This is a genomic window from Spirosoma sp. 209, assembly GCF_002006735.1.
Classification (GTDB): Bacteria; Bacteroidota; Bacteroidia; order Cytophagales; family Spirosomataceae; genus Spirosoma; species Spirosoma sordidisoli.
The window spans coordinates 57672-115342 of sequence record NZ_MVEC01000010.1; the positions used below are offsets into that span (position 1 = coordinate 57672).

Genomic DNA, 57671 nt, shown 5'->3' on the forward strand with positions numbered 1-57671 from the left:
AATGACCGTCTTTGCCAGTAATATCTTTGGCATGGGCCGATACGACCCACCGCCCCAGCTTGCGAAACGTATCGTTGATCAGCGCCGTGTTGTTGTAATACCGATCCGGCGAGTTGATGATGTTGGCTATATCGATATGCGCGCCGAAAGCCGGGCGGTCGATAGCCCGGATAAATTTCAGGTAGGCGTCGGCCCCGTCGGGCGGGCTCCAGCCCATCATCTCGAGCGCAAATTTGGCGCGTTTCGGTTTTACGGCATCGATGATCCGGCGGCAATTCTCCACGGTCTCCTCAAAAAACTGCGCGCTCATGTTCCGCGCATCAGGACCGTCCCAGTGGGTAGGGTTGTACGAACCCGCAATGTTCACGCAGGTCAGCGCGCCAACGGCTTCGGCCAGGGCCAGGCGTTCTGTTACGTACGCCAGATTCTTGGCGCGTCGGGTCGCGTCCTGATCGAGCATGTTCACCCAGGCGCCTACCTCCGCGATGATCACGTTCTGTTCGGCAAACGCTTTCCGAATGGCGTCGATGCGGGCCGTGTCGGTCAGCTTCACCTCGGGAATATAGGCCGCGCTGTAACGCAACCGGCGGTGTTCCCGCGCCAGCTCGACCGGATCGTCGCTGTTGAGGAAGACAGGCCCACCCAGCCGTAACGGTTTTTGTTCGGTCAGAAACGCCGGAACAGGCGGTGTCAGCAGGCCCCCGGTCAGCACAGCCGACGAACGCAGAAAGTAACGACGAGAAACAAACGGCATAGATACAGTCGGGTAAATCTGGCAAACAGCCGGCTTTAGATCTGTGGAATAAAACCCGTCACGCTTATGCAATCTACTCGTCGTACGTTTATTAAAACCCTTTCGGCGGCTTCGGCCCTGACCGCTGCGGGGGGAGTTCAAACGGTTCTGGGCAACGTTGGCGCCCCCGCTTATATTCCTAACCTGGCCCGCATCAGCCCGAACGATAAAATACGGATTGCAACCATCGGCATGGGTATCCAGGGCAATTATGACACCATGGCGGCTTTGCGCAATCCGGATGTAGAACTGGTAGCCGTTGCCGATCTGTACGACGGCCGACTCGCCCACGCCAAATCGGCCTTCGGCAAGGATAAAGAACTCTTCGCCACCCGCGACTTCCGGGAGGTACTGGCCCGTCCCGACGTAGATGCCGTACTGGTCGTTACCCCCGACCACTGGCACGACCATATTACCATTGCGGCCCTGAAAGCCGGTAAACATGTGTACTGCGAGAAACCGATGGTGCAGCACATGAACGAAGGCAAACCTGTCATTGACGCCTGGCGTAAATCAGGCAAAACCATGCAGGTCGGCAGCCAGCGCATCAGCAGCTCGTCGTTTCAGGAAGCGAAACGAATGATTCAGGCGGGCGACATTGGCCAGATCAACTACATCGAATCGAACAACGACCGTTTCAACGCCATCGGAGCCTGGAACTACTCGGTACCACCCGATGCCTCGCTGACGACCCTCGACTGGGACCGTTTCCTGGGCGACGCGCCCAAACGGCCGTTCGACGCCAAGCGCTTTTTCCGGTGGCGCAACTACAAAGATTACGGCACCGGCGTAGCGGGCGATCTGTTCGTACACCTCATCACGGGCGTTCATTTTGTAACCAACTCGCTCGGCCCAACCCGCATCTACTCGTCGGGTAACCTGGCCTACTGGAAAGACGGGCGCGACGTACCCGATGTCATGACCAGCGTCATGGACTACCCCAAAACCGACGTCCACGATGCCTTTCAGATGGTACTGCGCGTTAACTTTGCCAATGCCGGTAAAATCCAGAACGTAACCCGCATCATCGGCAACGAAGGGCAGATCGAATTTTCGGAAGAGAACCTGATCCTGACCAAAAAGAAACTACCCGTAGCACCCGGCTACGGCAATTACGACAGCTACTTTACCTTCACTCCGGAGGTTCAGCAGGAGTTTGTGAAAAAGTACGACGCGCAATACCCGCCCGAAACCCGTACGGCCGAGCCGGTTAAGGAGGTTCGGTTCGAAGCGCCCAAGAACGAAGACGGCCACGCCCGTCACTTCGCCGACTTCTTCAAGAACGTTCGCGAAGGCAGCCAGGGCACCATCGAAGATCCGGTCTTCGGTTTCCGGGCAGCCGCTCCGGTACTGGCCTGCAACGAAAGCTACTTCGAGCAGAAAGTGGTTCACTGGGACCCCGTTACCATGACCAGGAAGAGCCCCGCACCTACGGCTACCACCAAAAAACCGGTTACGTCTAAAGCCAGGCGCACCTAGACCAGCCAGCCGTTTTCAGCAGTATGATAGTCCATACGTCACTGTGGCCAGCCAGCCGTTGCGCCATAGTGACGTATTTTTGTGAACGAACGAATGGCTATGCCGACAACGCCTGTGCCGCAAACCACCGCCCGTTACCGCCAGCCCGCCCGATGGATCTGGCGCGGGGCATTGCTGGCGCTACTGCTGTGGATACTGGTCGACGTGTTCGTGCCGGTTCAGCACAGCATCCGCCAGTTCGATCCGGCCGAGGTAGCCCGGCTCGAAACGGCCATGTGGCGCTCGTACTATGATAGGCGACCGGTGTTGCTGTTCGGACAGCTGAGGGGTGGCCTCCAGCAACAGTTTCATGCGCCGTTCTGGCGGTCGGTGGGGCTGGCCATTCAGGCAACCCGAGCTGCGTTTGTCTTTAAGAAGGGTCGGTCGCGGGCCGACTATGAGCAGGCGTTACCGATCCTTATCGATTATTACGAATCGATTCAGAACCTGAGCGAAGATCGTTTCAACGTGCGCAAACTGGCGGCTTCTGAGCTTAACTGGTGGATCGTACACCGGCAGCGCGATCGCTACTCCTACGCCGATCTGGCCGACGCGCTCGCGCAGACGGCCGCCGTTCAGTACAACCAGCCGCCTGCCGTATTTGGCCGCTATGCCCGGCAGCGGGCCGAAGCCATGCGCCTGTGTGATGAAGCAGGGCAGCAGGCGGGCGGGGCCACTGAAACCGACTGGCAACGGATTGAACAAGCGCTGAACCAGGCCTGGGCGTCGTTGTATAAAGAAGTACGTCGATAAGAGTCGCTCATTGGCGGAGCTTCAGCAATGCTTCCCGAAGCTGCTGGCGGGCACTGGCAACGGGCAACCCCACCGACCCGGCGGCTTCTTCGGGGGTACAATTGCCAAACAGGACTGAGTTCAGAAACTGCTTTTGTTTTTCTTCCGGACTCTGGGCCACCGCTACAGACTTGTCGAACGAGTGAGCAGGTTGGGTAACTACAACCGAGCCGCTGGCCGACAGCCGAATAGTAGCCTGGCTGGTGTTCTTTGGGGCGGCCACCGCATTGTTTGCCGTTTGCCGGGCCCGAGTCAGGAGCCAGACAAAGAACGGCTGCTTTTCGGGGCGGTAGGTTTCAATAGCGGAACGGATATCCGTAAACGTTTCGATCAGCAGCCCAGCCGCTTTCTGATCGTCGCACACGATCTGGTTGATCACGCCGAGCAGTACAGGGGCGTATTGATCGTACAAACGGGTAAACGCTTCGGTCTTGCCGGTCTTCAGTTCGCTAACCAGCGCAAACTCCTTCGATCGTAAGACAGGTGACAGCATTCGGGTACGTTGTTGAGGTTATTTTTCGTAAAAAGGCCGAATAATCAACTTATCGCCCCTTTTCTATTCATATGTAGCTACCAGTAAACTAAGTATGAATGGAAAGGTTTTACAAGGTTAATCATATTCGACCTATATACTAGCTTCCTTCTTTTATTAAAAAAATAAGCTGGTAATCCGGGCCGTATGCCTGCTTTGTGGGTTGTATGTTTATACAGTATACGCTTACATGCAACTTACCATTTCTCCCGAGAACCCGCTTGAGTGGTTTGCCCTGCGCGCCAACCTGGTTGCGGTTCCCATTCTGCACGTTCAGATCATGCCGGTACTGGCCAAAGCCGTGCTCGAAGCCGCTGACAAGGGCGTGTTTGAAGCCACAAAGAACGGGCCACAATCGCTCGACAGCCTGACCGCCGAGCTGCGGCTCAACAAAAAAGCACTGGGCGAACTGTTGGGCCTGCTGACGGCCCTGGGCTATTTCACCTACAAGGATGGGTTGTTCAGCCTGACCAGCATGGCCCGGCGGTTTACGCTCAAAGATGATCCGAGGTCGGTATACGGCATGATGATTTTCAACAACCGGGTCGTCTGGGACTGGATGAGTCAGCTGGGTACGTACCTCGAAACGGGCGAAGGGGTTCATTACCACGACAAACTGACGCCCGAACAATGGCGCTATTATCAGGAAGCGATGGTGGCCGCCAGCAATACCGAAGCGCCCGAGTTTGGCCGCCGGGCACCCGTCCCGAAACAGGCCCGCACCATGCTCGATATTGGCGGCTCACACGGGCAGCACTCGGCAGCTTTGTGTCGGCGCCTGTCAGGGCTTAGCTCGGTTATTCTCGATCTGCCGGAGGCCATTGACCAGGCGGCTCCCCTGCTGGCCAGGCAGAACATGGGCGACCGCGTCCGACATCAGCCCGGCAACGCCCTCACCGACGACTTTGGCGATGCGCAGTACGACATTGTGCTGCTCTCAAGCCTGGCCCACCACTTTACGCCGGAACAGAATCAGCAGGTGGCCGACAAGGTAGCGCGGGCGCTGCGGCCCGGCGGGGTTTTTATTGTCAACGAGTTTATCCGGCCCGAAACCGGTGCCAGGCCCGAACTGCTCGGCAGCAGCACCGATCTTTTTTACGGTCTCAGCAGCACAGCGGGCAACTATTCGATCGATGAAATCAGCGAATGGCAGCAGCGAGCCGGTCTCAAACCGCACAAGGTTGTCCGGTACCGCACCGTTCCCGGCCGGGCCATGGTCGTTGCGAAGAAATAAAGACCGGTCGGCACCGGACCTAACTTCAGGTAAAGTTTCGGAACTTTGCCGCAGTTCATACCCTGACCGGCAGCGGTACAGATACGCACTCATTCAAAAACAAGATTTATCCATGAAATTCAAAAAACACGTCTTCATCTGTACCAACCAAAAAGATGCGCCCAAGAAAAGCTGCGGCACCGAACATGGCCTGGCCCTGGTAGAAGCGTTTAAGCAGGAGTTGACCCAGCGCGGCCTACAGCGTGACATCCGGGCGCAGCGGGCGGGTTGCCTCGATGCCTGCGCCTTTGGCCCGGCACTGGTCGTTTATCCCGAAGGTACCTACTACGGTAACGTGCAACCGGCCGACGTAGCTGAAATTGTGGAGAGCCATCTGGTCAACGACCAGCCCGTAGAGCGGCTCAAGCTGGACTTCTAAACCCGCCCCCCGTCCGAACCGATCCATCGCAGCTGGCCCCTCTTTGGGCCTGCTTTTGCTTTTATGAAATATCGCCATCTTTTTTTCGACCTCGACCATACGCTCTGGGATTTTGACCGCAACTCGGCCGAGTCGCTGACTGAGTTGTACGATACCTTCCGGCTGGCCGAGGTAGGCATCTCATCGGCCGAGGAGTTTAGCCGTCATTTCATTGCGGTCAATAAAAAACTCTGGGCCGACTACGACCGGAATCTGATTGAGCATGGCTACATCCGCCAGCACCGGTTTCCGCTGGTGTATCAGTCGCTGGGTATCGATGCATCGGCGGTGAAATACGATCTGAACGCCGAGTACCTGCGGCTGTTACCGCGCAAGCCCCACCTGCTCGACTCGGCGCGGGAAGTACTCGAGTACCTGAAAGGTCGGTATACTATGCACATCATTACCAATGGCTTTGCCGAAATTCAGGCCGTGAAGATGGACAGCGCCGAAATTGCTCATTACTTCACCCTGGTCGTTACCAGCGAAACCGCCAACGCTAAAAAACCCGATCCGCTGGTATTCGAGTATGCCCTGTCGGCCGCCGGCGCCCATGTTTCAGAAAGTCTGATGATCGGCGACAATTACGAAGCCGATATCATGGGGGCCAAAGGCGTTGGCCTGGATACTGTTTTCTACAACCAGCAGGGCCTGATCGTCGACGACCAGCCAACCTACAACATCAAACACTGGAAAGAACTGCTGGCTATTTTGTAACGCAAAAACCGTTGCTTCAGGGTTAGTAGTCATACCATCCGTCCGCGTGGACCACGGTGGCCACGTCAATACTGCGAGCAACAGCTACTTCGGTAACAAACCACAGTCAATACAAATCAACATACCTGACATGACTATACAAAACGCGACGGCGCTCGTTACGGGGGGCGCTTCCGGTCTGGGCGAAGCCACGGTCCGGATGCTGGCAGCCAACGGTGCCAACGTGGTTATCGTCGATCTCAACGAAGAACGCGGCAAAGCCCTGGCCGACGAGTTGGGCGATACCGTCCGGTTTCAGAAAACCGACGTCACGAGCGAAACCGATGTGCAGACAGCTATCAATCTCGCTATCGAGACCTTCGGCGGGCTGCATATTAACGTCAACTGCGCGGGTATTGTCGAAGCCCGCAAAACGCTGGGGAAAGTAGACGGCGTTTACGGTGCCCACTCGCTGGCGGTTTTTCAGAAAACGATTGCCATCAACCTCATCGGCACGTTCAACGTTATTCGGCTGTCGGCCCTGGCCATGGAACAGAACCAGCCCAATGCCGAAGGGGAGCGGGGCGTCATCATTAACACGGCGTCCGTAGCCGCCTATGACGGTCAGATGGGGCAGGCCGCCTATTCGGCATCGAAAGGCGGAATTGTAGGAATGACCCTGCCCATAGCCCGCGACCTGGCACGCTCCGGGATTCGGGTCATGACCATTGCGCCGGGTCTGTTCGAAACGCCCCTGCTGCTGGGTCTGCCCGAAGAAGCGCGGCTGTCGCTGGGTCAGCAGGTACCGTTTCCGTCGCGGCTGGGTCGCCCGGCCGAATACGGCATGCTGGTCAAAAGCATACTCGAAAACCCGATGCTAAACGGCGAAGTGATCCGGCTGGACGGTGCGATCCGGATGGCCCCGAAATAGGCAGACGCGGCCAGTACTACAGCGGCTTTTCAGCATCGGTCAGGATCGACCGGATCAGGTGATGGGCGCTTACATCGTTGGAGGTAAACGCCCGCAGCCACCACGTTTCGCGCAGGCCGGCGGCCCGCAGCAGGGCCGCCCCGCGCACACCCCGCCGGTAAGCCGTCAGCACCCGGTCTACCAGGGTTTCGAGGTAGTGGAGTTTCTGCTCAACCGCCCGGCGCCCGTTGGTCAGCACGGGGTTGTGTCCGCAAAAGAGCGTGTCGAAGTCGTAGCCAAGCACCTGCCGCGTTGAGTTGATCATCTGGTAGATATTTTCGCCCCGGCGGAAGATCTTCAGGTTGCCGATGTAGAAATCGCCGGCAAACAGCCAGCCTTCGTTCGGTTCCAGCAGCACATGATGATCGTCAGAATGGCCATAGGTCGGGATCGGCTGTAATGCATATGCCCCCGTACGAAACGGCGCCGGAAACGGTACTACACCCGGACATGCATCGATCTGGCCGAACCAGAACCGCTCGTACGGCAGCAGCGAAAACGGCCGGGCAACCCGTTCGGCGGTGAGCGGACCGGCCAGTACGGGGCAGTTATGACGCTGGCGCAGCGCAGCTGCGTTGCCCGAATGATCTTCGTGAAAATGGGTCAGCGCAATCTGATCGATGGGTAGGCTGGCAAACGTCTGCAACACCTCTTGCTGCATGTGGCGCTGGGCCGTATCGATCAGCAGGCCATCCAGGTAATAACACCAGACCGGCACCGCCCGCATCCAGCGAACGGGTGAGTACCCAAACCGATAGCCCCGCACCGGCCCGTGCTCCAGGGTTTGACGTATCTTCATAAAAAAAGCGGCCCATGCAGAAACATGGGCCGCAAAGAACGGGAAAACGAAGCGCAAAATTACCGGACCGACACCACTTCGACATCAAAGCGGAGGGGCGCTCCGGGCGGTATGACGTAAACGCCATTCGCGGCCCGACCGGCGGCACCGTACCCCAGCGACGACGGAAAAATAAGAGTCGCTTTCTCGCCTACTTTCAGCTTCGCCAGACCTTCTTCAAATCCTTTGATAATGGACGAGTTGCCGAGCGTAAAATCGCGCGTGGTTGTTCCCGATGTACTGTCGAACGCAGCCACGCTCCGCAGCAACCGACCGTTATACCGAACAGCCAGGGTAGCACCGGGCGCGAACGTGGTTGAGGTAGGCGAACTGGTCCGGATGAACCGTAATCCGCTCGACGTCACCTCCGGCGTACCCAGGTTGGTACGGGTGATGTATTCGCTGATCTGCTGATCTTCGGAACGCGACCGCTTCAGCTTCACGTCGAACCGAACCGGCGTGTTGGCCGGAATGGTACCGCTAACCGAGCCCTGTGACCCATATGCCAGCCGGGCGGGCATGAGTAGCGTAGCCGACGCCCCTTCGCGCATCAGCAGAATACCTTCCTGCAAACCGGCCAGCAACGAGTTGTTGACAAACGGGTAGTACACCGATTTGGTGGCATAGGTAGTATCAACCACTTTGTCGGTAACTACGCCTGTACCACTGGTCGGCGACTGCAGGATGTATTGCACATAGCTGAACTCGATCTCTTCGCCAATGACCGGCTGCTTAGCGGTAGCACTGGCGGGTGCCGTAATGACATAATGCAACCCGGATGCCGTTGTCGACAGCGACAGGCCTTTCGTAGTGGCGTACGATTTGATGTCGTCGATGTTCTTGGTGAACGCTTCCGATTCAGCCTCTACCGGATCAACCGCGCTTTGATTACACGAAACCAGTCCGCCCATTACCAGGAGACCGAACAGTGCTATTTGAATAATACGCATGAAAATAAATTAACAGACAGACAAAAATTACTACGCTTATAGACCCTGCTCTGTGGCGAAGGGTTGTAAAAAAAGTTAATAATCGTTAATCGCCCTGATCACCAGACAACCTGGCCAAGTGGTTCGTACGGTCGGCGCTCCGATCCACCACCGTGGTCCGTGTCCGCACAGGGACGCGTAGTCGGACTACTTATCGGGATGGTTTGTTGCTGACGCGTATGAGACGCGAGGGCGGTCCGCCGTTGCGGTCGCGTCTCTACGTTTAAAACGTGACGGCTTCTCCTGCTTTCAACGCCCTGAACCGGTCCGATGGTATGTTCTGCTGGCTCAGTGCCCGCTGCAGATCATCAACAGGCTCCGATTCACCATCGTCGGCGAGAGGAAATGTGCCGAAGTGAATCGCCACACTCTGGGCCGACCGGACGTCCTGGTGAATCTGCACGGCTTCGGCCGGATTGCAGTGGACGGGCGACATGAACCAGTTGGGTTTGTAAGCCCCGATCGGAATCAGCGCCAGCCGCAACGGCCCGAACTGCTCGCCAATAGCCCGGAAATGCGGTCCGTAGCCCGAATCGCCGGCAAAGTACAGTTTACCGGCGGCTTTGCTGTCAATTATGTAGCCAGCCCATAGCGTAGCATTGCGGTCAAAAATGCCCCGCCCGGAGAAGTGTTGAGCCGGTACGCAATGAAGGGTTGTGCTGTCAGTGATCGGGGCCGACTGCCGCCAGTCGAGTTCGGTCACATTGCGGCACCCGTGCTGTTCGAGAAACGCTTTTACCCCCAGCGGACAAAAAACTTTAGGCTGATCGCGGGCGCAGAGTTTCTGCACCGTGCCAATCTCCAGATGGTCCCAGTGGTTATGACTCAGCAGCAACACATCGATTTTAGGCAGGTCGTCGAACCGGATACCAGGCGGGCGGTTGCGCTTCGGGCCGGCAAACTGGAACGGACTGACCCGCTCGTCGTAGATCGGGTCGGTCAGAACGTTTAGTCCGTCGAACTGAAGCAGTACCGTTGAGTGGTTGATAAACGTCGTTCGTACAGCCGCTCCGTCTACGTGGGCGGGCGGTGGCGGGCCGGGCTTGTCGGTGTGGAAAGCACCCCAGGGCTGGGTTCGTTCGTGGTTCAGCTGCCAGCCAATCACCTCACGGAGGCCTTTGGGCGATGGCGCACCCGGGGTAAAAAACGCCTTGCCATCAAAATGGTCGCTGACGGGCCCGGTATAGCGGGGCGCCGAAATGACGTAGCCGACCACCAGGGCCAGCACAATAAACGTAACCAGCAGAATGCCCACAACGAGCAGTAGTTTCGAGAGCATATTAATGGGGCAATAGCGTGTGAACCACCTGCATAACCTGCGCCGTTGCGCCAACGTTCCGCTGTACATACGCCCGGCTGATGGCAGCGGCTGCGGTTGGGTCAGCATACTGCCGGTCGAAGGCCGCCGTCAGCTCAGCCACGCTGGTAACCGGAAAAGCGGCCCCCGCTTCGACCAGGTCAACAGCCTCCTGAAACTTACCATATACCGGCCCGAAAAAGATCGGCATTCCAAAAGTGGCGGCTTCCAGACTATTATGCAGCCCCTGCCGGAAGGCCCCGCCAATGAAGGCAAACTCACCATACTGATAAAGCGAGGTAAGCATGCCGACGTTATCGATAAACAGGACGTCGGCCGACACCACGTCGGTTTCGTTCGTCTGCGAAAACCGAACCGATCGCTTCTGAAGTTGTTTGCGCCATTGCTCAATCGCTTCGGCGTTTATTTCGTGGGGGGCGATGATCACTTTGAGTGGCTTGTCGAACTGGTTCAGAAACGGAATCAGCACATCCATGTCCGCCTGCCACGCACTCCCGACAACCAGCACCGGCTGCCCCTGCCTGAACGCCTGCGCCACCGGGATCGCTTTCTTGCCAGCCGCCACCTGCGCTACGCGATCGAACCGGGTGTCGCCAGCTCGGCTTACCTGCTGTACGCCAACGCCCCGCAATAACTCGACCGACTCCTGGTTCTGTACCAGAATATAATCGAAACAGGTCAGCAGCTTGCGGTAAAAGCCGCCGTATGGCTTGAAAAATAGCTGGTCAGGCCGAAAAATGGCCGAAAACAGGACGGTTGGTACCCCGGCTGCTTTCAGCGTCTGCAGGTAATTGGCCCAGAATTCGTACTTGATGAAGAAGGCAACACGGGGTTGCGTCAGCGCCACAAACGCCCGCGCCTGCCGGCTTGTATCGAGTGGCAGGTAAAAGACGTAGTCGGCGCCGTCGTAGTTTTTCCGCACCTCATAGCCCGACGGCGAAAAAAACGTCAGCAGAATTCGGTAGTCCGGATAGGTTTCCCGAAACGCTTCGATAACCGGACGGCCCTGCTCAAACTCACCCAGCGAAGCCGCATGAAACCACGCCAGCGGCTTTGCCGGACCGGCTGCCGACTCGCTGGCCAGGCTACGGGCAATATGTGAAAGCAAATCCTGCTGGCCGGTGAGCCATTGCCGGGCTTTAGGGTTGAAAGGCGCTACCAGCCGCAGCAACGCTTTATAGGCAGATAAGCCAGTGTTGTATACTCGGGAAAACAAGCCGATACGTGGTTGGTTAATGACTGCGTAAAGGTACATCATCCAACGAGGATGACCCGCCCCGAGAACTAACGACTACGCACATGCAAACGTACGACACCCTGACCGAAGCCCTTGACGCCCTCCGTAAGCAAGGCTTCACCCGAGACTACAACCTGAAGTCAGACTGCCTCAAATGCCAGCAGGACGGCCTGGAGATGCGACCGGCCGACTTCGATATCGTGGACGTTTACCGCTTCGAGGGCATGACCGACCCCGGCGACTCAACCGTATTGTATGCTATCGAGGAAACAGAGACCGGCAAAAAAGGCACGCTGGTCGACGCCTATGGCCCCTACGCCGATGCCGTATCGTCAGAAATGGCAGAAAAGCTACGCTATTCGCCCGAGGAATAAACGAACTTTTTACGCTGTAATTTACTTTTGTGCTAACAGAATCAGTGTTGGTACAATGAACTGGAATAAACTCACTAGCGACGCTCAACTCGCTGAAATTAAAGAAGAGTCGGCGCAGCATCCCGTGCTGATTTTCAAACATAGCACAACCTGTTCCATCAGTGCTATGGCGCTCAGCCGTATGGAACGCAATTGGAACGAACAACTCGGCGTAAAGCCCTATTACCTGGATTTGCTGGCTAACCGCCCCATTTCGAACAAGATAGAGCACGAATTTGGGGTCGAACACGAGTCGCCCCAGGTCCTGCTGATCCGCAACGGGCAGTGCGTATATGATGCTTCGCACATGGCTATTTCGTTTGCCGGTTTGCAGCAGGCCATATAAGGCCAGCCCCAGAGAATACGTAAAATGGTTAATGTACATGCAGGAAGCCCCAGGCTTTACATGCTACATTAACCATTCTTCGTTTCAGACCCTATTCTCTGAGCGTGATGCGGGCCCGGTGGCACACCCCCCCGATGGGCGGATTGAATTTGGAGACACTGACCTCAACCGAGTCGACATCCGGATACTGCTGACGAATATCGACAATGATGCTGTGGGCCAGGTGTTCGAGCAGGCGGGCGGGCCGCTGCATGACGTTGGCCGTAATGCGGTAGAGGGCTTCGTAATTGACGGTAGCGCTGAGCCGGTCGCGACGGGCCGCTTCGGAGAAGTCGGCGGTGACGACGATGTCGACGGCATATTTGTTACCGATCTTTTGCTCTTCGTCGTAGAAGCCGTGGTACGAAAAAAACTCGAGGCCTTCCAGGGCTATAGTTCCCATAAATAACGCGAGTAGATACCGGCTGTCTGTTGAGCCGGCTCTCATTAAATCTGGTCGAAGAACGAACCGCTTTTCTTCGGCTCAGTCGCAACCGCTACTTCATTGGGTTTCTCCGTAAGCTCGACCGGTTCAGCCGCCTGCGGCTGAGCGTCGGCAACTGGCGTGGTTACGGGTTCGGCGGGTTCAGCCAGTTCGGCAACGGGGGTTTCGTCGGCCGTTGGTTCGGGATCCGGCTGCGGCTCGGGGGTTTCCTCTATGGCATCGTTGAGTCGGGCAACCAGTTCATCATCGACCGGGATGGCTTCCGGAACGGCGGTTTCGCGCTCAACCAGCGGAGGCAGCTCAGCCGGGTCGGGCTCGGCAGCGGGGGCCGGGAGTTCAGCTACGGGCTGGGCATCGCGCGCTTCGATATCGGATGTAATCTGCGTGGCCACCTCGTCAATTTTACCCTTCAGGTTCTGTTTGGCAAACTTCTTCTCGAAGCGGTCAACGCTCTCAACGGCATGGCTGGCCAACGACCGAATCTGAACGGCCAGGTTTTCCTTGTAGTTCTCCAGCGCCTTGAAATCGCTCTCCATGGCTTTCAGATCGTTCAGGATGTTGTCTTTCAGGTAGCGAGCCTGATTTTCGGCATCCTGCACCATCAGGACGGAGCGTTTGCGGGCTTCGGCCAGCATCTCGTCGGCCTTTTGGCGAGCCTCCGACACATACTGTTCGGCGGCCTTGTTAGCCTGATCGGTAATCTGAGCACTGGTATCTTCTGCCGTTTTCAGAGTCCGAAACAGCGTCATCTCTACCTCTTTCAGCTTGCCCAGCTCTTTCTCGGCCAGTTCAAGCTGCATCTTCAACATTTTATATTCGCCCGTGACACGCTCCCACTCCTGCGAGAGCGACACTAAAAATGCGTCGACATCTTCGGGTTTATAGCCGCGTAACACCCGTTCAAATGTGTGCTGGCGAATTTCGATGGCTGTGATTTTCATCGGTGCGCTTCGGTTTAGGTATTTACAGACATACCGGTTGAGGGTGAAGTAACGTCCATTCTGTGGATTTAACAAAATTACGGGTAGAAAACCATGCTACTGGTCTACTTACTGGCTTTTCAGGTCAACGACCAGACCGAAATGGTTCTGTCATCACTCGCCGACAGCAACTGACGGTTACTATCGGTCCAGAGTAGTTTATTCACCGAGGTGCCATGACCCGCATGCCGGGCGCGATCGACCACTTTCAGCAGTTTGTAGGTGGCCGCATCCCATATCTTGATCGACTTATCCATGCTCGCCGTAGCAAATAAGGTGCCATCCGGCGAATAGGTCAGGTGATTAATGGCAAACAGATGAGCCACTACGTCCTGATGCAGGGCATAACTGGCTTCAACATCCCACACTTTCAGATGGGCATCGCGCCCAGCCGAGATCATGTGCCGGAAATCCGGCGCGTACAGCAGCGCGAAGACCGAGTTGGTATGGGCCGGTATGACCCGCTTCAGCTCGTAAGTACCAAGGTCAAAAATACGGACGCTATGGTCGCTGTACCCTACGGCGACCTCCCGCTCAACCGGGTTGATGGCTATACAGCGGGCCGCCATATCAGACGCTTTCAAGTGCTTCTTTACGGCTACTTCCCTGGTATCGAGTACCACAACCACGCCATCGCCCAGGGCTACGAACGCATCGTTGCGGTAGAACTTGATATCGAAAATGGCGGATGAGGTCAGTTTGAGGGATGCCACTTCCCGTTTCTGCAGCACATCGATCAGGTGTACACCGTCGTAGTTCTGGCCTACCCACAGCAAACCACTGTCGCGATGCAGTCCCAGCGCGTAGACCGAAGCCGGCACCGTAGCGACCAGCTCGCCCCGGTCGGGCCGGTCGAGTTGCCAGCGCACCACCTGCCCATCGCCCCCCGATGAGAAGAACTGCTCGGGGGTCAGGCCGTGTTCGAGCGTATAAACACTATCGCGGTGCCCACCGAAGGTGTCAATTTTTTGTACGAGCATGAAAAAGAATACCGAATATTGAACACTGAACACCGACAGGCGACTAAAGTGCCAGGAAAGGCGCACCGTTTTTCGCGGGTCGGCAGTCAAAATTCAACATTATTAATGCCTTCGCCAACCGTTCTCAGCATCACGCCCGACTGTACGGCGGTGCTGCACCCCATTTCTGACACGGAGCCCACCCTCCGCCAGCGCCTGACGCTGACCACCGGCGAAGAGGAGGAGCTGGCGCGGATTACGCACCCCGAACAACGGGTAGAGTGGCTGGCCTGCCGGGTGGCCGTTCGGCAGCTGGTCGAAGCAGCAGGCTGGACCTATGCAGGTTTGCAGAAAGATGAGTACGGCAAACCGCACCTGGTCGGCTCAGCCTGGCACATATCGATTTCCCATACCGGCGGCTGGGCTGCCGCCGTACTGCACCGAACCCGGCCCGTAGGCATCGACATCGAACCCATGCGCGACAAGTTTACGCGGGTTGTACCCCGTATTCTGTCAGCCGCCGAGATTCATCATGCCGCCGGTAACTCAGCCCGGCTGGCCGTATACTGGTGTGCGAAAGAGAGCTTGTACAAATTATACGGGAAGCGGCAGTTGACCTTCCGGCAGCATTTGCTCATTGACCCCTTCGCCGACGGCGCCGAGCAGCTGACTGGCCATGTGCGGTTACCGGATCACGAAGAGCAGCTGACGATCCGCTGTTTCCGCATCGGTCCCGGCCTGCTGGCCGTAGCGTTCTAACTAAATAATGGATAATGAAAAATAGAGCCACCTCATTTTTCATTATCCATTACCCGTTATTCGTTCTGTATCACCGTTGCGTATAGTCGGAGAGGGGCAGGCCGTCGCCGTCGTCTTTAACGGTTTCCAGAATCCGCTCCACTTCTTCTACTCGTTCGGTATCGCCGTTTTTTTCGAAGGCCAGCGTCAGATTCCGCAGCACCCGCCGTACGATATCGGCATTGGTGCAGGGTTGATAAAACGTATCGAGTCGTTTGATGTTGAGCTGGTCGATGTACTGATCGATGTCTTTTTTGGTAAAGACCAGCCCCCGGTTGAACACGTTGATGTAGAACTGGACGCCATTGTGTTTATAGGTCAGCACAAACAGATTGGGCAGGTTCACGCCATAGATCGGCATGTTGAGCCGCTTGGCGATGAGCATATACAGCACACACAGCGTAATCGGATTGCCCCGGCGCGTTTCGAGCACCTGATTAATCATGGAGTTGGCCGGCGAATGAAAATGCTTGGTGTTGGGCGCAAACTTCAGCTTGGTAAAAAACGCATTGTTGATAGCCCGCACCTGCTCGTCGGGGTGCATGTCGGGCTTGAAGTCGATCCAGACGTCGTAGTAAAGCTGCTCAACTTCCTGCTTCAGTTTATCGAGCGAGAGGTCGGGATACTGGTAGGTGGCCACGATCCAGAGTCCTTCGAGCAGGTCCATGGCTCCGCCGTTTTTCCAGTCGCGCATCCGTTCCAGCACCGACTCGTATTGCAGATCGTGAATAATTTCTTCGATGCGTTTCTGAAGAGCCGGGTTAAAACTGCCCTCCCACTCGGTTTCCAACAGCGGAATCATTTTTCCGCCCATTTGCCGGATTTGCTGCTCGACGTGCTCAACCACTTCCTGGTCTTCGTCGTCCAAAAGAGAAATGAGGGCTTTTAATTGGTTATCATTCATACGTTTCAGCAACTTGACTGGGTGACCCCAGGATAAATACTGCTTTTGGAAACCTATCGAATATACTACTTTTGTTGCGCTCAATGAGCCGCCTTAGTAAAATAATAACAAAATTTTTATAAAAAACGGTTTGACACCTACAGGTAGGGCACCCAGAATTTTAGTGACGGGCGGAGCCGGTTTTATTGGCTCCCACACGGTCGTTTCGTTGGTCGAAGCCGGTTTCGAACCGGTTATTGTCGACAACTTCTCCAACTCCCAGCAATCGGCTCTCGATGGCCTGCGCGCCATCCTGAACCGCGACGTGACCTGCTATTCGGTCGACTGTAACGACCGGGCGGCTATGACCGAGATCTTCGAGAAAGAAGAGCTCCGCGGAGTCATTCACTTTGCGGCCTATAAAGCGGTTGGCGAGTCGGTTCAGCAGCCGCTGAAGTACTACCGCAACAACCTCGACTCGCTGCTGCTGCTGCTCGAACTGATGCCGGCCTACGGCGTGCAGAACCTGGTTTTTTCATCGTCCTGCACCGTTTATGGCCAGCCCGAGCAGCTTCCGGTAACCGAAGAAACACCCCGGCTCCCGGCTCAGTCGCCCTACGGCAACACCAAAGCCATCAGCGAAGATATCATCCGCGATACCGTACAGGCTCAGGTGCCCATCCGGGCGCTGGCGCTGCGGTATTTCAACCCCGTTGGGGCCCACCCCTCAGCCCAGATCGGCGAACTGCCGCTGGGCGTTCCGGCTAACCTGGTTCCGTTCATTACGCAAACGGCCGCCGGTATACGCCAGAGCCTGACCGTATACGGCAGCGATTACAACACCCCCGACGGCACCTGTATCCGCGATTATATACACGTGATGGATCTGGCCGAAGCCCACGTTCAGGCGCTCAAAAAACTCAACGAAGCCGAAAACGAGGCCAGCTACGACGTGATCAACATCGGCACCGGCCGGGGCGAAACGGTCCTGACCATTATTAATACCTTTGAGCAGGAAACAGGCGTGAAGCTCAACTACACCATGGGACCTCGCCGGGCAGGCGATGTAGAACAGGTGTACGCCGATGTAACGAAAGCCCGTCGCGAACTGGGCTGGACCGCCCGGCGAACCCTGGCCGAGTCGCTCCGCGATGCCTGGCGCTGGCAGGAAAAACTCAGTTTATCTTAGTTGGTTACGGGGTATTCAGACTGGCAGCCAGTATTGCCAGCCTGTCTGAACGCCCGGTATGGCAAATCGAATATAACTACCATGAAACTTCTTATCACCGGCGGGGCCGGCTTTATCGGATCACACGTAGTCCGGCTGTTTGTTACCAAATACCCGGAGTATCAGATTTATAACCTCGACAAACTGACCTACGCCGGTAATCTGGCTAACCTGTCAGACATCGAACACGCCCCGAACTACACCTTCATCAAAGGCGATATTACCGACGCCAAATTTATCGACGACATGTTCGCCGAGCTGGCGTTCGATGGCGTCATCCACCTCGCAGCAGAGTCGCACGTAGACCGGTCCATTACCGACCCCATGTCGTTTGTCATGACCAACGTGGTGGGCACAGTAAACCTGCTCAACGCGGCCAAAAACACCTGGGCAGCCGGGGCGTCGGGTTTCGACGGCAAGCGGTTCTACCACGTCTCGACCGATGAGGTATACGGTTCGCTGCACAACCCCGACGAGTTCTTCACCGAAGAAACCGCCTACGACCCGCAGTCGCCCTATTCGGCTTCCAAGGCCGCTTCGGATCACTTCGTTCGCGCTTATGGCAACACCTATAAGCTGCCGGTTGTGCTCAGCAACTGCTCCAACAACTACGGTCCCAATCATTTTCCGGAGAAGCTGATTCCGCTCATGATTCACAACATCCAGACCAACAAACCGCTGCCGGTTTACGGCAAAGGCGAGAACGTTCGGGACTGGCTGTTTGTAGTTGATCACGCCCGCGCTATCGATGCCGTATTTCATAACGGCCGCCTGGGCGAGACCTACAACATCGGCGGGTTCAACGAGTGGAAAAACATTGACCTCGTTCACCTGCTGTGTACCATCATGGACCGTAAGCTGGGTCGGCCCGAAGGTACCTCGGCTCAGCTGATCACCTACGTTACCGACCGCGCCGGACACGACCTCCGCTACGCCATCGACGCCCATAAGATTATGAACGAGCTGGGCTGGCAGCCATCACTCCAGTTCGAGCAGGGCCTCGAAAAAACGGTCGACTGGTTCCTCGAAAACCAGGAGTGGCTCGACAACGTAACGTCGGGTAACTACCAGAAGTATTACGAAAGCATGTACACTAACCGATAATTCTGATGAAGCTGGTCAGTTTTTCGTGCAAGGCCTATGGTCACTCGATCCAAGAAATCAATCTACAGCAGGTTAATCTGCTTGTAGGGCGGAATGGAAGTGGCAAATCATACGCGCTGCGCTCTATTGAAAGATTGGCCGATGTCATTTCAGAAAAAAGCTGGCATCCCGTTGTTCGGGAATGGAAAGCTGAATTTGAAGATGAAGCAGGTAAACAGTTAGCTTATTCTTTTGGGTGGACTGAAAAGGGGGTTTCTATTCAATACGAACAACTAGTATGGGACGGCATAATTCTAATTGAGCGTAATCAGGATGGCTGCTTTGTCTATTCTAGTGTTACAGATAAAAGAGAAGAAGTCACTCCGCCCAAAACAAAACTGGTTATCAACGTTCGCCGGGACACAAAACTTCATCCAGAATTTGAGAAGTTGATTCACTGGGCCGAATCCTGTTACAGTTTCCGCTTCGGCACGATTGTTCCAGAGGTAGAGGATATTGACAGGAAGTTGTCAAAGTTTAACTTCTCGCCTTTAGATCAAACAAAAACCGATTATACGCCAGGCGATTTGTTTAATGATTTAGAGCATAAGCAGCAGTGGAAGATTCTTGATTTGATGCAAGACTTCGGTTACCGTTTTGAGGTTCTGAAATCTAAAGGTACTACTGATCCGAAAAGTGTTGAGTATCGTGAAAAAGGCTGGGCTCGACCATATGACATCACGCTCACCTCACAAGGTACCTTCAGGGTATTTATCCTTCTGGCTTATTTCCTTCGTCTAGTCAACACAGCAAAGCCACAACTCATTCTGATCGATGATCTTGGCGAAGGGCTTGACTATAGCAGGTCCGTTAAACTAGGTAAGTTCCTCTTTGATGAATGTCAAAAAGCCGGAGTGCAGTTGATTGCCACCTCCAACGACGGTTTTTTAATGGACGCCATTCCAATTGAATACTGGAATGTCTTACGGCGAACAGGAACTGAAATTACCGCTTTGAACGCTGAAAATCATCTTGAACTCTTCCAGAATTTCGCTTACACCGGGCTTTCTAACTTTGACTTTTTCTCATCAGATTATATTGATACCCACCTGAAATGAGAAAAATTGCAGTTTTTGTAGAAGGACAGGCTGAATTAATTTTTGTTCGGGAGTTTTTGTTAAAGTGGTTCAACTACAACATTGATTTGGAGTGCCGTAATTTATTTACTGATGGTCAGTCTCATCAGGCAGAATTCGATTTTCCAATCTCCACTGCACCTATCCATGTTCAGGTTATCAATGTAGGCGGAGACGGGAATGTTTTATCAAGGATGCTCGGACGAGAGCAACTTTTACACAACGCCGGTTACGAAACAATCATCGGCTTAAGAGACATGTATTCTGAGGAGTACAAAAAAAAGGTAAAAAACCAAACTGTTGATCCAGCAATAAGCGAGCTGTTCAAAAACGGTGCTACCGTTACAATTTACCAAAGGGCAAAGCAACCTGACTCAATGAAGCTTTGCTTCGCTATTATGGAAATTGAAGCATGGTGGCTTGGTATACCCACCGTTTGGCATAGTTTCGATTCTACAATTCAGAACCAGTTTGCTGATGCTTTTACCAGGCCGGAATCCGTTTTTCACCCAGCCACTCTAATAAATAAGCTTCTCCAATCAAGACACCAATCTTATAAGAAACATAAGGGTGAGGTTGAGTCGATTGTAAGTCGTATTTCTTTGCAAGACTACATCGATCTGCGAGACAGTCAGCGATGTCCCTCTTTTTGTGAGTTCGTTGATCACATTAACACTTAACAACACTTGAACATAATCAATAATTAAACTACCTTAAAATGAAAGGTATTATCCTTGCCGGTGGGTCAGGTACCCGACTCCATCCGCTTACCCTGGCCGTCAGTAAACAGCTTATGCCTGTTTATGACAAGCCTATGATTTATTACCCCCTCTCGATTCTGATGCTGGCGGGTATTCGCGATATCCTGATCATTTCGACGCCCCATGACCTGCCTCACTTCGAGAAGTTGCTGGGCGACGGCGCCCGGCTGGGATGCCGGTTCAGCTATGCCGTACAGCCCAGTCCCGATGGACTGGCGCAGGCGTTCATCATTGGCGAAGAGTTTATCGGCGCTGACAAGGTAGCGCTGGTACTGGGCGACAATATCTTTTACGGGTCGGGCCTGTCCAAGCTCCTCCAGGCCAACAACGATCCTGACGGGGGCGTGGTGTACGCGTATCAGGTTCACGATCCCGAGCGTTACGGCGTCGTTGAGTTCGATGATGATTTCAACGTCTTGTCGATCGAAGAGAAGCCGGAGAGTCCCAAGTCGAACTATGCCGTGCCAGGTTTGTACTTCTACGACAACGAGGTCGTTACCATTGCCAAGAACATAAAACCATCGCCCCGGGGCGAGCTGGAAATTACCGACGTAAACCGGGTTTACCTGGAGCGCGGCAAACTCAAAGTAGGCGTACTGGACCGCGGAACGGCCTGGCTCGATACCGGTACGTTCGAGTCGCTGATTCAGGCGGGTCAGTTTGTTCACGTCATCGAAGAGCGCCAGGGCCTGAAAATTGGCTGTCCTGAGGAGATTGCCTACCGGATGAAGTTTATCACGGCCGAGCAACTGACCGAAATTGCCAAACCACTCGTCAAGAGCGGCTACGGGCAATATCTGCTGAACCTGCTGAAATAAGCCAGCCTGTCTTACCTGCTGGCTACAAAAAAAGCGCCGGGGCATCTGCTCCGGCGTTTTCATTAACCTAACCTATGAGATATTCGGACCGCCGTAGCGGCAAATTCGTTTCAGAGAATGCTCTCTGATACACAACAAAGGTAGAGCCGCTTCGGCAACCGGTCTAGCGCGAAAACCCTGCTTTTTGGCTAGCCACTGCAATACAGCATAACTCCGCATTCTACTGCGTATTTCTACGTATTAACGAGCCCGAAACCGGTCTAAACAGCTGACTAGTAAGCAACGAAGCGTCTATAGTATCGTAAGCCCGCTTGTATAAATAGAAAAAGACGTTGTATGTTCGTGACGGGCTGCAACTGGTAGCTGGATGCAGCTCATCTCGTTTACTTCTTTTCCTTTTTCTGTATATGTCCGTTTTTACTGAAGATGCCGGCCGTTTTCTGAACGCCCGCGAAACCAAAACCATGACGGGCGCCTACCGCGACCGTAAAGTATCTGTTGGTCTGAAACCCGACGACTATATTCGTTCCGAGTATTTCGGGATCAACCAGGTTATGCATCTGCTCAAACAGCCCGGCTGCGTAGGGCTGCGCGTTCACCACGCCAAACGCTGGGAAGATGCCGACGGCAACCCGACCGAACCCGGCCAGGGACAGCTGATTCCCCGCGTACTTTTATCTGGTGTCGACGCCAATGGTCACGATATGCCCATCCGGGCCAGTCAATCAGGTCTGAAAGATATGCCGGGAGATGGCGACGACGAGACGCTGGGCGATGGTCATACCTGCCCTCGTCATTGCGGTCAATAAGCATATATAGCATGGAAAGGCTACTGGAATTAGCAGAGAAATACCCCCTCGATTTCGTCTCTCACTTGTCCAGTGGCCTTCCTATTTTGGTGGGCATACTAACCTTTCGCTACCATTCTGTCGTTCGGCGTTATATCTGGCTCCTGTTTATTTTCTTCTTCTGCAAGGATTCTCTTTCGCTCTATCATACCTACCACGTCACCAGTAACCTGTATATTCAGAACGCTGAGACGTTTTTTGCCACGCTATTCATTGCGCTGATTTATTACAACTGCTTCTCGAATCGCCTACCCAGGCAACTTATTGTCTACAGCTGCGCCCTGGCCATCGGCGTCATCGTGCTGACGTTTGATAGTGAACGCGTTTCATTCATGAACCTGCTCGCGTTCCGCTTTTTTGCCATCGGCCTCTCGCTATCCTACTTCAATAAAATTATTCAGGACCTGCGAATCAAGCACATCCTGAAGCATACCATGTTCTGGTTTAGCTCCGGCCTGCTGATCTACGCCACGGGCACCTTCTTTGTCAGCCTCTTCATCGAATTCCTGTTCGACCCCAGTCAGGTCGACGACGCCACCTTCGATTCGTACTGGAATCTGAACAACAGCCTGTTCGTTATTTTCTCGGTGCTTTCGGCTATTGGCCTGTGGTTTAGCCGGGGCGACCGCGAAAACATGGTATAGATTACCTTCTGTCGACTTCTCCTATAGCCGGTATCGTTTGACGTTAACACTACGGAAAAACCGGCCGCGTTGCTTTTTCGATAAAACCGTATGCATGCATACCATTTATTGAAAAAATAGTAGCTTTACATCACAGAACGTGAACAGGACGACGCCAGCTATGAAGAAGGAGAAAACCGTTGATTTTCATATCAAGTGGGGGTGGCATGCCATTTCGCGCATGTACAACGCCTACGCAGCCCGCTATGACATGACGATGGCCATTGGCTACGTCCTGCTCAATATTGACCTCGACGAGGGTACGCCGGCCACCAAAATCGGGCCGCTGCTCGGTATGGAACCCCGGTCGCTGGTTCGGATGCTGAAAAGCCTCGAAGAACGCGGCTGGATCCGGCGCGAGGTCGACGGTAACGACAAACGGTTTGTCCGCATCTTTCTGACCGAAGAGGGCCGCGCCAAACGGGAAACCGCCCGCGAAGGCGTCATTCAGTTCAACAACATGATTCGTGAGCGTATTCCGCTCGACAAGCTCGTGCTGTTTTTCGAGGTTATGAAAGACATTAACCGGATTGTTGAGGAAGAAAACGCCAAAATCAAAGCCAACGAAGCGGAAGAGTTAACCCTGGAGTAAGAACCTAAAAACCGAAAAAGACAGGCTGTGGTCACGGAATGCCTGACTGGCACCGCCGGGCAGCGGCCTGTTTTCATCAACCAGAACCATGGAAACAACCCTGGAAAAACCCAAAGCAACCACCATCAAGAATAGAACCATCCGGCGCGTAGCGGTGCTGGGGTCGGGCATCATGGGGTCCCGTATTGCGGCCCACTTCGCCAATATTGGCGCCGATGTTTTGCTGCTGGATATGGTTCCGAAAGAACCGAGTGCGGCTGAACAGGCCAAAGGCCTCACGACCGACAGCCCCGCCGTTCGCAACCGGATCGTTACGGACGCTTTTCAGACCATGCTGAAAGCCAGCCCGGCTTCACTCTATAGTCCCAAATTTGCCCAACGGATCAAGCTGGGCAACTTCGATGACAACCTGAAAGAGATCAGCGCCTACGACTGGGTAATTGAAGTGGTTGTTGAACGGCTCGACATCAAACGCTCGATCTACGAGCGCGTGGAGCAGTACCGGAAGCCGGGCACGCTGATCACGTCCAACACCTCCGGTATTCCGATGCACCTGCTGACCGAAGGCCGGAGCGACGATTTCCGGCGCCATTTTGCGGGTACTCACTTCTTCAACCCGCCCCGCTACCTGCGTCTGCTCGAAGTTATTCCGGGCCCCGATACCGACCCGGCCGTTATCGATTTCCTGATGAACTACGGCGATCTGTATCTCGGCAAAACAACGGTTCTCTGTAAAGATACGCCCGGCTTCATTGCCAACCGACTCGGTATTCAATCGCTGATTCAGACCATTCGGGTGGCCGAAGATATGGGACTGACCGTCGAAGAAGTCGACAAACTCACCGGTCCGGTAGTTGGGCGCCCCAAGTCGGGTACGTTCCGGCTCTCCGACGTAGTTGGCCTCGACACCACCGTCAACGTGGCCAGCAATCTTGTCAAGCTGGACTATGACGAGTCGCGGGCCAGTTTCGAACTGCCAGCCTCGGTGCAGAAACTGATGGAGAACAAATGGCTCGGCGATAAAACGGGGCAGGGTTATTACAAAAAGACAAAAGACGACAAAGGGCAGACCCAGATTCTGGCTCTCGACCTGAAGTCGTTCGAGTATAAACCATCGGAAAAGGTGCGCTTTACGACGCTCGATAGCACAAAAGCGATCGACAACCTGCGCAAGCGCTTTCCGGTGCTGCTGGCCGGTACCGACAAAGCAGGCGAGTTTTACCGCCGGACTTTTGCCGATGGCTTCGCCTATGCTACGCACCGCATCCCCGAAATTTCGGACGAACTATACCGGATCGATGCGGCCATCACGACCGGCTTCGGCTGGCAAATGGGTCTGTTCGAAACCTGGGACGCCATTGGCGTTCGGAAAGGCGTCGAGATCATCGAAGCGCAGGGTAAAAAACCAGCCCAGTGGGTCTACGACATGCTGGCCGCCGGTATCGAGCAGTTCTACAAGGTAGACAACGGGAAACGGATGTATTACGACATTCCGACCAACGCCTACAAAGCCATTCCCGGGACCGAAGCCTTTACGATTCTCGAAAACCTCAGCAACAATATTGTCTGGAAAAACGCGGGCGCCAATATCATCGACCTCGGCGATGGTATTCTGAACGTAGAATTCCGGTCCAAGATGAACACCTTTGGTCAGGAAGTATCCGAAGCCCTGATGAAAGGGATCACGCTGGCCGAGAAAGATTTCCGGGGCCTGGTTGTCGGCAATGACTCGACCGAAGCCTTTTCGGCGGGTGCCAACCTCGGTACGCTGTTCATGTTTGCCGTTGAGCAGGAATTTGACGAGGTCAACCTGATGATTGCGCAGTTCCAGCAACTTATTACCCGACTGCGGTACTCGTCTATCCCGGTCGTGGTAGCGCCCCATACGCTCACGCTGGGCGGAGGCTGCGAAGCCGTCCTGCACGCCGACCGCGTTGTGGCCCATGCCGAAAGCTACATTGGTCTGGTCGAGGTAGGGGTTGGCCTGATTCCGGCCGGTGGTGGTACCAAAGAAATGGCCGCCCGGGCGTCGGATCTTATCCAGGCTGGTGACCCGGAGCTGAACATCGTGCAGAACGTGTTCATGAACATTGCCACGGCGAAGGTGTCGACCTCGGCTCAGGAAGCCCGCGAGATGAACTACCTCCGCCCCACCGATCAGATTGTGCTGAACCGCAGCCGGCTGATTGCCGAAGCCAAGCAGGCCGCTATTGAGCTGGCCGACAATGGCTATACCCAGCCCAAACCACGCACCGACATTCGGGTGCAGGGCAAAACGGGCATTGCGCTGTTCAAAGCGGGTCTGACGGCTATGCGCATGGGTAAATACATCTCGGATCACGACATGAAGATTGCCGACAAGCTGGCTTATGTCATCTGCGGGGGCGACCTCAGTGCGCCACAGAACGTATCGGAGCAGTATCTGCTCGACCTGGAGCGCGAAGCCTTCCTGTCGCTGACCGGCGAGAAAAAGACCCTCGAACGCATCCAGAGCCTGCTGACCGGCGGCAAACCGCTGCGGAACTAAGCCGCGCCATCCCGATGCCACTGATACGTATTTGAGACCCATTAGGGCGACAGGTCCATAGCAGTAGTAGTCTAATAAAGAAACCCCGTTGGGGCGACATGGTAGCTCAAGCTTACACTATGTCGCCCCAACGGGGTTTCTTTATACGGGTCCTCACGATTATCCCCCGGTACAGTTAATACCCCTTTACAAAAGATCCCTCCTACCGTCGGGATGACAAAAAACCACTCCCGCAGCCTGTCCCGGCCATAGCTACACGTTTTCAGCCCGTCTTTCGCGCCGGGCGTTGAGGTAACCCCGCACCACGGTGAAGGTCGTAACGGCGAGGAAGAAGATAATGATCCAGTGTACGTAGTCGACGATCCACGGAAAACGTTCGCCGAAGAAATAGCCTCCGCCCACCAGCGTGAAGACCCATACGGCTCCGCCAATGATATTGTAGAGCATAAAGAACCGGAAATCCATATGGATCAGACCGGCCAGCAGCGGGGCAAACGTGCGCACGACGGGCAGAAACCGGGCCACGATCAGCGCGCTGGTCCCGTATTTCTCGAACGCCTTGCGGGTATCTTCGATGTATTGTTTCTTGAAAAACAGCGAATCGGGCCGGTTTTGCAGTCGGGCGCCGAAAAAGTGGCCGGTCCCGTAGCCCAGCAGCGAGCCCAGCACAGCCGCCCCAAAGATACAGCCCAGCAGCAGCCAGAGCGGCACATCGAGCAGGCGGGTACCCGCAAAAACGCCCGACAGAAACAGCAGGTAATCGCCCGGCAGAAAGAACCCGAAGAAAATGCCGTTCTCTACAAAAATGATCAGCGTAATCAGCACCAGACCACCCGTGCGGATAATTTCTTCGGAATTGAGCAGATACTGAAAAAATTCGACGATTTGGTTCATGGTGCAGACTGGACGTCCGTTCTACATATATTCGGCTAACTCAAGCCAGCGGTCTGACTTGTCGGCAATGGCCAGATCGAGCTGTTCGATCTCGCGGGCCCAGGCGGTTAGCTGTTCGTGATGCCCACCCGCGTTGAGTAGACCCAGCACCTCGCTTTTTCGTTGCTCCAGCGATTCGATTTCTTTCTCCAGCGCTTCGTATTCGCGTATCTCTTTGTACGACGGCTTCCGTTTGGCGGCCGGTGCGCTGGCAGGAGCCACTGGCTGAGAAACCACAGCGGTTGCGGTTTGGTTCTTCGCCCCGTTGGCCGATGATTTAGCCTGCGGTGACGAGGCAGTTGTTTTGGGCTGCGAATCGCGCCATTCGCGATAATCGGTGTAGTTGCCGGGATAATCGCGGACTTTACCTTCTCCTTCCAGCACAAAGACGTGATCAACGAGCCGATCCATAAAATAGCGGTCGTGGGTCACGATCAGCACACAACCCGCAAAGTTGAGCAGGAAATCTTCCAGCACGTTCAGCGTTGTGATGTCGAGGTCGTTGGTCGGCTCGTCGAGGATCAGGAAGTTGGGGTTCTGTACCAGCACCAGCAACAGCTGCAGCCGCCGTTTTTCGCCCCCGCTCAGCTTGGCCACAAAATCGTACTGCTTGGAGCGGTCGAACAGAAACCGGCTCAGCAGTTGCGTAGCCGTAACGGTATCACCGTTGGCCAGCTTCATGACCTCGGCCACGTCCTGCACGACGTCGATGACCCGCTGGTTTTCGGGCAAATCGAGTTCAGTCTGGGTGTAGTAGCCGAACTTAACGGTGCCGCCGGTGGTAATTTTTCCCGAATCGGGCCGGAGCTGGCCGGTCAGCATGTTCATCAGCGTGGTTTTACCCATGCCGTTTTTGCCAATCAGCCCCACCCGGTCGAGCCGTTTAAAGGTGTAGTTGAAATGATCGAGCAGCACCTTGTCGCCAAAGCGTTTGCTCAGGTTTTCTACCTCCAGAATTTTGCTGCCCAGCCGGGTCATCCGCAGATTCAGGTCCAGTTCGCCGTCGTTGCGTTTGCCGCTGGTTTTTTCTTTGAGGTCTTCAAAGGCATCGACCCGATACTGCGCTTTGGTACCCCGGGCTTTGGGCTGCCGGCGCATCCATTCCAGCTCCCGCCTGAACGTATTCCGATCTTTGGCCAGCTCTGAAGCGGCTGCGGTTTCGCGCTCGTCTTTCTTCTCCAGAAAGTAGGCGTAATTGCCTTTGTAAGTATAGAGCTGCCCGCCGTCCAGTTCGGCGATCTGGTTACAGACCCGATCCAGGAAATACCGGTCGTGGGAGACCATCAGCAGCGTACCGTTGTTGGTATTGAGGTGATTTTCGAGGTACTCGATGGCTTCGAGGTCGAGGTGGTTGGTAGGCTCGTCGAGAATGAGCAGGTCGGGCGCCTGAATAAGCACCCGGGCCAGCGCGACCCGTTTGCGCTGCCCGCCCGACAGCGAACTGACCGGCTGGTTAACGTCCTGAATACCCAGTTCGCCCAGCATCTGCCGGATCTGCGACTCGTAATCCCAGGCTTCGAGCTTCTCCATCTGGACCATGGCCCGCTCCAGCGCTGCGTGATCGTCGGTAGCCAGGGCATGCTCATAGGCGCGAACGGCATCGAGCTGGGCGCTCTCGCCCGCCAGTACGGCTTCCATCACCGTCAGGGCATTATCGAACTCGGGCTGCTGGTCGAGGTAGCCGACTGTAATGTCCTTGCGCTGGCTGACCACGCCGGCATCGGGCGGCATGGCACCGGCCAGAATAGACAGCAACGTCGTTTTTCCCGATCCGTTGGCACCCACGATGGCTACCTTGTCGCCCCGGTTGACGCCGAACGTCAGGTTCCGGAAAAGTGTACGGTCGCCGTATGTCTTGGTTAAGTTTTCTGCAGAAAGAAAATTCATAGGTAACTGGCATAAACCGGGTCGGTTATGGATTGCCTTCCGGTTTGAAACACAAAGGTACAACAAAGGAAATCGTTCGTACTTTTACCGGTCAGTCAATGACGTCCGAAACCTCTACCTTCATAACCCGGAATGGACCTGAAACGTCTCCTTCAGTCGGTTGCCCTGATCGCCCTGACCATAGCGACGGCCGCTGCCCAAACGCCAACCGCTTTTACATCGTACACCCAGATTATTACCGGTTCCAATCAGACTTATCCCATGGTTGCCATCCCCGGCGGCAAATTTATGATGGGTAGTCTGCCCGCCGAAAAAGGACACAAACCCGACGAAGCCCCCCGCCATAGCGTAACGATAGAGCCGTTCTGGATGGGCAAGTTTGAAGTTACCTGGGATATATACGACCTGTTTACGACCAAGAATATCGAGAAAGAAATGGCAACCCGTTACCCCGACGGAGCCGATCTGTCGAAGACCGACGCCACGACCCGGCCCAGCCCGTCGTACGTCGATATGTCGTTCGGTATGGGTCGGTCGGGTTACCCGGCCATCAACATGACCCAGTACGCGGCTATCAAGTTCTGCGCCTGGCTGTACGATAAAACGGGCATTTTTTACCGGCTTCCCACCGAAGCTGAATGGGAATATGCGTGCCGCGGTACCGGACCCAATGCCAGCCTGGCCTACTCGTTCGGCAACGATGTGAAGAAGCTGGGCGAGTATGCCGTGTTCAATGGCAACAGCGACGGGAGCTACAAGAAAATTGGCACGAAGAAACCCAACTCATTCGGCTTGCACGACATGCATGGTAACGTCATGGAGTGGACGCAGGATCAGTACATCGAGGACTATTACAAACAAAAGGCCGCCGGCACGGTAAAAGAACCCTACGCCCCCACTACCTCGCTCTATCCGAACTCGGTCCGGGGCGGTTCCTGGGACGACGACCCAACCGTACTGCGCTCGGCCGCCCGTACTCCCTCAGCCCCGGCCTGGAAAGTGCTGGACCCCCAAAGCCCCAAGTCAGACTGGTGGCTAACGTCGGCCTCGTTCGTCGGTTTTCGGGTGGTGCGCCCCGCCAAAACGCCCAGCCCCGCCGAAATCCGGGCCTACTACGACATCAAACCCATCAAGGATTATTGAGTGAATGAGCGAATGGGTGATTGAGTGGGCTGGCGCTCATTCACTCAATCACTAACTCACTCAATCACTAACTCACTCAATTACCTATTGACAACGTTTCTTCTTCTCGGTGCTAATCTGGGCGACCGGGTGCTTACACTGCGCCGGGCAGCGGATCTCATTGCTCAACGGGTTGGTACGGTAACGCAATGGTCGCGCCTGTACGAAACGGCGCCCTGGGGCGTAACGGATCAGCCGTCGTTTCTGAATCAGGTACTGGTTGTGGATACGGCATTAGTGCCCGAAGCGGTACTTGACCAGACGCAGGCCATCGAACATGAACTGGGACGGGTGCGACTGAACAAGTGGGGCGCTCGCCTGATCGACATCGATCTACTCTATTACGACCAGCTGCGGCTACAAACCGACCGGCTGACGGTGCCGCATCCGTTTTTGCACGAACGGCGGTTTACGCTGGTGCCGCTGGCCGAGGTGGCACCGGACTTTCAGCATCCAGTATTGGCCAAAACCAGCCTGGCGTTGCTGGCCAGCTGTACCGATACCAGCGAAGTGACAGTCTATGAGGCATGAGTGTACCGCAACCCGCCCGACGATTCGGCGGTGAAGCAGGTGCTACGAACTCGTGTGCGGCAAGTTGCTGGTATTCCCTGCTGGTTTCTACATCTTCAGCAGTTCGGCGGGGGGCGCTGTAGTGAGGCCGGCATCGTGGCGGAACGAGGCCACCAGCATCCGATACGCCGTAACCTGTCTGGCACAGTAGTCGTCGGTCCAGTTCAGCTCGCGGGCCAGGATGTCGGCAACGGGCTGGGCCAGCAGAGCGCTCAGCTGCCAGTCCGACAACTCAAGGCGCCAGCGCCGGGCCAGCACATCGCGAATTGTCATCGCCATTTCTTCCCGAACGTGATAGACCACTTCGGCCCGGATAAACGGCAAACGTTCGTGCACACGGTCAGACAGGGTCGCATCCTGCAGGATGAGCTGAGTTACCCATTCGGCGCGATCGCCATAGGTCTGCATCAGGTGCTGGCTTGTGTCATCGTCCAGCTGATACCGGCGTTGCAGGGACTTCCAGTCATCAAAGCGGTACTTTTCTCCACCTACCAGATAATAGGTCTCGGTGCAGCCCGGCTTCGGCTGGTTCAGCTGCTCCCCTACGCGATCGATGGCGTCCTGAGCCATGAGCCGGTAGGTTGTCCATTTCCCGCCCAGCAGGCTCAGCAGGCCCGAGGCCGGGTCGTGTTCTACTTCGTGGTCGCGCAGCAGGGTTTTGGTATCGGCCCGGTTGCTGACGATCAGCGGCCGGATACCGCCGAACCCGGCCCGGACCTCGGTAGCCGCGGGGGTTTTGGCCAGATAAGGCCGCAAGGTATCGAGCAGGTAGGTAACCTCGTCGGCTTCCAGGACCGGTTCCTGCTCCAGGTCCGTATAATCATTATCCGTGGTGCCAACAAAGACGCTGTCGCCAAACGGAATAGCGAATACAACCCGACCGTCTGATGTTTTTGGGATCAGCATGGCACAGTTGCTATTCAGCGTTTCGCGGGGAAGCACGATATGCACCCCCTTACTGGGCCGGATGCGGGGTTCGAGCCGGGGGTTGGCCAACAGCCGAACGGGGTCAGCGTAGGGGCCCGCACAGTTCAGAAACACCCGGGCGCGGATCGAACCCGTTTCGCCAGTCAGCTGATCCTGGGTCAGAGCCGTGGTTAGCCGCCCCTGGCCATCCCGTTCAAAGCCGGTCAGGGCCGTGTAGTTCAGAACAATAGCGCCGGCTTCATCGGCCGAGTGGGCCAGCGCCAGCGCGTAGCGGGCATCGTTGAACTGACCGTCGTAATACAGCACAGCACTATGAAGTTCGGGCGTCAGGGTGGGCATCTTTTCGAGCGCTTTGGCGCGGCTGAGCCATTCTCCCTTCGGAAACGAATCGTGCCGGGCAAACAGGCTGTAGAGTCGCAGGCCGATAGACATATACAGGCCTTCAAACGCGCTGAATACCGGCGTAAGCAGGGCCAGCGGATGCGCCAGGTGAGGTGCGTTTCGCAAGACCGTACGACGTTCGGCCAGGCCGTGGCGCACCTGCCGGAGCTGAGCCAGATCGGCGTTTTTGAACGCCTGCTCGAGATAGCGTACGCCCCCGTGAATCAGCTTGGTAGAACGGGACGAGGTTTCGCCCGCAAAATCGCCCCGGTCAATCAGCACAACGCGGTAACCACGCAGGGCTGCATCAAGAGCCGCTCCGGCCCCGCTCGCTCCTGCACCAATTATACATACGTCAAACGATTCATGCCGTACCCGCTGCTGATTTCTTTGTCGATTCATACACGAAGATAGGGAGATTTACCAGAGTAAACAGGTAGACCTACCAACCAGCCCCCCGTCCTTAACAATTTAGTAAACAGCTATTTTTACGACGAATAGCTACGGCTGCGGCCGCCGAAGAAGCCGCTACGGCCACCCGACGGGCGAACTGTACGCGTTACGCGCGAGCTCCGGATGTTATCGCTGATTTGGGTAGACCGGTTATACAAACCCGGATTGGCATAAACGCCGGCCCCGTACCGATTTCGGTCGGCAGCATACTGCGGAGCGGTAGACCGACCCAGCATGTAGCCCAGGCTCCCCCACAGGAGCACGTTAGCCAGTCCGTTATGGTGTGTGTACCCGTTCGGGTTGTTCAGGTAAGTGCGGGTCGACTGATCGGTTTCGACAAGCCGGCGGGCGGCTTCGACACTGAGCGTATCGCGGTGGCCATCGGCATAGTTTACGATAGCTCCGGCCTGACCGGGTTGGGCGGGCACCTCGTCGGTAATCTTGAAATTACCCGGCGCCGTTTCGGTGATGTAGGTACGAACGCCTTTTCCGAACGAGGTTTCGGTCCGTTCGGGCTGGTCACTGTTTGAGTTAGACCCGCAGCTTTGCAGCAGTACGGACCCGTTCAGCAGCGCCAGACTGAGCGTTGTACTCAGTGTAATGTCTTTAACGCGCCGAAGAACGGCATGCCGACGAAGAGGTGTCATAGCAAAATTTGTGATAGTCAACTACTAAACTACCAGACACCCCGCAGGGTTGCAAGTTGTTCGGGATGAAGAGTCGACCGAACCAACAAACGGTTGTCAGAAGGGACGGTAACAGTCGCCGAAAAGAATAACGATACCTGCCGTGGCGCTCACGGCCCCCACGGTCCGGTCGCCGGTGAAGTATGAACTTTGAGCACGGCCCGTATTGGTCCAGGTAGTTGACGTAAGTCCGCTGAAGGAGAAGCGCGACTGGATATAATCGCCAGCCAGTTGTAGCGAGATACAGCGCCCTAACCGATACTGAACGGCCAGCCCGCCCCCCAGCGCCAGTGCGGTACTCTTCGACCCGCTCGTTTCAACGCTGGTTCCGGTTTCGGTGGCAGGCGCCGTCAGACTCGTAGTGGGCATGGTTGCCTGTGCCTGGCCAGCCATCAGCCGCGTATTGATGGAGAAGCGCCCGATCGGCAGGTGAACGTAAGGACCGCCCATGAAGGTGGTGGTTGACCAGTTGCCCGCATCGACGGTTCCGTTGCTAAACCCATCAATCAGCAGCGACTGCGCCTGTACGCCGTTCCGATGTTGCTCGGCCCGAACCATCAGCCCTACCGGCCCAACAAGCCGAACACCACCCGACAGGCTGAACGCAACGCCCCGCCTGGCCATACCGGCCCCTTTTTCATCAGGAGAACTGCTGGCAAATTGCCCTACTGGCAGGCTACCTCCCGCCGAAACAGCGAAAAAACCTCGCTTATCCTGATGCGACAGGATAAACGATTTCTGGCAAAACGAAACGGTCGTCATACCGGCCGCCAACACAGTTAGGATAATTTTTTTCATGACCTGTCCGTCTACTGTTACCTCTTTTGAGGAACCCTAAACAAATACAGTGCCATGATTAATTGGCGAATGAGTGATTGAGTGATTGAGTGGTGAACAAAGCCTAATCACTCAATCACTCAATCACTCAATCACTCATTCACTCATTCACTCAATCACTCATCCACTTACTCTTCAGCGCCAGGTAAACGCCGTTGGTCCAGCCGAAGCCGTCCTGGTTGGGGTATTCGCCCCCGCCCGTTGTCAGCGACGCGTCGACAACGTTGTATTTTTCCATCATCTTGCCGGTCGCTTTAAAGACCTTGTCGTTCAGCGCCAGCCAGCGTTCACTGGCCGTACGGGCGGTTTCGGCAAAGCCGTAGTTCAGTAGCCCCTGGTAAACGATCCATTGCAGGGGCGCCCAGCCGTTGGGCCAGTCCCACTGCTGCCCACTATGATCGAGCGTGGTTACCCAGCCGCCGGCCTGCAAAAAATGATCGCGGAGCCGGTCGTGAACCCGTTGCGCCTGCTGCGGAGTGGCCAGTTTGAAGAACAGCGGGAAAGCAGCAGCCAGCGTTTCTGACGAAACCGGCTCGTTGGCGAGGGCGTCGTAGTCATGATAAAAACCCGTATGCTCGTTCCAGAACAGCGCCTGGATATAATCCCGGCGCCGGGTGGCCCGCTGGTCGAACAAACGGGCTTCGTCGGGCTGGCCTGCCTGTACATACGCGTCGCGCAGGGTGGTTTCCAGATCGTAGAGCAGGCAGTTCAGATCGACCGGAATGAGATCGGCGGTGCGGGTGGTGACCAGCGTATTGCGATGCGAAAACCAGCGGCTGCTGAAATCCCAGCCTGACTCGCAGGCTGCCCGGATGTGGGTGTAGAGCCTGTCGGAGTGGATACCAAGCTGTTCGGCATCGGGGAGTAGCGCGACCTCCTGCCGGTACGCTTCAGGACGGGGTGCGGGGGTATTGTCCCAATACCGGTTGAGCCAGCCACCATCGGGCATAGGAACCACCCGAAGCGTCAGGGCGCGGGGTTCGGTCTGGCACCCATCCATCCAGAAATCATGCTCTTTTCGGAGCTGCGGCAGGTAGGTTATCAGCACCTCGGGACCCGTCATATCGGCCAGCAGCCGAACCATCAGCGCGAAATAGGGCGGCTGCGACCGACTCAGAAAATAAGACCGGTTGCCATTCGGAATGAACCCGAACAGGTCGATCAGATGAGCGAAATTGTCGAGCATGTCGCGGATCAGATCGGCCCGGCCCGACTCCCGCAGACCCAGCATGGTAAAATACGTATCCCAATAAAATATTTCGCGGAAACGACCGCCCGGCACTACGTACGGACGCGGCAGCGGCACCCGCGAGCTACCCGATACGGGCGCGTCGGCAGGGCGGGTCAGCCGATCCCACAACTCGTTGATATGAGCGAGGGTAGTACCCGATGTGTCGCTTACGTAATTACTGGCTACCGGTTCAGGCACCACAAAATGCTCATGAACAAAGGCGTGCAGATCGAACCCCTCTTTATCCTTGTCAGCCTGGTACAGGGCCACCAACTCGGCCGGGCTCTGTTTGGGAACACAGTCGACAAAGGTTTTGGAATCAGAAAAAACACGGCCCAGTTGCACAGCGCGAAACAGCTCGCCTAACAGCTTGTCAGGCGACTGGAAAGAAGAGACATTCATGCCCAATTCGTTGTAGTCAGTTAATCGTGCCGCAAAGGACGGGAAATCACCCACAATGACCATAGAATCAGCCGGACATTTGCGGGCCAACCGCCCCTGGCCAGGTATCATCCGCAGCTACTGCCGCCATGTAATCGGAACCCCTTCGGCCACCGGCATACCAAAATAGGGCGTGCCGTCCGGTTGCCAGTGTACGGGTTGCAACCGGGGCGACCGTTCGTTTTCACAGCCCAGTCCGGGTCGCGGGTTGGCATGATAAAGTAACCAGTCACTTCCGTCGGCTGTTCGAAAAAAGCTGTTATGCCCCGGCGCGTAGACCTGATTTTCGGCCGATGTCTGAAAAACCGGGCGGGGGTGTTTAATCCAGCAGCCAGGTGTCATCAGGTCGGTATCGGTCGGGGCGGTCAGCATACCCAGGCAATACTGGTCGGTCCAGCAGCCACTGGCCGAATAGATTAGAAACAGGCGGTCGCCATGCAGCAGCGGGGCGGGGCCTTCGTTGATAAATATATGATTGCGGGGATTTTCCGGGTCCGGATCGTAGTTATGCCGCTCCCAGTCCAGCACCGGCTCCGACAGGATGACCCGCTCCCCGTCGGCCGTCAGCGGGTCTTTCAGCCGACACAGGTAAATATCCTGCCGGGTGTTGTCATCACCGGCCCAGCCCGACCAGGTAAAATAGAGCTGACCGCGATAGGTGAAGGCGGTACCGTCGATGGCCCATTTATCGTCGGGCAGACGCAGCTCGCCCGCCAGGTGCCAGTGGTCGGAGAAGGGGTCGGCCGTTTCGTTGACCAGCACGAACATGCGCTGTCGTTCGTTGATACCGCGTTCATCGTCGGCGCTGAAATAAATATACCAGACCCCGTTGATGAAGTGCAGCTCCGGCGACCAGATATTGCGGGAACAGGGCCCGGTTTCGGGAGCCGTCCAGACGATCTTCTGTTCGGCCCCGGCGAGCTGGGTGAGGTCGGTCGTTTTCCAGATTGTCAGGTTGGTTTCGATCGAATGCATGTAATAATAAAACCCGTCGTGACAGATAACCCAGGGGTCGGGTCCATAGGCAAGTAACGGGTTACTGAAGGTGCGGGGCGTAGCCGGCGAGTGGGTCATAATCAGAAACAGACGCCTAAGCGCGGTCTGTTTCTATGAAACTGGCCTCCCTCCGGTTGGTTGGCGGATTCGGGGCAGAAAGTCTTTATATTTGACTCAGCACCACTCCGAATGCGTATTCGGCAACCGGTTTGCCCGCCTGTTTACCCATGATCCGATCGTCTCTCGTGCTGTTTTTCCTGGCTCTGGTTCTGACCAGCTACGCCCAGCGGCCGAAACCTATTTTTCCGGTTCCGCTGAGTCCGCGGCTCGCCAATTATCAGATCGACGTTACGCTCGACCCGGCCCGTAAGACCCTGAACGGCCGCGAAACCCTCAGCTGGACAAACCCATCCAGCGACCTGATCCGGGAGCTGCGTTTCCATCTGTATCTGAACGCATTCCGGAATGAGAAGAGCACCTTCATGCGCGAATCGGGCGGCCAGCTTCGGGGCGACCAGATGGACCGGAACGCGGCCGTTGATCCGTACGGCTCTATCGATATCACGTCCATGAAAGTGCGCGGGGGCGAAACCCTGGCCTATCAGTTCATCCAGCCCGACGATGAAGCCGCCAGTACCCTCAACAAAGACGACCGAACCGTGATTCGGGTGCCGCTCAGCCAGCCCGTCGGACCCGGTCAGACGATCGTGCTCGATATTGCTTTCAAGGCCAAACTCCCCAAGATTTTTGCCCGTACCGGATTCAGCCGCGACTATTTTCTGGTGGGCCAGTGGTTTCCGAAGATCGGCGTGTACGAACCGGCCGGCACCCGCTACGCCAAAACCGGCCAGTGGAACTGCCACCAGTTTCATGCGCACTCCGAGTTTTATGCCGACTACGGCGTATACGACGTGAACATCACCGCTCCGAAAGCGTACTGGGTCAGCGCGACGGGCCTGTATCAGTCCGAAAAAATACACAGCAATGGCACCAAGACCCTCCGGTACCATGCCGAAGATGTTGTTGATTTTGCCTGGACAGCCTCTCCGCATTTCCAGGTGATCGAGGATACCTGGAAGCGACCGTCGGGGGGCGCCGTGGCGATCGAGCTCCTGATGCAGCCCGAGCACCTGAACCAGGCCCAGCGGCACCTCGACGCGGCCAAAGCGGCCCTCTCCTACTTCGACAAATACCTCGGCCCCTACCCGTTTCCGAACCTGACCATTGTTGACCCGCCCCTGCACGCCAGCGGCTCGGGCGGTATGGAGTACCCCACGTTTATTACGGCCGGCACCGTCTGGGGGCTACCCGAGGGCATTCGCGCGCCCGAGATGGTAACGGTTCACGAGTTTGGTCATCAGTACTTTATGCAGCTGCTGGCCAGCAACGAGTTCGAAGAAGCCTGGCTCGACGAGGGGTTCAACCAGTATTACGAAGGCCGCATCATGGACGAAACCTACGGCCCCCGCAGCGCGCAGGTCGATCTGTTCGGCTTCCGGATGGGCGACCTCGAAAGTTCGCGCAGCAGCTACGTACACCAGGAAAACCCCGCCCTCGGCTCTTCGTTCGGCAACACATGGCAGCTCCCCGACGGGCAGTATGGCGTGCTGACCTATACCAAAACCGCCACCTGGCTCCGGACCCTCGAAGGGCTCGTTGGCCGTCCCGTTATGGATGAGATCATGCGCACTTACTTCGTTCGCTGGCGGTTCAGACACCCCAATGCCCGCAGTTTTATCGACATCGTAAACGAGGTCGTACCGAAACGGCTCGGCGGCAAATACGGCTCCGATATGAACTGGTTTTTCGACCAGGCCCTCTACGGCGACAAGGTTATCGACTACGCACTGGCGAGCATCCGAAACAGCCCGGCCTCGTCGCAGAAAGGCCGCAGGCGGCAGCAGCGCATAACGGTACAGCGTCAGGGCGATGGCCAGATGCCGGTAGACGTTCGTGTGCATCTCGACACGGGTAAAGAGGTGCTGCTGTTCTGGGATGGGAAAGCCCGCCAGCGTACCTTTACCCTCTACGAAGATGCCGACATAGTCTGGGCCACGGTCGATCCGAAGCAGAAGCTCTACATGGATCTCAACCTGAACAACAACAGCCTCACGCTCGAACCCGCATCGGCCCCGGCGGCCAAGTTTGCCGCTAAATTTCTGTTCTGGGTGCAGAACTGGATGCAGTGGCTGGCCTGGCTGGCGTGATGTAGCATCCCGGTCCAACGATCGGCGGTCGAAACGGGTCTATCCAGAAACGAAACGGATCATGAAAAAAGCGCTTGTGTTCTTCCTGCTGATCGGTTTGGGGGCCTGTAGTGAATCGAGCCAGCTGGCGGTCCAGCCCGACCCCTTGCTCGGCCCTGTTCAGGAAGCCGATGGAACCCTGTCTGACCAGGCGGCTGTTGACGGATGCGGCCTGTTGCTATCGATCAAACGAAACGCATCGACCACCGACCAGTATGCCGTCAGTGACTCATCGCTGGCGCTGGTTAAGCAGTATCTTGTGTATTCGTACGCCGTCGCTAAGCTCGACGCCACCGTTCGGTTTCAGCCAACGGGGCGAAAAAAAGAGGTGTTGTGTGGCTTTGCCGGCTTCAAACCATTCGACGAGGTGCTTATTTTGTCGATCAAACCCCGCTAACGTGAATTTTACTGCTATCGTCAGCCTGCTCCAGACCCGTTTCGGCCCCGAAGCCGTTGTGGCCAATACTACCAACCCACAGCCATACCTTACCGTTCCGGTTGAGCAGCTGGTGGCGATCGGCCAGTTTCTGCGCGACGACGACCGGCTTTTCTTCGACCTGCTGGCCTGCGTTACGGCCATCGATAATGGCCCCGAAGCCGGTACGATGGAGGTTATTTACAACCTGACGTCTATTCCGTTCGAGCATAATCTGATGCTGAAAGTTGTGGTCCCGCGCACAACGCAGCCCCTGCCGGCGGTGCCGAGCCTGGCCCATCTCTGGCGTACCGCCGACTGGCACGAGCGCGAAGCCTTCGACCTGGTGGGCATCCGCTTTACCGATCACCCCGACCTGCGCCGGATTCTGCTCCCGGCCGACTGGGTGGGGCATCCGCTCCGGACCGACTATCGGGAAGAAGATCAGTACCACGGTATACAAACAAAGTAGGCCAATATCGGGTACAGTAGTTGAGCATCCGCGCGTTCCTTCGATATTCGTGATTCCGGAACCGATCATGCCGGAACCCCTATTTGTTCGTTGTTGTATGCGCACCGTCTGCCTGCTTGTTCTCCTCAGTTCATCGCTCACCGTCGCGCAGCCCGCGCGCACGGCCGTCGACTCTGTCATTGTAACCGGGCGCGTCCGAAACCTGTCGGCGCAGCTCTACCGCGAATCACCCACGGTGCTGGTCAGCCGCAACAATATTTTGCAGGCCAGCCGCGAGCTGGTACGCCCGGCTCCGCTCAATGTCGACGGTACGTTTCGAGTGTCGCTGCCACTGATTTATCCGCAGGAAGAACTGTATTTTACCTACGGCCGAATCTCCACTGCTTTCCTGGCCGCTCCCGGCACCCTCAGTATCGAACTTAATGCCGACTCGCTCTTCACGGCCGATGTTCCGTTCCGGTTTGGGGGCGTCAATGCGCAGGTGAACCAGCAGTTTGCCCGGTTTAAAGCCTTTGAAGCCTCTTTTAGTGGGAAGCCCAACCCTGCCAAGCTCAGCGAACAGGTAAGCGGCAAACAGGACGAAGCCGTATACCGCCAGGTAGCCACGGCTTTTCAGGCTCCGTTCCGGGCGTTCTCGACCAAAGAGAAACCGTTTCCGCTGCTGACCCGCTGGGTGGGCTGGAGCAATCGGTACAACGCGGCCTCCTTCCTGTACGATAAGGCCGGCTACGAAGAAGCCACCCTGGCCAAGTCGCTGAATGACTCCCTGCGCCCCCCCGACGATCAGCTGCTGACAGCCGCCCGGGCCACGGCCATGAACCGCTTTGGCACCTATGCCACCTCGCTCAGCACGGGCCGGACGACCAACGGACTACCCGTCGATGCCCTGGCGTCGCTGCTGCTCAGGTATGGCCGGAACCTGACCCAGACCGAACGGACCCGGCTCCAGAGCTACCAGACCAGCAACAGCGCCAAAGCCTCGGACCTGCGCTTCTTTCAGGATCTGGTGAAGCGAAGCAGCGATACCATTCAGCGGCTGGCTACCTACGAAACAATGATCCGGCGCAGCAAATCGCAGTTCGACAGCGCGTCGGTCAGCTACCTGACGGCGTACTGGCTGGCCTATTCGCTTCCTACCCTCACGCTCGACTTTGCGAAGCTGCTCTACGCCTACGCCCGCCCGCAGATTACCGACCCCCAGCTGGGCCAATCACTCGATGAACTGTATGCACTGGAGGTAAAAGACAGCGTTCGTATCCGGGCAGCGGTACAGGCGTTCCGGAAAGCCGGGGATAAGCTGGACGGTACGGAGTTGTCGCCCGGGGTGTTCGTCACCAAAAACGACCTCCCGGCCGGTGGCGCGCTCTTCGATCGGATTGTCGGCACTAACCGGGGCAAAGTCGTGTACGTACTGATGACTACCGCCACCGAAGAAGCCGGCCAGCAGGCCGCCCTCGACGCCCAGCGGTTGCGAGCCAGGTACCGCAGCCGCGATCTCGCCCTGGTCTACGTTCCGGTGCCCGGCACCGACCCCAGTCTCTGGATCGAGTTTTCGACCAAATACAACCTCGCCGGTGATCACCTGCTGCTGACGGGCGAACAACTGCCCGAGCTGATGGAACGGCTGCGCCCCGATGATAGCCTGTCGGCAACGGTCATCAACCGCGTCGGTAAGATCGTGAAACGAAACGCCCCCTTGCCAGGCGCGTATGAGGAGGTCGGAAAAGTAATTGACAAGCAGCTGTAGGCTTCCGGGCTCAGACCTGCGCGTACAAGGCCGACCCGGCTCCGGGTCGGCCTTGTACGGTACGGACAGACTTACTTTTTTTGGTCAGGCGGGTGACAACGGCCCGGCTGGTTTAGTTGAGAACGACCCGTCGGCTGATAGTGGTGGGCTGCTCGGTAGCGTCGGTCCCCTACTCGATTTCGACCACCATTTCGATCTCCACGGCATAATTAGACGGCAACGCAGCCAGGCCTACCGCCGAGCGGGCGTGTTTGCCTTTCTCCCCAAATACGGCTACCAGCAGATCGGAGCAGCCGTTGACCACTTTAGGCTGATCGGTAAACTCGGGGGTCGAATTCACCATGCCGAGCACTTTGACCACCCGCTTTACCTTGCCGAGGTCGCCTATCTCGGCTTTGAGCGACGACAGCAGCGCGATGGCGCACAGTTTGGCGGCTTCGTAGCCCTGTTCCGTGGCCAGGTCTTTACCGAGTTTGCCCGTTATGCCCGTGCCGTCGGGCCGGTTCGAGACGTGGCCCGAGAGAAATACCAGATTGCCGGTGCGTACCGCTTTGATGTAATTGGCCAGTGATTTGGCAGGCGGAGCCAGCTCGATACCCAGGCTTTTGAGTTTGGCCTCCGCCGACTGAGCCCGTAGCTGACCAACCAGCAGAAACAGGCAGATGCCCAGTGAAGTAATGCTTTTTTTCATGCGTGGCGCATTTCGTTCATGACCTGTTGAATAACATCGACCCATTTTTCGGTATACTCCCGTTTTGGGGTTGTGTCCCAGTTGCCCACCAGCCCATTGCCGCCCAGGTAGATCCCATCTTTGCGGGAGATGATGTTAGCCCCCGGCACGTTCAGTTTGTAGGTTACTTCGCTCTGCGGGATCAAACACGCCAGCTGGCCCGATACGGGGGTCAGCTCCTCATCGTTGAAAATAGCTTTGGCACCCAGCCCCATGCAGTTGACCACGCAGGTCTCGGGCAGGGCGTCGATATCCTCGAGGGTTTTGATTTCCCGAATGGTCAGCTTCCCCCCCAGCATCATGAACGTACTCAGCTGATAGTGCAGGTAACTCGGGATGTTGAACATCATGTTTGAGCGCCACGTGACATACGGAGCGCCGAACGGATGCTGCCGGCGACTCAGCGTTTGCCGTTCCGGCACCAGCCCGTCGAGATGAAACACCTCTCCCCCCAGCGACGGGTCGGGCTGGCCCGTTGGTGGCTGATGGCTGACGTTGTATTCATCGACCCAGGCCGCGATGTCGTTCATGCCGAGCAGAAACTGAAAGGTCCGGAACGAGTAGCGGGTAGCCGCTTCCCACTGCTGCCGAAACGCGGCCGTCGCCACCTTAGGATCACACACGCGCGAGGCCGGTGACCAGGTTCCTGTGGCTAAGCTGCTCGTGACGTTGGGGGGCAGGTCTTTGGTATAGATTGTGACTTCGCACCCTTTTTCCTGCAACAGCCGGGCCGTGGCCAGTCCGACCGTGCCGCTACCCAGCAGCGCTACTTTTTTCACGCCCGTTGCCAGCACCAGCTCCCGGGCCAGATGGCCCGTTCCCCACGAGAGCGACCAGCCACTGCCGCCATGGCCGTAATTGTGAACAATGGTTTTGTTGCCCAGCATCTCTTTTTCGATCCGGGGCCCCGACGCCCGGAACGGCCGTAGCCCAACGGTTTCCTTGACAATCCGGTCTCGGGAAAGCCTCAGCCTGGGCACCTGAAATACGGGGGGTTGCGACTTTCTGGCGCTGGGCACACAACCGGAGGTCATGGCTACCGAACCCAGGCCTGCTGCGTACAAAAAATGCCGACGATCCATATGTACATGTTACTGAAAGTGAAGACACAAGATGCCCTGTTAAAGCCATAGCTAAATACAGAATAAAACCAAGACTATCAAGGCTTTAAGCAAAATAAAACATCTTCATTATGAGTTTTTACAAACTATAAATCTGCATTTATAGATAAAATAAGAATAATCATACTGTCGCTTCTTCTAGTTTGGCAATGTCCTTCACTATCCCGTAACGGCGGCCCGGTCGGGTACAGATACCGGGACTGTAGAGTCTGCCGGTCGTAGCCGCTGCCGGATTATCCCGTTGGCCGGAGTTTGCGCTGGATGGCCGGTTTCAGCGTGTCCAGCTTTTTGAGCTGCTCGGCCAGGCTCTTCGACAGCGCGTTGTACTGCTCGCCCTGCTGCTGAGTCGGCTTCGAATCGTCGGACTCCACGAAACCGCCCAGCGCGGTGAATTTGGTATTCAGCCGAACGGGGTGATTGGTCAGATCCTGGGTGGCTTTCGCTTTAGACTGGTAGAGCTCGTCTTCGATCCGGAGCAGCTGGTCTTTGAGTTCTTTCACCGCCTGATCATTCGTCGTCTGGTAGGCGCTGTCGAGTTGCTGCCGCATCTGCCGGATCGACAAGACCCCTTTCCGAAGTTCGTTGAGCCGCTCCCGAATCTTGATGAGCAGATCGAACTGCTGCCTGAACTCCTCGGGGGTTGTTTCAATGCGGGGGTCTTTTACAATCTCAAAATCCTGGGTGTAGGTTTTACCGTCGACCGTTAGCTGTACTTTATAGGTTCCCGGCATGGCCAGCGGCCCCCGCGCCCGACCGTGGGTAACCGAGTTAGGGAGCGCGATGGGATCGGGATACCGCATGTCTTCCCAAACAAAGGCATTGCCGCCAGCCGAAGCCGGCAAACTGATTTCCCGCCGGGCGGGGGGTGCAGGCTGCCGCATCTCAGCCACCCCCGCCGAATCCTTGCGACCCGTTGCCGATGCTGACCGGGGCGCTGTAGCAACGGCCGCGCTGCTCCTGAACGACTTGATCACCTGCCCGCTGGCATCCAGAAAAGCCAGCGAAATCGGGGTTTTAGGCGTCTCAGCCAGGTAATAAACAACGCGGACGCCATTGGGCGGATTTTTGCCCAGCTCCGTATCGCCATTCGGTACGGGTTTTATGGCCGGGTCCATACCAGCCTTGAACCGGACGGTTGGGCGGGGTTTGAACAGATGCACAGCCGACTTCCGTACCGCATCGGTGAACTGGTGCAGGGGCGTCAGGTCGTCCAGAATCCAGAACGACCGGCCGTGGGTAGCCGCTACCAGATCGTTATCCTGAATGGCCAGATCATGGATCGGAACCAGCGGCAGATTGAGCTGCATCGACTGCCAGTTGCCGCCATCGTTGAATGAGACATACAGCCCCTTTTCGCCCCCGGCGTAGAGGAGGCCCTTGCGCCGGGGATCTTCGCGGATCACCCGCATATAATCGTCGTCGGGAATGCCCTGCGTGATTTTGGTCCAGGTTTTTCCGTAGTCGCTGGTTTTGTAGAGATAAGGCCGGTAGTCATCCTGTTTGTATTTGAGGGCGGCAACGTAGGCGGTTCCCGGACTGTGGGGTGACGCGTCGATGATGCTGATCCGGGCAAAGGCGGGCATGTCGCGGGGGGTGACGTTTTTCCAGCTTTTGCCATTATCGAGCGACAGTTGCACGTAGCCATCGTCTGACCCTGTCCATAGCACCCCGGGCTTCACCGGCGACTCGGCCATGGCGAAAATGGTCCCGTACCACTCGACCCCGGTATTATCGCGTTTGATGGGCCCCCAGTCCTTACCAATCGACTGATCGTCGAGTGTGGGCGTTTTTTCGAGGGTGGCCGGGTCGGAGCGGGACAGGTTGGGGCTGATCACCTGCCAGCTCGCGCCCTGATCAGTTGAGCGGTGTACGTACTGCGAAGTAGCGTATAGCACTTTCGGATTATGGGGCGATACCATAACGGGGTAGGTCCACTGAAAGCGGTAGGCCAGATCGGCCGAGCCGTAGCCGTACATATCGTCCGGTATGACTGACACGTCTTTGAGCTGGTTGGTTTTCAGGTTGAGCCGGGTCAGCCAGTGGTGGTTAGCCGCAAAAATTACGGTGGGGTCGTTTTTGTCGAACGCTATATAACCCGATTCGCCCCCGCCCACATCGTAGTTCTGATCCGGGTAAATGGCGCCGTAGTCGGACCGGCTGGGGATCGAAATGGTGGAGTTATCCTGCTGGGCGCCATAGATACGGTACGGAAATTTGTTGTCCGTAATGACGTGGTACATCTGGGCCGTGGGCTGATTATAGATGGTCGACCAGGATTTGCCGCCGTCGTAGGTCAGCGTGCCGCCCCCGTCGTTAACCTGTACCATCCGGTTGGTATCGGTCGGGTCGATCCAGAGCTGGTGGTTGTCGCCATGAGGTGTATCGACGCGTTTGTACGACTTGCCGCCATCGGTCGACTTCCACATATTGATATTCAGCACCCAGATCGTTTCGCTGTTTTTCGGGTCGGCGGTCAGGTGGTGGTAGTACCAGGGCCGCTGAAACAGATCGGCAAACTGGCTGACCAGCTGCCAGGTCGCGCCGGCATCGTCGGTCCGGTAAACGCCGGTCTGTTCGTTTTCCGCTTCGATAATAGCCCAGATCCGGTTCGGTTTCGAGGGCGACAGCGCCAGCCCGATACGGCCCCGGTTCGTGCCGGTCGGTAAGCCGGTATTGCGGGTAATGTCGGTCCAGGTGGTGCCGCCATCGGTCGACTTATGAATACCGGCCCCCGGCCCCGCGCTGCGAACACCCCACGGGAACCGCCGAAACTCGAAGGTGGACGCATACAGGGTTTTCGGATTGGTGGGGTCAATGGTCAGGTCGATGGCGCCTACATTGGGGTTTTTGTAAAGTACCTTTTTCCAGGTCTTTCCGCCGTCCTGAGTGCGGAAAACGCCCCGCTCTTCGTTGGGTCCGAAGGCGTGGCCGAGCGCGGCTACGTAGACGATGTCGGGGTTGGTCGGGTCGATCAGTACCGAGCCGATGTGCTGGGTATCGGTCAGGCCGACATGGGTCCAGGTTTTGCCCGCGTCGGTCGACTTATACACGCCATCGCCGGGCGCCAGGTTGCCCCGCAGCGTATGCTCGCCCATACCAACGTATATGATATTCGGGTTTGACGGGGCTACCGCAATGGCCCCCACCGACCCCATCCGAAAGAAACCGTCGGATATGTTCTGCCAGGTGATGCCGCCATTTTCGGTTTTCCAGACGCCACCGCCTGTTGTACCCATGTAGGCCACCAGCCGCTCGGTCGGATGCCCCGCCACGGCTACCGATCGACCACCCCGAAAAGGGCCAACCAGCCGCCATTGCATGGCTTTCATGACCGAAGCGGCCATAGTTGCAGACGCTGGCTGGTCAGGAACCGACTGAGCAGACACCGGACGATGAACGCTAACCAGCAAGGAAATGAGGATGTGAACCAGGAGAAGTCGACGCATAGGGAAAGACAGAAAAGTATGGCTGAGCGTACCGGTACGATAAAGGCATTATGTGGCAGGGCCAGCCAGCGCGTGAAACCCTACCAGTCTACAATGCTACAAAAAGCAACTTTAACATTATTCTGTCCACACAAAATTTTTCAAAACATATATCTAATTATAAACATTTCTACAATACATTATATTGATTTTAGACAAATTTTAACTAGTCACGGCCTTTCACCAATCGGGAGATTTTCCCTGCGAGAATTCTACAGGAGCGTATTACGACCCTACGGGGCTTTATCGGTGGAGAGCACCCAGCGTTTCTACGAACAGCTCACCCCGCCGGGGTTTGTTATTCGCCCACGAATCACCTGATTTACCCCATCAAGTCCCGGTAGGGGCGGTATGTCACTAGAAAATATCCGCCTGATCTTACATCTGGCCCCGCTGGGACCGGGGTATCAGAACCAGCCGCAACGAAAACACCTGACAACCCGTTGCCATGTCTTCGATACACGGCTCACCCCCGAAAACGGCTGTTTATCTGGCAACAAAAACCCCTGAAACGTCTACAGCAAGACGTTTCAGGGGTTAGGCTAAGCAGGGTATCTGTGCCTACAGGCCGTGCGTATCGAGCAGGTATACAAGAGCCGCCATCGAAGCAGCGCCCAGCTCCAGCTCCCGCTTACTGACGGTTTCGAAGGTATCGACCGACGCGTGGTGATAATCGAAGTAGCGCTGTGAGTCGGGCTTAAAGCCGAACAACACCGTACCGAGCTGCGCCAGCGGGCCAATGTCGGCACCACCGCTACCGGCGCCAATCTCGGCCAGGCCATAGGGAGCCAGCAGCGGTTTCCAAGGGTCTACTTTGGCGCGCTGGGCGGGCGTACCGACAATACCGAATCCGCGCGGGGTAAAGCCACCATTGTCGGACTCGACGGCCGCTATATGCTTTTCGTTGTTCTGTTTTGCCAGATCGGCGTACTTGACACCGCCCCGCAGCCCGTTCTCTTCGTTCATGAACATAACCGCCCGGATTGTCCGCTTTGGTTTGTAGCCCAGCGCTTTCATTACCCGCAGCACTTCAATGGCCTGTACGCAGCCCGAACCGTCGTCATGCGCCCCTTCGGCCAGGTCCCAGGAGTCGAGGTGGCCGCCCACGACGATGATTTCGTCGGGTTTCTCGCTACCGCGCAGTTCGCCCACCACGTTATAGGATTTGGCATCGGGCAGCGACTCGCAGTTCTGTTTGAAATAGAACGTCAGACCCGGGTTTTCTTTGAGCGATTTACTGAGCAGGTCGGCCCCGTTGGTGCTGACGGCCGCCGTCGGAATCAGGGGAACACCGGTTGCGTAGCGCATACCGCCCGTATGGGGGCTATCGTCGGCGTTGCTGGCCATCGACCGTACAATAGCGCCCACCGCGCCCAGTTTGGCCGCTTCGGTAGCCCCGTTGGCGCGTTGCTCAACCGCCCCGCTGTAGGCCTCGAAAGTGTTGATTTTGGTCGGGTCCATGGGCCGGTTGAAGAACACGATCTTGCCTTTGACCTTTTCGGCGCCAAGTGCCCGCAGTTCGGGGAAGCTTTTGACCTCAATAACCCCCGCTTCGACTCCCTTGGGGCTGGTAGCGACCGAGCCACCCAGCGCAGCAATGGGAACCGTTGTTTTCTTTGACCCGATGCGGAAGTAGGCCTCTTCTTTAGCGCCCCGTACCCAGTGCGGCACCATCACTTCCTGCAAAAATACCCGATCAAAACCCTGCTGCTCCATCAGCTGTTTGGTCCAGTCGACGGCTTTCTGGGCACCAGTCGAGCCACTCAGGCGGGGGCCAATCTGTTTGGTCAGGTGCCGCAGCCATTCGTAGGATTTGCCGTGGGCCAGGGTTTCGTTGTAAATAGATCGGATGGCAACCGAGTCGGCGTTTTGCGCCTGGACAGTAGCCACAACGAGACTGAAGAGAAGCGTAATTGTTTTTTTCATAGCAGGTCGATTCTGGGAGTAAGGGAGCAATATACGCAAATCGGTACTTTTGTACGGTTCATCACACATGGCTGGTTTATGGCGCAGGCTCCTTCATCTCAACTTATTCGGATTGCCCGCCCCGGCACCGACAACTCCAGTCACTCGAAAGCGCAGCGGGAGTTTAACCGGCTCACCGAGACCATCAGCACCCTCGAAGCCGAGATCGCTACCCTCCGGACATCGGCTCATACGCTGCAGCAACGCCTGCGGGCCGAGTACCTGCCGCTGCTGCACAGCTACAACCAGCAGCGGGCCGAGCTGGTCCGGCTGTTTGACCGGGCCTGCGACCGCCCCGAAACTACCCGATCGGAACGGCGTAAACTGATCGACCAGATCATAACCCTGGCCGACGAACTCGTGAATGAACACGGCCTGGATGACCTCCGCCCCCTGCTCGACAAATACGACCCGGGCAACAGGAGCACCGACGATGACATCTCAACCGAATCGGAACCGGCCCAGCCAGCCGAAGAGCCGTCTGCCGGCCCACCGCCCGGCGACCCAGCGAACCAGAAAGCGAAATCGGCCAAAAAGCAGGCTCGCGACGCCAAACGCCAGCTCGACGAACGAAACAGCACCAAAGCCGTTCGGACGCTGTATATGGATCTGGTAAAAACGTTTCACCCCGACCGCGAGCCCGACGAAGCCGAGAAGGAGCGCAAGAACACTATCATGCAACGGGTAACGGAAGCCTACGAAAAAAGCGACCTCATGGCCCTGCTCCGGCTCCAGCTGGAGTTCAACCGCATCGATCAGCAGCAGCTCGACACGCTCGTCGATGAGCAGCTTCGGTACTACAACCGCATTCTGAAACAGCAGGCCGACGAGCTGAACGATGAACTGGCCCGGATCAGGAGCCAGCTGGCGTCTATCTTCGGCAAACCGGCCGTACTGCTCAACTCGACGCTGAATCTGGAATACAGCCTCGCCAGCGACATTCGCGCCTTGAAACGGGCCCTCAAAACCGTAAAGAGCGATCTGAAAGCCCTGCGCGACCCGGCGGTCCTCAGCCTATGGCTCAACGCGTATCAACGGTAGTAGCCTGTACTTTTCCAGACTCGTTGTACGTCTCAGTTGTGCTTTTATACATAATGAACTGCCATACATCCACCTGTAACTACAATGATTGAAATCCGTAAGGCCACCGCTGATGATCAGGAAGCCATCTGGCTCATCATAAAAGAGGTAATAGCCACAGGCGACACGTACTGCTTTGCGCCCAATTCGTCGAGAGAAACGATGCTGACCTATTGGTATGGGCACGACAAGCATACGTACGTAGCCGTTGTTGATGGTAACGTGGCAGGAACGTTCATCCTGAAAGACAATCAGGTAGATCTGGGCTCACACATAGCCAATGCCTCCTACATGGTTTCTTCCGGGCATGAGGGTCGGGGTATAGGCCATCAGCTGGGAACCTACTCCATTCAGGAAGCCCAAAGACTGGGCTACAGAGCGCTCCAGTTCAATATAGTTGTCAAGAGCAACGAGCGGGCTGTTCGGCTATGGAAAAAACTCGGATTTGCCATCATCGGCGAGATTCCGGAGGCATTTAACCACGCGCAATGGGGCTACACGAATGCCTATATCATGTATCGAAAGCTGTAGTGTAGCATCGGGGTGGCCAGGGCAGCATCGCTTGCCTTAGCTTAATCAGTATACCTTTAGGGATACTATACTTATACGGATGCCTAAACCGTCGACACGCCACATGACCCAGCCAGAAACAAGCCACCTGCTACCCACAACCGTCTCCGACGCGCCGGTACGGGTTACGGCCATCGACCTGCTGCGGGCCGTAACCATGGTCCTGATGATTTTCGTCAACGATCTGTGGTCGCTGACGGCTATTCCGGCCTGGCTTGAACACGTACCTCAGGGCGTTGACGGCATTGGTCTAGCCGATACCGTTTTTCCGGCCTTTCTGTTCATCGTCGGCATGTCGCTGCCGTATGCCGTCGATGCCCGGCGTAAGAAAGGCAGTAGCGACAGGGCGCTGGTTGGTCACGTGATCAGCCGGTCGGTGGCACTGCTGGTTATGGGTGTCTTTCTGGTCAACGGTGAGTCGATCAACGAAGCCGCCACGGGATTGCAGCGGGTGGTCTGGAATACGCTGTCGTGTCTGTCGTTCATCCTGATCTGGAACGCCTATCCCAAAACCTGGCCGGCCTGGGCAGCCAGTCTTGGCAAAGTAACCGGTATTGGCTGTCTGCTGGTGCTGGCCTTCGTATACCGGGGTGGTGACGCGGAGCTGAGCCGGTTCGAAACCCACTGGTGGGGCATTCTGGGGCTCATTGGCTGGTCGTATCTGGCCGCGGCTCTGGTTACGGTTTTCGCTCATGACCAGCTGCCCGTTCTGATACTGGCCTGGGTCGGTTTCGCCCTGCTGAGTATGGCCGACCAGGCGGGTCTGCTGCCCGACCTGGTCCGGACCATTCCCGGTGCTATCAGCGGAGGCACGCTGGTTGGCCTTACCATGGGGGGCGTGGTAGCCGCAACGCTCTTTCGGCGGTACCATAGCCAGGCCGACATCAACCGGATGACGCTGATTTTTCTGCTGATCTCGGCGGGGCTAATCGCCCTCTCGGTATACACCCGGCCTTTCTGGGGGCTGAGCAAGCTGGGCGCTACGCCCGCCTGGCTGTTTCTGTGCAGTGCGTTTACGCTGCTGGCCTTCACGGCGATCTACTGGCTCGCCGATGTGGGCAAAAAAGCCCATTGGTTTACCCTGATCAAACCCGCCGGCACCGACACCTTACTTTGCTATCTCCTGCCGTATTTCGCCTACGCCTTCACGACGGTACTGGCTATTCATCTGCCTGACGGGCTGCTGATCGGGGGCGTCGGTCTGCTCAAGTCCCTGTTGTTTGCCATCCTCTGCGCCTGGGTAACAGGCCGGTTAAACAAGGCAGGCATACGGCTGAAGCTGTAACAGAGAGGCTCCTGTGCCGGCCAGCCGCAACGGCAGAGTCCGATAGAGTGGCCGGGCAGCCGACCGGGTCTGTTATCATATTATTAACCCATCCGTTCTGGCGGTCTTTGTTCGTATTTTAGTTGCTCCATTACCGCCGGAGCAGCCTGGTTGCGTTCTGGCGGGAGCAACGAACCAGTTTCTATGAACGGCTCAACGGTACAGCAATATTTACTCAGTCAGGCCCATGCGTTCAACCAGGTACGCATCCGGACCTTCGACAAAGGGGCGTTCGTTTACCAGCCCGGCGATCCGCAAACCCATATTCACCTGATCGATAAGGGCGTCGTGAAAATTGGCAGCTACTCGACCGAGGGCGAGCGGGTTACCTACGATGTGCTACAACCCGGCGAGTTTTTCGGCGATCTGAACTACCTCGGCAACGGTATCGAGTTCTTCGAATTTGCCAAGGCCCTGACCCGGCTGGTGGTCGTATCGATCGATACGGTTTATTTCAGGCACCTGATTATCCACGACCCCTTCATGTCGGACTGGTTCAACGCCAGCGTGGTTCGGCGGTGGTGGAAAGCCGAAACCCGCCTGCTTCACATGACCCGTGGCGATATTGAAACCCGCCTGGTCAACCTCCGCCGGGAATACGACAAACCCGTGGCCTACGGCGAACCGAAAAACCTGGACGTTTTCAGCCTGTTATCGCTCCAGGACCTGGCCGACCTCACCGGTACGACCCGCCAGACCATGTCGAGAAAGCTGAAAGAGTCGGCCGAACCGGTGGCGGTTTGTTAACATTTCTGTTCGTGTATGAAGCCAGTGTAAACAGTTGAAAAGGCGTTAACTTTTAACATACCCCTCCTGACAGGCTAACTGACTTTTGCAAGTCAGAACCAACCAGCTACCCAGGTCATGAGGAAACATCTAGCGTATTTATTCAGCCTTGCTCTAGGCAGTTTACTAATGTGCTTTAACAGCACATACGGGCAAACAACCGATGCCAGTATCATTGGAATTATCAAAGCAGCCGATGGGCAACCCCTGCCCGGCGCCACCATTACCGCCCGCAACGAATCGACCGGGTTTAAGACCAGCACCGTATCGAACGTAGACGGTCGGTTCATTATCCGGCAAACACCCCTCGGCGGTCCCTACACCCTTACCGTTTCGTACGTCGGCTTCGCTAACCAGTCCCGCACCGGCTACCGCATCAACCAGGGCGACCAGCTCACGGTCAACTTCGACCTGACCGAAAATGCCAGCGAGCTCCAGGAAATCCGCGTTACCGAAAACGCCCTTAAAAACCGCGTCGACCGGCTTGGCGCCACCACCGCCATAACAGCCGATAACATTGCCAAACTACCCGTTAACAACCGGAGTTTTACCAACCTGCTGGCCCTGTCGCCCCTGAGTAACGGCGGTAGTGTAGGCGGTCAGCTTCCGTCGTCGACCAACTACCTCATCGACGGGGCCAGTGCTCGCAACAACCTGACCAGTGGGGCGCTCGGCAGCGGACCGTATTCGCTCTCGCTCGAAGCCATTCGCGAGTTCGAGATCAGCACCAACGACTACGACGTCACCAAAGGACGCCAGGGGGGCGGGTCGGTCAGCGTTGTTACCAAATCGGGTACGAATACCGTTACGGGGACCGCGTTTACCTATTACAACGCCGACGGCCTGTCGAGCCCGCGCGACATCCGGGGCAACGTGCGCACGGTCGATTTTTCGCGCTTCCAGTACGGCTTCAGCCTCGGTGGTCCGATTATCAAAGACAAGCTGCACTATTTTGTGGCGCTGGACCGGCAAACCGAGTCGGCCCCGTTCTACATTGCCGACATCCGGACCGACGCAGACGCCATTGCCCTCGGCATCAGCAAGGCCGTTCTGGACAGCGTCATTACGATTGGCCGCGAGAAATACGGCCTGAGCAACACCCAGCAGGTGGGCGAGTTTAACCGGCAAACGGTAGCCAATACGCTCTTTACCCGGCTCGACTGGCAGATTAACCCGAAGAACGTACTGACGATCCGGAACAACTTCAGCAACTGGAACAACCCCAACAGCAACAACGACAACTCGGCCATTAACCTGTTTGAGGTCTACGGTAGTTTTAAATCGCTGGAAAACAGCACCCTCGTATCGCTCCGCTCGACCCTGAAACCGACGCTGATCAACGAACTGAAAGTACAGTACCAGCATGCCACCCGGAACTACGAAGCCAACAGCCTGCTGCCATCGGCCAACATTCCGCGGGCCATCGTGACGGTACGGTCGCTGCTGCCCAACAACCGCACGGCCACAACCTCGGTGCAGCTGGGCGGACAGCGGTTCACCCCGGAGCGGAACATGGAAAACCAGATTCAGCTGGCCAACACCCTCTATTGGAACAAAGGCCGGTATAACTTCGCCTTCGGTACCGACAATACGCTGACCTATCTGGACACGTATATCTCGAACGAGCAGAACGGGCGGTTCATTTTCAACAGCCTGAGTGAGTTCAACAACCTGAATCCGTCGCGATACGCCCGCGAAGTGCCCACCAACGGCATTCCGTCGGTGCAGCAGTACGTGCTGAACGCATCGCTGTTTGGGCAGGTGCAGTTCAACCCGCACCCCGACGTGGCCGTACAGGCGGGTCTGCGCTGGGACATGACCAGCTACCTGACCAGGGGCGATTACAACCCGGTGGTGGAGCGGGAACTGGGGCTGCGCACCGACGCCAACCCGACCGACTGGAACAATATTCAGCCGCGGTTTCAGCTGACCTGGAACCCGGGCAACAAAAACCGCGATATTCTCCGGATTGGCGGTGGGGCTTTCTCGGCCTACGTCATCAACTACGCCCAGGTCAACAACATCCAGAACACCGGCACCAAAGTAGCGGCCATCGACGTAACGCGGCCGGCTAACCCGAGCCTGCCCAACCCCGTACCGCGCCCCGACTTCGTCTCGTACCGGCGCGACCCCAGCACCGCGCCGGGCGTACCGGCGGGCGCCAGCGTCGTTTCGACCATTAACCTCAACGACCCCAACTTCCAGGTGCCGACGATCTACAAAGCCAATATTTCGTACAGCCGTTTTCTGGGCGATAACGTTCGCCTAGGCGCCAACCTACTCTATACGCGCACGGTCAACAACTACGTATATATCGATCAGAACCTGGTCGATCAGCCCGCCTTTACCCTGAGCAACGAAGCCAACCGGGCGGTGTTCGTGCCGGCCAGCAGCATTGCGCCCAACAGCGGCCAGACCAACAACGTACTGGGGCGTAAGACGCAGGCCGTGGGTCGTACGCTCATGCTCACCAACGGGGCCAAACTGCAGACCCTCTCGCTGGTACTCGACGGTGAAATCCGGCTGCCGCGCGATGGGTCGCTGGCATTCAGCTACACCTGGAACGATGCCCGCGACAACACTTCCTACAACGGCAACGTAGCCAATACCTCTACCTTCCGGCCGGTCAAGAGCGACCCGCGCAGCCTGGACGAGATCAATTACTCCGACAACCAGTTCCGGCACAAACTCGTGGCCTACGGCTCTACCCCATCGGTGGCCGGTCTGGTGCTCAGCGTCCGGTTCACGGGTCTGGGTGGAACGCGCTACTCGCTGCTGGTCGACGGCGATATCAACGGCGACTTCGTAGGCGGGCCCGGCAACGACAACGACCTGGCGTTTGTCTTCAACCCGAACAGTCCGGAAGTGGCCCAGGCCGTTCGGACGTCCATGCAGCGCGTCCTCGACAACCCCGACAACCGGGCCGCCGACTACATTCGCAGCAGCCTCGGCACCATTGCCAACCGCAACGGGGGCGAAAACCCCTTCTCAGGCACGTTTGATGTGCGGCTCTCGAAGGTGTTCAAAACGTTCAGGACCCAGAAGCTGGAGCTATCGGTCGATGTGTTCAACTTCGCCAACTTCCTGGGGCAAACGCTGGATGGCGTGACGACCAAAGGCACCGAAGCCACATCGGCCCGCAACTGGGGCGGTAACTTCAACCTCAGCAACCAGACGCTGCTGGTCCCAACGGGCTTCAACCCCGCCACCCGCCAGTACACCTATCGGGTCAACGAAAACGTAGGTACAACGCAGAAAAACGGAACGCCCTACTCGGTACAACTCGGCGCCCGGTATTCGTTCTAAGCTGGCTCAGGCTGGTTCCGAAAAGCCATTGGTCGACAGGCCGATGGCTTTTTTTTCGGGCTTTGCCGGCTGCCGGATCTCCGCGATCATCACCGCCAGTACGAGGGTGTATTCGAGCGCCGTGAGCCAGAGGTTCTCCTGATAGGCCGGGGTTCGGTAGGTATGATACGACAGCGGCACCAGCGCCGACCAGACCAGCGGATACCGGAACCGGGTAAAGACCGCAGCCGCCACCAGCGAGGCCAGATACCACGGATGCACGGTGGTGGCGAAGGCAAAATAAAGCGTCAGTGAGGCCAGCAGCTGGCTCGCTACGGGCACCCGGCGCCAGGCAAACGCAATCCAGAGCAGGCTAAACGTGGTGGTGACAGACAGCCAGGCCCCGATCAACCCGATGGCGTTGTAGCCCCTGATCCAGTACCCGATGGCCCGCAGCACGTAATACACACTGGCGTTGAACTCAAATTTCTGGAAGTAGAGATTGATACTCGAAAACACATTCCGGGCCAGATCGAGGCTGGCGAAGGGCGCAAACAGAAGGGCGGTAAACAAGCCCGTCAGCAGAGCGTAGCGCAGGCCCCGCTGCCAGCCCAGCCAGCGAACGGCGAGCGGGATCAGCAGCAACGGCAGGAGTTTGGTAGCCACCGCCAGCGCCAGCGCCCCCGCCGACATAACCCACCGATCCTGCACCAGCCACCAGACCGCCAGCAGAACCAGAAAGATCATAACGGCTTCGACGTGCAGGTTGCCGGTCAGCTCCAGAATAACGAGCGGGTTGAGGCCGTACAGCAGCGCCAGATTGGGCGGGTAACCCAGCCGACGCAGCAGCGTCGCCATCAGCCACAGGGTGCCGATTTCACTCAGCAGAATCGGTAGCCGAAGCCAGATCACATTCCAGAGCAGGCTATTGCCCGACAGCCAGGCCGCCACGCCGAACAACGCCTGGTTAAACGGCGGGTATACGGTAAAATAGCCGGGTGAGTTCAGCTGCCGGAATAGCGTCTCGTTCAGCCCGGCCGCGGCAGCGATGTCGGTGCCGGGCAGCGCAGCAGGCAGATAGAGGTACGGGTTGAATCCATGGGCCAGCAGCCGCCCATCCCACACGAACCGGTATACGTCGTCAGAAAGGCAGGGTATACTCAGCAGCAGGAGCAGCCGAAAACCAATAGCCGACGCGAACAGAAACCGATCGACCGGCCCCGCTGCGGCACGCCGGACAACCAGCGCATACCCCAAAAATAAGCCCGTCAGCAACCCGATCAGCAGACCGAATTCCTGACGGGGTATGGCATACGCCAGTGTCAGATAGGCCGCAGCCGAAACCACCAGCCAGCCAATACGAAGAGGAGTTACGGTCATGCGCTCACCGTCCGCAACGGCGGGGGAGCAACCGGCTGACCGACCGGACGGCGCCCCGCGTGGACGAGCGAATATACGAAGACCATCCCGAACCCGACCATCAGCATGATGTGCAGGAAAAACATCCGAAAATCCTGGACGTAGAACGCCAGCACCAGCCCGCCCAGAAAATACAACATCAGCAGGCCTTCGGCCATGGTGAGCCAGCTCAGCTGCCGACTAACGTACTTGTTAGCCGCCCAGCTGTCGGTAGCGGCTTTGACGTTGAACTTGGGCGTGCGCACAAAAGGCGTTTTGCGACCTATATAGCCTTCAATAACCGCAATGGTATTGTGCAGCGACAAGCCCATCATCAGCGACGAATACATGGGGAAATACCAGCCCAGTTTAGCCGGACTTTCGCGCTTGAGCAGCCAGAACGGAATGCCGTAGAACGACAGCAGAATCAGCAGGTTAAACTGGAACAGATTGATGATAAAAAACACCCACTCCCACTCCGGGTGCCGACTACGGATATAGATCAGCGGTACGCTCATCACGCCCAGCACCAGAACCAGAATAAAGGTAGCGCTGCTGAACAGGTGGTAAAACGCATGAATCTTGACGGATAAGGACACGCCCGGTGTAC

At 56.6% G+C, this 57671-nt stretch carries 52 protein-coding genes (2 of these 52 cut by a window edge); 29 read left to right on the forward strand and 23 right to left on the reverse strand.

Annotated features, from left to right (window positions below):
• Window positions 1-754 carry the 5' portion of a sugar phosphate isomerase/epimerase gene (locus B1C80_RS17760; protein ID WP_077922545.1) on the reverse strand. 179 nt of this gene lie to the left of the window's left edge, so 754 of the gene's 933 nt are visible here — the first part of the coding sequence; its start codon is at window positions 752-754; its stop codon lies beyond the left edge, outside the window.
• A 66-nt stretch (window positions 755-820) separates the two neighbouring features.
• Here B1C80_RS17760 and B1C80_RS17765 point away from each other — a divergent pair, with 66 nt between their 5' ends.
• Together B1C80_RS17765 and B1C80_RS17770 are read left to right on the forward strand one after the other, a co-directional pair.
• Window positions 821-2272, forward strand: coding sequence for a Gfo/Idh/MocA family protein (locus tag B1C80_RS17765; protein WP_077922546.1), 1452 nt, complete (start codon window positions 821-823; stop codon window positions 2270-2272).
• Window positions 2273-2371: 99 nt separating this feature from the next.
• Window positions 2372-3064 (forward strand): hypothetical protein, encoded by a 693-nt coding sequence (locus B1C80_RS17770; RefSeq protein WP_077922633.1) that lies wholly within the window; start codon window positions 2372-2374, stop codon window positions 3062-3064.
• Window positions 3065-3071: 7 nt separating this feature from the next.
• Here B1C80_RS17770 and B1C80_RS17775 read toward each other — a convergent pair whose 3' ends face one another.
• A complete protein-coding gene (locus B1C80_RS17775; RefSeq protein WP_077922547.1) occupies window positions 3072-3596 on the reverse strand; it encodes an RNA polymerase sigma factor in 525 nt (174 codons plus the stop codon).
• A gap of 229 nt (window positions 3597-3825) precedes the next feature.
• Here B1C80_RS17775 and B1C80_RS17780 point away from each other — a divergent pair, with 229 nt between their 5' ends.
• The 4 genes from B1C80_RS17780 to B1C80_RS17795 all read left to right on the forward strand — a co-directional run bounded on the left by B1C80_RS17780 (window position 3826) and on the right by B1C80_RS17795 (window position 6953).
• The gene (locus B1C80_RS17780) at window positions 3826-4869 is read left to right on the forward strand and encodes a class I SAM-dependent methyltransferase (RefSeq protein ID WP_077922548.1); all 1044 of its coding nucleotides are present in this window, start codon (window positions 3826-3828) and stop codon (window positions 4867-4869) included.
• 112 nt (window positions 4870-4981) lie between these two features.
• On the forward strand, window positions 4982-5287 hold the full coding sequence (locus B1C80_RS17785) for a ferredoxin (RefSeq protein ID WP_077922549.1): 306 nt from the start codon (window positions 4982-4984) through the stop codon (window positions 5285-5287).
• A 63-nt stretch (window positions 5288-5350) separates the two neighbouring features.
• On the forward strand, window positions 5351-6043 hold the full coding sequence (locus tag B1C80_RS17790; protein WP_077922550.1) for a YjjG family noncanonical pyrimidine nucleotidase: 693 nt from the start codon (window positions 5351-5353) through the stop codon (window positions 6041-6043).
• Window positions 6044-6173: 130 nt separating this feature from the next.
• On the forward strand, window positions 6174-6953 hold the full coding sequence (locus tag B1C80_RS17795) for a 3-hydroxyacyl-CoA dehydrogenase (protein WP_077922551.1): 780 nt from the start codon (window positions 6174-6176) through the stop codon (window positions 6951-6953).
• Window positions 6954-6969: 16 nt separating this feature from the next.
• Here the strand turns inward: B1C80_RS17795 and B1C80_RS17800 are convergent, their stop codons facing one another.
• The 4 genes from B1C80_RS17800 to B1C80_RS17815 all read right to left on the reverse strand — a co-directional run bounded on the left by B1C80_RS17800 (window position 6970) and on the right by B1C80_RS17815 (window position 11353).
• On the reverse strand, window positions 6970-7791 hold the full coding sequence (locus B1C80_RS17800; protein ID WP_139361676.1) for an MBL fold metallo-hydrolase: 822 nt from the start codon (window positions 7789-7791) through the stop codon (window positions 6970-6972).
• A 59-nt stretch (window positions 7792-7850) separates the two neighbouring features.
• Window positions 7851-8780: an FKBP-type peptidyl-prolyl cis-trans isomerase gene (locus B1C80_RS17805; RefSeq protein ID WP_077922553.1), complete on the reverse strand. Its 930-nt coding sequence runs from the start codon at window positions 8778-8780 to the stop codon at window positions 7851-7853.
• 262 nt (window positions 8781-9042) lie between these two features.
• Complete coding sequence (locus tag B1C80_RS17810) at window positions 9043-10098, reverse strand: MBL fold metallo-hydrolase (RefSeq protein WP_077922554.1); 1056 nt, start codon at window positions 10096-10098, stop codon at window positions 9043-9045.
• 1 nt (window position 10099) lies between these two features.
• Window positions 10100-11353, reverse strand: coding sequence for a 3-deoxy-D-manno-octulosonic acid transferase (locus tag B1C80_RS17815; protein ID WP_077922555.1), 1254 nt, complete (start codon window positions 11351-11353; stop codon window positions 10100-10102).
• Between the two features lie 83 nt (window positions 11354-11436).
• On the opposite strand from B1C80_RS17815, the gene B1C80_RS17820 reads away from it, so the two are divergent.
• A complete protein-coding gene (locus B1C80_RS17820) occupies window positions 11437-11748 on the forward strand; it encodes a phosphoribosylpyrophosphate synthetase (RefSeq protein WP_077922556.1) in 312 nt (103 codons plus the stop codon).
• Between the two features lie 55 nt (window positions 11749-11803).
• Window positions 11804-12133, forward strand: a complete 330-nt coding sequence (ytxJ, locus tag B1C80_RS17825) for a bacillithiol system redox-active protein YtxJ (protein WP_077922557.1) — start codon at window positions 11804-11806, stop codon at window positions 12131-12133.
• 91 nt (window positions 12134-12224) lie between these two features.
• Here ytxJ and folB read toward each other — a convergent pair whose 3' ends face one another.
• From folB to B1C80_RS17840, 3 genes are all read right to left on the reverse strand, one after another.
• Window positions 12225-12575 (reverse strand): dihydroneopterin aldolase, encoded by a 351-nt coding sequence (folB, locus tag B1C80_RS17830; RefSeq protein ID WP_077922558.1) that lies wholly within the window; start codon window positions 12573-12575, stop codon window positions 12225-12227.
• Between the two features lie 44 nt (window positions 12576-12619).
• Window positions 12620-13558, reverse strand: a complete 939-nt coding sequence (locus B1C80_RS17835; protein WP_077922559.1) for a DivIVA domain-containing protein — start codon at window positions 13556-13558, stop codon at window positions 12620-12622.
• A 119-nt stretch (window positions 13559-13677) separates the two neighbouring features.
• A complete protein-coding gene (locus B1C80_RS17840) occupies window positions 13678-14577 on the reverse strand; it encodes a WD40 repeat domain-containing protein (protein WP_077922634.1) in 900 nt (299 codons plus the stop codon).
• Between the two features lie 105 nt (window positions 14578-14682).
• Between B1C80_RS17840 and B1C80_RS17845 the strand changes: the two genes are divergently transcribed.
• Window positions 14683-15315, forward strand: a complete 633-nt coding sequence (locus B1C80_RS17845) for a 4'-phosphopantetheinyl transferase superfamily protein (protein ID WP_077922560.1) — start codon at window positions 14683-14685, stop codon at window positions 15313-15315.
• Window positions 15316-15385: 70 nt separating this feature from the next.
• Here the strand turns inward: B1C80_RS17845 and B1C80_RS17850 are convergent, their stop codons facing one another.
• Window positions 15386-16258 carry a transglutaminase-like domain-containing protein gene (locus B1C80_RS17850; RefSeq protein WP_077922561.1) on the reverse strand — a complete coding sequence of 291 codons (873 nt, stop codon included), beginning with the start codon at window positions 16256-16258 and terminating at the stop codon, window positions 15386-15388.
• A gap of 130 nt (window positions 16259-16388) precedes the next feature.
• Between B1C80_RS17850 and galE the strand changes: the two genes are divergently transcribed.
• The 9 genes from galE to B1C80_RS17895 all read left to right on the forward strand — a co-directional run bounded on the left by galE (window position 16389) and on the right by B1C80_RS17895 (window position 25913).
• Window positions 16389-17426: a UDP-glucose 4-epimerase GalE gene (gene galE, locus B1C80_RS17855; RefSeq protein ID WP_077922562.1), complete on the forward strand. Its 1038-nt coding sequence runs from the start codon at window positions 16389-16391 to the stop codon at window positions 17424-17426.
• Window positions 17427-17507: 81 nt separating this feature from the next.
• Window positions 17508-18569: a dTDP-glucose 4,6-dehydratase gene (gene rfbB / locus B1C80_RS17860; protein ID WP_077922635.1), complete on the forward strand. Its 1062-nt coding sequence runs from the start codon at window positions 17508-17510 to the stop codon at window positions 18567-18569.
• A gap of 5 nt (window positions 18570-18574) precedes the next feature.
• The gene (locus tag B1C80_RS17865) at window positions 18575-19666 is read left to right on the forward strand and encodes an ATP/GTP-binding protein (RefSeq protein ID WP_077922563.1); all 1092 of its coding nucleotides are present in this window, start codon (window positions 18575-18577) and stop codon (window positions 19664-19666) included.
• Window positions 19663-20364: a hypothetical protein gene (locus tag B1C80_RS17870; protein ID WP_077922564.1), complete on the forward strand. Its 702-nt coding sequence runs from the start codon at window positions 19663-19665 to the stop codon at window positions 20362-20364. The genes B1C80_RS17865 and B1C80_RS17870 overlap by 4 nt, the downstream gene beginning before the upstream one ends.
• A gap of 38 nt (window positions 20365-20402) precedes the next feature.
• Window positions 20403-21263: a glucose-1-phosphate thymidylyltransferase RfbA gene (rfbA, locus tag B1C80_RS17875; RefSeq protein ID WP_077922565.1), complete on the forward strand. Its 861-nt coding sequence runs from the start codon at window positions 20403-20405 to the stop codon at window positions 21261-21263.
• A 407-nt stretch (window positions 21264-21670) separates the two neighbouring features.
• On the forward strand, window positions 21671-22072 hold the full coding sequence (locus B1C80_RS17880; RefSeq protein WP_077922566.1) for a hypothetical protein: 402 nt from the start codon (window positions 21671-21673) through the stop codon (window positions 22070-22072).
• Window positions 22073-22083: 11 nt separating this feature from the next.
• Window positions 22084-22755: a hypothetical protein gene (locus B1C80_RS17885; RefSeq protein WP_129602764.1), complete on the forward strand. Its 672-nt coding sequence runs from the start codon at window positions 22084-22086 to the stop codon at window positions 22753-22755.
• 160 nt (window positions 22756-22915) lie between these two features.
• On the forward strand, window positions 22916-23386 hold the full coding sequence (locus B1C80_RS17890) for a MarR family winged helix-turn-helix transcriptional regulator (RefSeq protein ID WP_077922568.1): 471 nt from the start codon (window positions 22916-22918) through the stop codon (window positions 23384-23386).
• A gap of 88 nt (window positions 23387-23474) precedes the next feature.
• On the forward strand, window positions 23475-25913 hold the full coding sequence (locus B1C80_RS17895) for a 3-hydroxyacyl-CoA dehydrogenase/enoyl-CoA hydratase family protein (protein ID WP_077922569.1): 2439 nt from the start codon (window positions 23475-23477) through the stop codon (window positions 25911-25913).
• 252 nt (window positions 25914-26165) lie between these two features.
• On the opposite strand, the gene B1C80_RS17900 is transcribed toward B1C80_RS17895, so the two are convergent.
• Complete coding sequence (locus tag B1C80_RS17900) at window positions 26166-26807, reverse strand: DedA family protein (RefSeq protein ID WP_077922570.1); 642 nt, start codon at window positions 26805-26807, stop codon at window positions 26166-26168.
• A gap of 21 nt (window positions 26808-26828) precedes the next feature.
• Entirely contained in the window at window positions 26829-28733 is a 1905-nt protein-coding gene (locus tag B1C80_RS17905) for an ABC-F family ATP-binding cassette domain-containing protein (protein WP_077922571.1), read from the reverse strand.
• Between the two features lie 132 nt (window positions 28734-28865).
• Between B1C80_RS17905 and B1C80_RS17910 the strand changes: the two genes are divergently transcribed.
• Complete coding sequence (locus B1C80_RS17910) at window positions 28866-29876, forward strand: formylglycine-generating enzyme family protein (RefSeq protein WP_077922572.1); 1011 nt, start codon at window positions 28866-28868, stop codon at window positions 29874-29876.
• An 87-nt stretch (window positions 29877-29963) separates the two neighbouring features.
• Window positions 29964-30446 carry a 2-amino-4-hydroxy-6-hydroxymethyldihydropteridine diphosphokinase gene (gene folK, locus B1C80_RS17915; RefSeq protein ID WP_077922573.1) on the forward strand — a complete coding sequence of 161 codons (483 nt, stop codon included), beginning with the start codon at window positions 29964-29966 and terminating at the stop codon, window positions 30444-30446.
• An 87-nt stretch (window positions 30447-30533) separates the two neighbouring features.
• On the opposite strand, the gene B1C80_RS17920 is transcribed toward folK, so the two are convergent.
• The 5 genes from B1C80_RS17920 to B1C80_RS17940 all read right to left on the reverse strand — a co-directional run bounded on the left by B1C80_RS17920 (window position 30534) and on the right by B1C80_RS17940 (window position 36515).
• Window positions 30534-32195, reverse strand: coding sequence for a glycerol-3-phosphate dehydrogenase/oxidase (locus B1C80_RS17920; RefSeq protein ID WP_077922574.1), 1662 nt, complete (start codon window positions 32193-32195; stop codon window positions 30534-30536).
• A gap of 86 nt (window positions 32196-32281) precedes the next feature.
• Window positions 32282-32893, reverse strand: coding sequence for a hypothetical protein (locus B1C80_RS17925; RefSeq protein WP_077922575.1), 612 nt, complete (start codon window positions 32891-32893; stop codon window positions 32282-32284).
• 96 nt (window positions 32894-32989) lie between these two features.
• Entirely contained in the window at window positions 32990-33730 is a 741-nt protein-coding gene (locus tag B1C80_RS17930) for a hypothetical protein (protein ID WP_077922576.1), read from the reverse strand.
• A 151-nt stretch (window positions 33731-33881) separates the two neighbouring features.
• The gene (gene treF, locus B1C80_RS17935; RefSeq protein WP_077922577.1) at window positions 33882-35402 is read right to left on the reverse strand and encodes an alpha,alpha-trehalase TreF; all 1521 of its coding nucleotides are present in this window, start codon (window positions 35400-35402) and stop codon (window positions 33882-33884) included.
• Window positions 35403-35519: 117 nt separating this feature from the next.
• Window positions 35520-36515: a family 43 glycosylhydrolase gene (locus B1C80_RS17940; RefSeq protein WP_077922578.1), complete on the reverse strand. Its 996-nt coding sequence runs from the start codon at window positions 36513-36515 to the stop codon at window positions 35520-35522.
• A 149-nt stretch (window positions 36516-36664) separates the two neighbouring features.
• Between B1C80_RS17940 and B1C80_RS17945 the strand changes: the two genes are divergently transcribed.
• The 4 genes from B1C80_RS17945 to B1C80_RS17960 all read left to right on the forward strand — a co-directional run bounded on the left by B1C80_RS17945 (window position 36665) and on the right by B1C80_RS17960 (window position 41317).
• Entirely contained in the window at window positions 36665-38644 is a 1980-nt protein-coding gene (locus B1C80_RS17945; protein WP_077922579.1) for a M1 family metallopeptidase, read from the forward strand.
• A gap of 61 nt (window positions 38645-38705) precedes the next feature.
• The gene (locus tag B1C80_RS17950; RefSeq protein ID WP_077922580.1) at window positions 38706-39080 is read left to right on the forward strand and encodes a hypothetical protein; all 375 of its coding nucleotides are present in this window, start codon (window positions 38706-38708) and stop codon (window positions 39078-39080) included.
• Window position 39081: 1 nt separating this feature from the next.
• Entirely contained in the window at window positions 39082-39570 is a 489-nt protein-coding gene (locus tag B1C80_RS17955) for an NADH-quinone oxidoreductase subunit C (RefSeq protein ID WP_077922581.1), read from the forward strand.
• Between the two features lie 97 nt (window positions 39571-39667).
• Window positions 39668-41317, forward strand: a complete 1650-nt coding sequence (locus tag B1C80_RS17960; protein ID WP_139361677.1) for a hypothetical protein — start codon at window positions 39668-39670, stop codon at window positions 41315-41317.
• 169 nt (window positions 41318-41486) lie between these two features.
• Here B1C80_RS17960 and B1C80_RS17965 read toward each other — a convergent pair whose 3' ends face one another.
• The 4 genes from B1C80_RS17965 to B1C80_RS17980 form a co-directional block, all read right to left on the reverse strand.
• Window positions 41487-42008: a RidA family protein gene (locus B1C80_RS17965; RefSeq protein ID WP_077922583.1), complete on the reverse strand. Its 522-nt coding sequence runs from the start codon at window positions 42006-42008 to the stop codon at window positions 41487-41489.
• Complete coding sequence (locus tag B1C80_RS17970; RefSeq protein WP_077922584.1) at window positions 42005-43129, reverse strand: FAD-dependent oxidoreductase; 1125 nt, start codon at window positions 43127-43129, stop codon at window positions 42005-42007. Before B1C80_RS17970 ends, B1C80_RS17965 begins: the two co-directional genes overlap by 4 nt.
• 272 nt (window positions 43130-43401) lie before the next feature.
• Window positions 43402-46614 (reverse strand): glycosyl hydrolase, encoded by a 3213-nt coding sequence (locus B1C80_RS17975; protein ID WP_077922585.1) that lies wholly within the window; start codon window positions 46612-46614, stop codon window positions 43402-43404.
• Window positions 46615-47214: 600 nt separating this feature from the next.
• A complete protein-coding gene (locus B1C80_RS17980; RefSeq protein WP_077922586.1) occupies window positions 47215-48579 on the reverse strand; it encodes a M20/M25/M40 family metallo-hydrolase in 1365 nt (454 codons plus the stop codon).
• A 78-nt stretch (window positions 48580-48657) separates the two neighbouring features.
• Here B1C80_RS17980 and B1C80_RS17985 point away from each other — a divergent pair, with 78 nt between their 5' ends.
• From B1C80_RS17985 to B1C80_RS18005, 5 genes are all read left to right on the forward strand, one after another.
• Window positions 48658-49659: a hypothetical protein gene (locus B1C80_RS17985; protein ID WP_077922587.1), complete on the forward strand. Its 1002-nt coding sequence runs from the start codon at window positions 48658-48660 to the stop codon at window positions 49657-49659.
• An 84-nt stretch (window positions 49660-49743) separates the two neighbouring features.
• Window positions 49744-50229 carry a GNAT family N-acetyltransferase gene (locus tag B1C80_RS17990; RefSeq protein WP_077922588.1) on the forward strand — a complete coding sequence of 162 codons (486 nt, stop codon included), beginning with the start codon at window positions 49744-49746 and terminating at the stop codon, window positions 50227-50229.
• A gap of 103 nt (window positions 50230-50332) precedes the next feature.
• Window positions 50333-51553: a DUF5009 domain-containing protein gene (locus B1C80_RS17995; RefSeq protein WP_077922589.1), complete on the forward strand. Its 1221-nt coding sequence runs from the start codon at window positions 50333-50335 to the stop codon at window positions 51551-51553.
• Window positions 51554-51736: 183 nt separating this feature from the next.
• Window positions 51737-52339, forward strand: a complete 603-nt coding sequence (locus tag B1C80_RS18000) for a Crp/Fnr family transcriptional regulator (protein WP_077922590.1) — start codon at window positions 51737-51739, stop codon at window positions 52337-52339.
• Between the two features lie 168 nt (window positions 52340-52507).
• Window positions 52508-55684 carry a carboxypeptidase-like regulatory domain-containing protein gene (locus B1C80_RS18005; RefSeq protein WP_236648825.1) on the forward strand — a complete coding sequence of 1059 codons (3177 nt, stop codon included), beginning with the start codon at window positions 52508-52510 and terminating at the stop codon, window positions 55682-55684.
• A gap of 6 nt (window positions 55685-55690) precedes the next feature.
• Here B1C80_RS18005 and mptB read toward each other — a convergent pair whose 3' ends face one another.
• Entirely contained in the window at window positions 55691-57043 is a 1353-nt protein-coding gene (gene mptB / locus B1C80_RS18010; protein WP_077922592.1) for a polyprenol phosphomannose-dependent alpha 1,6 mannosyltransferase MptB, read from the reverse strand.
• Window positions 57040-57671, reverse strand: the 3' portion of a protein-coding gene (locus B1C80_RS18015; RefSeq protein WP_077922593.1) for a cellulose synthase family protein. 889 nt of this gene lie beyond the right edge of the window; 632 of the gene's 1521 nt are visible here — the last part of the coding sequence; its start codon lies beyond the right edge, outside the window; it ends in the stop codon at window positions 57040-57042. The genes mptB and B1C80_RS18015 overlap by 4 nt, the downstream gene beginning before the upstream one ends.

Bases quoted from the DNA above. Each gene is read 5' to 3' on its own strand.
- B1C80_RS17765 (WP_077922546.1), top strand. From the start codon at position 821: ATGCAATCTACTCGTCGTACGTTTATTAAAACCCTTTCGGCGGCTTCG.
- B1C80_RS17770 (WP_077922633.1), top strand. From the start codon at position 2,372: ATGCCGACAACGCCTGTGCCGCAAACCACCGCCCGTTACCGCCAGCCC.
- B1C80_RS17775 (WP_077922547.1), bottom strand. From the start codon at position 3,596: ATGCTGTCACCTGTCTTACGATCGAAGGAGTTTGCGCTGGTTAGCGAA.
- B1C80_RS17780 (WP_077922548.1), top strand. From the start codon at position 3,826: ATGCAACTTACCATTTCTCCCGAGAACCCGCTTGAGTGGTTTGCCCTG.
- B1C80_RS17785 (WP_077922549.1), top strand. From the start codon at position 4,982: ATGAAATTCAAAAAACACGTCTTCATCTGTACCAACCAAAAAGATGCG.
- B1C80_RS17790 (WP_077922550.1), top strand. From the start codon at position 5,351: ATGAAATATCGCCATCTTTTTTTCGACCTCGACCATACGCTCTGGGAT.
- B1C80_RS17795 (WP_077922551.1), top strand. From the start codon at position 6,174: ATGACTATACAAAACGCGACGGCGCTCGTTACGGGGGGCGCTTCCGGT.
- B1C80_RS17800 (WP_139361676.1), bottom strand. From the start codon at position 7,791: ATGAAGATACGTCAAACCCTGGAGCACGGGCCGGTGCGGGGCTATCGG.
- B1C80_RS17805 (WP_077922553.1), bottom strand. From the start codon at position 8,780: ATGCGTATTATTCAAATAGCACTGTTCGGTCTCCTGGTAATGGGCGGA.
- B1C80_RS17810 (WP_077922554.1), bottom strand. From the start codon at position 10,098: ATGCTCTCGAAACTACTGCTCGTTGTGGGCATTCTGCTGGTTACGTTT.
- B1C80_RS17820 (WP_077922556.1), top strand. From the start codon at position 11,437: ATGCAAACGTACGACACCCTGACCGAAGCCCTTGACGCCCTCCGTAAG.
- ytxJ (WP_077922557.1), top strand. From the start codon at position 11,804: ATGAACTGGAATAAACTCACTAGCGACGCTCAACTCGCTGAAATTAAA.
- folB (WP_077922558.1), bottom strand. From the start codon at position 12,575: ATGGGAACTATAGCCCTGGAAGGCCTCGAGTTTTTTTCGTACCACGGC.
- B1C80_RS17835 (WP_077922559.1), bottom strand. From the start codon at position 13,558: ATGAAAATCACAGCCATCGAAATTCGCCAGCACACATTTGAACGGGTG.
- B1C80_RS17840 (WP_077922634.1), bottom strand. From the start codon at position 14,577: ATGCTCGTACAAAAAATTGACACCTTCGGTGGGCACCGCGATAGTGTT.
- B1C80_RS17845 (WP_077922560.1), top strand. From the start codon at position 14,683: ATGCCTTCGCCAACCGTTCTCAGCATCACGCCCGACTGTACGGCGGTG.
- B1C80_RS17850 (WP_077922561.1), bottom strand. From the start codon at position 16,258: ATGAATGATAACCAATTAAAAGCCCTCATTTCTCTTTTGGACGACGAA.
- rfbB (WP_077922635.1), top strand. From the start codon at position 17,508: ATGAAACTTCTTATCACCGGCGGGGCCGGCTTTATCGGATCACACGTA.
- B1C80_RS17865 (WP_077922563.1), top strand. From the start codon at position 18,575: ATGAAGCTGGTCAGTTTTTCGTGCAAGGCCTATGGTCACTCGATCCAA.
- B1C80_RS17870 (WP_077922564.1), top strand. From the start codon at position 19,663: ATGAGAAAAATTGCAGTTTTTGTAGAAGGACAGGCTGAATTAATTTTT.
- rfbA (WP_077922565.1), top strand. From the start codon at position 20,403: ATGAAAGGTATTATCCTTGCCGGTGGGTCAGGTACCCGACTCCATCCG.
- B1C80_RS17880 (WP_077922566.1), top strand. From the start codon at position 21,671: ATGTCCGTTTTTACTGAAGATGCCGGCCGTTTTCTGAACGCCCGCGAA.
- B1C80_RS17885 (WP_129602764.1), top strand. From the start codon at position 22,084: ATGGAAAGGCTACTGGAATTAGCAGAGAAATACCCCCTCGATTTCGTC.
- B1C80_RS17890 (WP_077922568.1), top strand. From the start codon at position 22,916: ATGAAGAAGGAGAAAACCGTTGATTTTCATATCAAGTGGGGGTGGCAT.
- B1C80_RS17895 (WP_077922569.1), top strand. From the start codon at position 23,475: ATGGAAACAACCCTGGAAAAACCCAAAGCAACCACCATCAAGAATAGA.
- B1C80_RS17900 (WP_077922570.1), bottom strand. From the start codon at position 26,807: ATGAACCAAATCGTCGAATTTTTTCAGTATCTGCTCAATTCCGAAGAA.
- B1C80_RS17905 (WP_077922571.1), bottom strand. From the start codon at position 28,733: ATGAATTTTCTTTCTGCAGAAAACTTAACCAAGACATACGGCGACCGT.
- B1C80_RS17910 (WP_077922572.1), top strand. From the start codon at position 28,866: ATGGACCTGAAACGTCTCCTTCAGTCGGTTGCCCTGATCGCCCTGACC.
- B1C80_RS17920 (WP_077922574.1), bottom strand. From the start codon at position 32,195: ATGAATCGACAAAGAAATCAGCAGCGGGTACGGCATGAATCGTTTGAC.
- B1C80_RS17925 (WP_077922575.1), bottom strand. From the start codon at position 32,893: ATGACACCTCTTCGTCGGCATGCCGTTCTTCGGCGCGTTAAAGACATT.
- B1C80_RS17930 (WP_077922576.1), bottom strand. From the start codon at position 33,730: ATGAAAAAAATTATCCTAACTGTGTTGGCGGCCGGTATGACGACCGTT.
- treF (WP_077922577.1), bottom strand. From the start codon at position 35,402: ATGAATGTCTCTTCTTTCCAGTCGCCTGACAAGCTGTTAGGCGAGCTG.
- B1C80_RS17940 (WP_077922578.1), bottom strand. From the start codon at position 36,515: ATGACCCACTCGCCGGCTACGCCCCGCACCTTCAGTAACCCGTTACTT.
- B1C80_RS17945 (WP_077922579.1), top strand. From the start codon at position 36,665: ATGATCCGATCGTCTCTCGTGCTGTTTTTCCTGGCTCTGGTTCTGACC.
- B1C80_RS17950 (WP_077922580.1), top strand. From the start codon at position 38,706: ATGAAAAAAGCGCTTGTGTTCTTCCTGCTGATCGGTTTGGGGGCCTGT.
- B1C80_RS17960 (WP_139361677.1), top strand. From the start codon at position 39,668: ATGCGCACCGTCTGCCTGCTTGTTCTCCTCAGTTCATCGCTCACCGTC.
- B1C80_RS17965 (WP_077922583.1), bottom strand. From the start codon at position 42,008: ATGAAAAAAAGCATTACTTCACTGGGCATCTGCCTGTTTCTGCTGGTT.
- B1C80_RS17970 (WP_077922584.1), bottom strand. From the start codon at position 43,129: ATGGATCGTCGGCATTTTTTGTACGCAGCAGGCCTGGGTTCGGTAGCC.
- B1C80_RS17975 (WP_077922585.1), bottom strand. From the start codon at position 46,614: ATGCGTCGACTTCTCCTGGTTCACATCCTCATTTCCTTGCTGGTTAGC.
- B1C80_RS17980 (WP_077922586.1), bottom strand. From the start codon at position 48,579: ATGAAAAAAACAATTACGCTTCTCTTCAGTCTCGTTGTGGCTACTGTC.
- B1C80_RS17985 (WP_077922587.1), top strand. From the start codon at position 48,658: ATGGCGCAGGCTCCTTCATCTCAACTTATTCGGATTGCCCGCCCCGGC.
- B1C80_RS17990 (WP_077922588.1), top strand. From the start codon at position 49,744: ATGATTGAAATCCGTAAGGCCACCGCTGATGATCAGGAAGCCATCTGG.
- B1C80_RS17995 (WP_077922589.1), top strand. From the start codon at position 50,333: ATGACCCAGCCAGAAACAAGCCACCTGCTACCCACAACCGTCTCCGAC.
- B1C80_RS18000 (WP_077922590.1), top strand. From the start codon at position 51,737: ATGAACGGCTCAACGGTACAGCAATATTTACTCAGTCAGGCCCATGCG.
- B1C80_RS18005 (WP_236648825.1), top strand. From the start codon at position 52,508: ATGTGCTTTAACAGCACATACGGGCAAACAACCGATGCCAGTATCATT.
- mptB (WP_077922592.1), bottom strand. From the start codon at position 57,043: ATGACCGTAACTCCTCTTCGTATTGGCTGGCTGGTGGTTTCGGCTGCG.